Raw genomic sequence first — 47,116 nt, 5'->3', positions numbered from 1 at the left:
GAGCTGACCGGTACTAATAGGCCGAGGGCTTGTCCTCAGTTGCTCGCGTCCACTGTGTAGTTCCCAGACAACGAACGGTTGTGCTGGCTGAACAGTTCCACTAATCAATTGAATAGTGTGCTTGTTCGCTGCCCGTTCATAACTCTGCCTTTGGTGGAGTGTCTGAAAGGGTTTCGGTGGTCATAGCGTGAGGGAAACGCCCGGTTACATTTCGAACCCGGAAGCTAAGCCTTACAGCGCCGATGGTACTGCAGGGGGGACCCTGTGGGAGAGTAGGACGCCGCCGAACAATCTTTGGAGGACCTCTGGTCCCAGCGACTCGCTGGGACCAGAGGTCCTTTTTTGTTTTCCGAAGCGCGCCGAGTACCCGGCTGCGCGAGAATGACTTGCGGTACCGATGACAGGAGTCACCCATGTCCACCAACTCTCCCGACGAGCGACCGGAGCGCGACCAGCGACGCCGGGACAGTGGTGACCGCGGCGGCTACCGCGGGGGCCCGAGCCGCGACAACGACCGTGCCGGGGCCGGCCGACGGGACGACCGTCGTGATGACAACCGCGGCGGCGGCGACCGTGACCGCAGTGGTCCGCGTCGTGACGGTGACCGTCCGCCGTTCCGCCGCGACGACAACCGTGGCGCCGGCGCCGGCGACCGTGGTGGCTTCCGCAGGGATGACAACCGCGGCAGTGCCGGTGGTGACCGCGGTGGTTTCCGTGGGCGTGACGACCGTCGGGATGACAATCGCAGCGGTAGTGGTGGCAGTCGTCCGCCGTTCCGTCGTGACGAGCGGTCCGGTGGGCCCAGCCGTGATGATCGTGACCGGGGGAGTGCTCCTCGTCGCGACAACGACCGCGACCGTCCCGCCTTCCGCCGCGACGACAACCGTGGTGGCGGTGGTGACCGCGGTGGTTTCCGACGTGATGACAACCGTGGCAGTGGTGACCGTCCGCCCTTCCGCCGTGACGACGACCGCGGAGCCCCCCGCCGGGACAACGACCGCGACCGCCCCGCCTTCCGCCGCGACGACAACCGCGGCAGTGGCGGCGGTGACCGGGGCGGTTTCCGTGGGCGCGACGACCGTCGCGACGACAACCGAGGCGGTGGCGACCGTCCGGCGTTCCGCCGTGACGACGAGCGTGGTGCTCCCCGCCGGGACAACGACCGTCCGCCCTTCCGTCGCGACGACCGCGACCGTAGTGGTCCGCGTCGTGACGGTGACCGTCCGGCGTTCCGTCGTGACGACCGCCGTGATGACAATCGCAGCGGTAGTGGTGGCAGTCGTCCGCCGTTCCGTCGTGACGAGCGGTCGAGTGGGCCCAGCCGTGATGATCGTGACCGGGGGAGTGCTCCTCGTCGCGACAACGACCGTGACCGTCCCGCCTTCCGCCGTGACGACCGCCGTGATGACCGTCGTGACGACAGCCGCGGCAGTGCCGGTGGCGACCGTGGCGGTTTCCGCGGGCGGGACGACCGTCGTGATGACAACCGCGGCGGTGGCGAGCGTCCGCCCTTCCGCCGTGACGACGACCGCGGAGCCCCCCGCCGGGACAACGACCGTGACCGTCCCGCTTTCCGCCGTGACGACCGCCGTGATGACCGCCGTGACGACAGCCGCGGCAGCGCCGGCGGCGACCGTGGCGGTTTCCGCGGGCGGGACGACCGTCGTGGTGGCGGCGGTTTCCGTGGCGGGGACGACCGTGCCGGACGTGATGACCGTGGTGGCCGTGGGGGACCCCGCCGCGACGACAGCCGTGGCCGTCCCGGTGGCGACCGCGGTGGTTTCCGCGGGCGTGACGATCGCGGCGTCGGCGGCGGTGGCCGCTTCCGCGACGAGCGGGACCGCGACCGCGAGCCGATCAAGCGCCTGCCGATCCCTGACGACGTCACGGGCGAGGAGATCGACAAGGACGTGCGCCAGGAGCTCATGAGCCTGCCGAAGGGGCTGGCCGATGACGTCTCCAGGAACCTGGTGATGGTCGCCCGGCTCATCGACGAGGACCCCGAGGGCGCGTACGGCTACTCCAGGGTCGCGCTGCGGCTCGCATCACGGGTCGCCGCCGTACGGGAGGCAGCGGGCTTCGCCGCGTACGCGAACCAGAAGTACAGCGAGGCTCTCGCCGAGTTCCGGGCCGCGCGGCGCATGACGGGCAACGTGGACCTGTGGCCCGTGATGGCGGACTGCGAGCGTGGTCTGGGCCGCCCAGAGAGGGCCCTCGACATGGCCGGGGCCCCCGAGGTGCAGAAGCTCGACAAGGCCGGCCAGGTCGAGATGCGGCTCGTGGTCGCCGGTGCGCGGCGGGACATGGACCAGCTCGACGCTGCCATCGTCACCCTGCAGAGCCCCGAGCTGGCCTCCAACTCCGTACAGCCCTGGACCCCGCGTCTGCGGTACGCGTACGCCGACGCGCTGCTCGCCGCCGGGCGTGAGGGCGAGGCGCGCGAGTGGTTCGCCAAGGCCGTCGAGTCCGACAAGGACGGCAGCACGGACGCCTCCGACCGCCTCGCGGAGCTCGACGGAGTCGAGTTCGTGGACGCACTCGACGACGACGAGGACGAAACCGAGGACGAGAACGAGAACGAGCTCCAGGGCCACGACGAGCAGAAGCACGAAGACGACGACGATGAAGACCAGGATGACCAGGACGACGAGGACCGCGCTCCGGAGGCCGTGACGCCCGAGCCGACCGACAAGGTCGAGGACCCCGAGGCCTCGGCCGACAGCTCCAAGTAGAAGCATCGGCACCAGTACCACCAGTACCACCAGTACCACCAGCAGCACCACACGGGCGGGAATCCCTCACCAGGGGTCCCGCCCGTCTGCGTGGCCGGAGCGCGCCTCAGAGGCCGAGCGCTCGCAGTACCAGGCCCGACGCCGGCTTCGGGCCGAAGGACGTCGACTTGCGGGGCATCGTGACGCCCTGGCTCGCCAGGTCGCGTACGACCTCCTCGCGGACCGGGTGCATCAGGACGGCCGTGCCGCCGTCGCGCTCCGCCTTGGCGACCGTGGCGGCCGTGTCGTGGATGTACGTGATGTGTTCCGGGACGTCCGGAATCCGCCAGACATGGTCGAGGAGCGTGGCGTGCAGCACCGTGGCGTCGAGGGTGCGCCAGGCCTCCGGGCGGTCCGGCCGGATCGTACGCGTGAGGAGGCCGGGCGACGGGTCGTCCACGAGGTGGAAGCCGCCGTCGCCCGCAAGGAGGAAGGCGTTCCCGCCGGCGGACGCCGCGGAGAGCGCCGCCAGCGCCTTGGGCAGGGGCTCGTCGATACGGCGTACGCGGAAGGAGTCGCCCAGGGCCGCGACGGCGTCGGGCACCGGGAGGCGGTGCAGAAGGCGGTGGATGGCGCGGACGCGGAGCGGATGGCGCGCGGTGTCGACCAGGAGCACCAGGCCGAAGTCCCAGGGACTCGGCGACGGGTGCTCCGCGCGCACCTCCAGGTAGGTCGCCCAGCGGTGGTGGCCGTCCGCGATGAGCGCCTGGCGACCGGCCAGGTCCCCGTGGATCTCGGCGAGGTCGGCAGGATCGGTGACGGCCCACAGACGATGGCTGAAGCCGTCCTCCGTGGTGGTGGACAGCAGGGGAGGGCGGTCGGCGGTGCGGTCGATGACGGCCGTCGTGCCGGAGGGGGCGCCGTCGCGGTCGGTGTCGCCCCGGTAGGTCAGGAGCAGGGGTTCGAGGTTCGCGGAGGTGGCCCGCATCAGGTCCGCGCGGTCCGCGACGACGTGCGGCATGACGTCCTCGTGCGGCAGCACCACGCCCTGCGACGGCTCCGACAGACGCAGGGCCCCGATGACGCCCCGCTGGCACATGCCCTCGTCGTCCCGCTGCTCGTAGACGTACAGGCCCGGCTCGGCGTCGGTTCTCAGGACGCCCTCCGCCACCCAGCGGTGCAGGGTGTCCGCCGCCTGTTCGTTGCGGATGCCGGGGGTAGGGGCCTGCGGCAGGATCAGACGGACGATGTTGTGCGGGTCCGCCGATTCGAGGTGGTGCAGACCGTCGGGCCGTACGACCACGTCGTACGGCGGGGATGTGACGGCGGACAGGCTGCCGACCCGGTCGGGGTCGTAGCGCAGGCCCCGGAAAGGGGTGAGATCGAGGCCCGTGCGTGCCGGTACGTCCGCGGTACCTGCAGTGTTCATTGCTGCATCGTAAGTGTGTCGGTGGCATGAGAGATGATCGGGGAAAGGGATCGAACGAGGAGCGATGCGTAATGAGCCAGACCGCGAGGACGCGCCCCGAGGGCAGTGACCGGGCCCTGAGCGAGGCGTACGACACGGCGCTGCTCGACCTGGACGGGGTGGTGTACGCGGGAGGCAACGCGATCGCCCACGCGGTCGAGTCGCTCGGCGCGGCCCACACGGGCGGGATGCGCCTCGCGTACGTCACGAACAACGCCCTGCGGACGCCCGACACCGTCGCGGAGCACCTCACGGAGCTGGGCATACCGACCGAGGCGTCGGACGTCATCACCTCGGCACAGGCCGTGGCCCGGCTGATCAGCGAGCAGGTGCCCCAGGGTGCGCGCGTGCTGGTGATCGGCGGGGAGGGGCTGCGGGTCGCGCTGCGCGAGCGCGGTCTTGAGCCGGTCGAGTCCGCCGACGACGAACCGGTGGCGGTCGTGCAGGGGTTCGGCGGGCCCGACCTGCCGTGGAGCCGTCTCGCGGAGGCGTCCTACGCCGTCGCGCGCGGGGTGCCGTGGTTCGCGTCCAACACCGACCTGACGATCCCCAGCGCGCGCGGCATCGCTCCGGGCAACGGCGCGGCCGTGGAGGTCGTACGGATCGCCACGGGTGCCGAGCCGCAGGTGGCGGGCAAGCCGTTGCCGCCGATGCACCGCGAGACGATCCTGCGGACCGGGGCCGAGCGGCCGCTGGTCGTCGGCGACCGGCTCGACACGGACATCGAGGGCGCGTTCAACGGCGAGGTGGACTCGCTGCTCGTGCTGACCGGGGTGACCGACGGGGCGCAGCTCCTCGCCGCGCCGCCGCAGCACCGGCCGACCTATGTCGACGCCGATCTGCGGGGGATGCTGACCGGGCAGCCCGAGGTCGTCGAGGCGGGCGGCGGGTTCCGGTGCGGGGATTACACGGCCACGGCCGGCGCCGAGGAACTCGAACTGGACGGTGAGGGCGAGCCCATGGACGGGCTGCGGGCGCTGTGTGCCGCGGCCTGGACGGCGGCCGGGGACGCGGCGTGCGAGCTGGACGGGCGCAAGGCGCTGACCCGGCTGGGACTCTGAAGCTCGCCCGGAGAGGGCCGTGCGGGTCACGGCCTTCAGGGCTGCCACGGATCGAACCTGATTGCGAGGGTAGGCTAACCTAACCACGTGTTGGTCGACAGTCCCCCCGAACCGCGCGCGGAGACCGCCCCCGCGCCCCCGAACCGCCGGGCGATACGAGCCACAGGGCTCCTGGTGTCCCTCGCCGTGCTGGTGCTCGTCGCCCTGGCGAGCATCGCGATCGGCGCGAAAGAGCTGTCCCTGGCGCAGGTCTGGCACGGCCTGTTCGCGGACTCGGGCACGTACGGCGACGTCGTCGTGGGTGAGCGGCTGTCGCGTACGGTCCTCGGACTGCTCGTCGGCGCCGCGCTGGGCCTCGCCGGGGCCGTGCTCCAGGCGCTCACCCGCAACCCGCTCGCCGACCCCGGTCTGCTCGGCATCAACGCGGGCGCGTCCGCGGCGGTCGTCACGGCGATCACCTTCTTCGGTGTCACCTCGCTGAACGGCTATGTGTGGTTCGCCTTCGCGGGCGCGGCCGCCGTCGGGGCGCTGGTGTACTTCCTCGGCGGCAGCCGGGGCGCGACGCCGGTCCGGCTCGCCCTCGCAGGCACCGCCATCAGCGCCGCGCTCTACGGCTATCTCCAGGCCGTGATGATCATGGACGAGGCGGCGCTCGGCAAGATGCGCTTCTGGACGGTCGGCTCGCTGGCCTCGGCCACCAGCTCGATCATCTGGCAGGTGCTGCCGTTCCTCGCCGCCGGCACGGTCCTCGCGCTGGCCCTCGCCCGTCCGCTGAACGCCATGGCCATGGGCGACGACACCGCCCGCGCGCTGGGCGCGAATCTGAACCGGACCCGCGCGCTGTCCATGGCCGCCGCCACCGTGCTGTGCGGGGCCGCGACCGCCGCCTGCGGGCCGATCGTCTTCGTGGGGCTGATGGTCCCGCACGTCGTGCGCTCCTTCACCGGGCCCGACCTGCGCTGGATCCTGCCGTACGCCACCGTGCTGTCGCCGGTGCTGCTGCTCGGCGCCGACGTCGTCGGCCGGATGGTGGTACGGCCCGCGGAACTCCAGGTCGGCATCGTCACCGCGATCCTCGGTGGCCCGGTCTTCATCTTTCTCGTACGACGGCGGAGGACGGCACAGCTGTGAAGGTCCTACGCGAGCAGGCCGAGCCCGACAGGCACGAGACGGCAGGGAACGAGCGGGCAGGGAACGAGCAGGCCGGAGGAGAGCAGGCAGTCCCCGCGCGGGCCTTCCGCGGCCGCACGGTCCGTACCGGGGGCGGGCTGTCGGTCCGCGTCGACACCCGGGCGTTCACGGTCGTCGCCCTGCTCCTCGTGGCGGCGCTCACCGCGAGCGTCGTACTCATCGGCACCGGCGACTTCCCGATCCCCGCCGCAGACGTCCTCAGGACGCTGCTGGGCAACGGCGACGCGGGCCAGGAGTTCATCGTCGACGAACTGCGGCTGCCGCGGGTCCTGGTGGGGCTCCTGGTCGGCGCCTCGCTCGGGCTGGGCGGCGCGCTCTTCCAGACCATCTCCCGCAATCCGCTGGGCAGTCCGGACGTCCTCGGCCTCGGCCAGGGCTCGACGGCCGGCGCGCTCGTGATGATCGTGCTGTTCTCCGGGAGCGCCGCCCAGGTCACCGTCGGGGCGCTGGTCGGCGGCCTGGTGACCGGGTTCGCCATCTACGTGCTCGCCTGGAAGCGGGGCGTGCACGGATACCGTCTCGTCCTGGTCGGAATCGGTGTCTCCGCGATCGTCACGGCCGTCAACGGCTATCTGATCACCAAGGCCGACCTCGTCGACGCGGCCCGCGCCGTGGTCTGGATGACCGGCTCCCTCAACGGCCGGGACTGGGCCCAGGTCTGGCCGCTGCTCGGCCTGTGCGCCGTCCTCGTACCGCTGGTCCTCGGCAACGCGCGCGCCCTGCGGATGCTGGAGATGGGCGACGACGTGGCGTACGCGCTCGGCGTACGGGTGGAGCGGACGCGGCTGCTGCTGATGGCCGCCGCCGTGCTGCTCACCGCGTCCGCCACCGCCGCCGCGGGCCCGGTCGGCTTCGTCGCGCTCACCGCGCCGCAGCTCGCCCGGCGCCTCACCCGCTCGCCGGGGCCCAACCTGGTGGCGGCGATGTGCATGGGCGCCACCCTCCTGGTCGTCGCCGACTGGGCCTCACAGCGGGCCTTCGGAGCCGACCAACTGCCCGTCGGCGTGGTGACCGGGGTCCTCGGCGGTGTCTATCTGCTGTGGCTCCTGGTCACCGAGCGGAGAGCGGGCCGCATATGAACGCGGCGCATATGAACGCCGACGACCACGGCAGGACACGTACGGGCGCCGACGGCGGGCCGGACCAGAACAACCCGAGGAGCACCGTGAACCGCCTGTCCGCCGAGAACGTCACCCTCGCCTACGACCAGCGCGTCATCACCGAGCAACTGTCGGTCTCGATACCGGACAACTCCTTCACGGTGATCGTCGGCCCCAACGCCTGCGGCAAGTCCACCCTGCTGCGCGCGCTGTCCCGCATGCTGAAGCCGCAGCAGGGCCGGGTGCTCCTCGACGGCCAGGCCATCCAGTCGATGTCCGCGAAGAAGGTGGCGAGGACGCTCGGGCTGCTCCCGCAGTCGTCGATCGCGCCCGACGGGATCACGGTGGGCGACCTCGTGGGGCGTGGCCGCTATCCGCACCAGGGGCTGCTGCGCCAGTGGTCGACCGAGGACGAACGGGTCGTACGCGACTCCATGACCTCGACCGGGGTCGCCGAACTCGCCGACCGGTACGTCGACGAGCTGTCCGGCGGCCAGCGCCAGCGCGTGTGGATCGCCATGGCGCTCGCCCAGCAGACCCCGCTGCTGCTGCTCGACGAGCCCACCACCTTCCTGGACATCCAGCACCAGATCGACGTACTCGACCTGTGCGCCGAGCTGCACGAGGAGCAGGGCCGCACCCTGGTGGCCGTACTGCACGACCTCAACCACGCCGCCCGGTACGCCACGCATCTGATCGCCCTGCGCGAGGGGTCCGTGATCGCGGAGGGCGCCCCCGCGGACATCGTCACGGCCGAGCTGGTCGAGGAGGTCTTCGGGCTGCGCTGCCAGGTCATCGACGACCCGGAGACCGGTACGCCGCTGGTGGTGCCGGCGGCCAGGAAGGCTCGTACGGCCGCCGCGGCCGTGGGCGTCACCCAGGGCTGACCGGGGTCAGAGCAGTTTTCTGAGCCGGAGCAGGTCGCGCAGGCTCGCTTCGAGCTTGACCCGGCCCGCGCCCCACGCCTTGGCGAAGTTCAGCTCGCCGCCGACCATCGCGACCAGGTCGTCGCCGGTCATGGCGAGCCGGATCTGGGCCTTCTCGGGCGGCGGGCCCTCCACCGTGTCGAGCACCGTGATGCGGCTGTCCTGGAGACGGCCGACGAAGGTGACGTCGAGGTCGGTGACACGGCAGCTCAGTGAGCGGTCCAACGCGGCCGCGCTCCGTACGTCGCTGTTCGCGCCGGCCATGTTGTCCGAGAGCTTGTCGAGTGCGCTGCGGCACTCCTCAATCGTCGCCATCGTGATCGACGGTACCCCAGCGCTTCGCGGTAGCGTCGGGGCATGAGCGAGTCCATGACCGGCCAGGAGACCGAATTGCCCGGTCCGGGGCCCTACGGTGCGCGGGCGGGCGCTCCGGCCGGCCCCGGAGCCGCGCCGGATCCGTCGCCGTCCGCCGAACGCGTGACCGGACCCCCCGCCGATCCGCCCGCAGACCCCTCCGTAGATCCCTCCGCCGATCCGTCCCCGGGTCCGTCCGCCGGGTCCGAGTACGACCCGGCCGGCCCCGCCCCGCTGCACGTGCCGCGCACACCCACGGGCGACGCCGAGGTGGACGTCCTGCTCGACCGGCTGGCCGACGTGGACCACCTCGCCACGGACGGCCACATGGAGGTGTACGAGGATGTGCACCGGGGGCTGCGCGACGCCCTCACCGCCCTCGACACCCGACCGGGCCCCTCGGCGCCCCCCGCACAGCACAGCGACACCAGCCGCAAGCCGTACAGCGGCGACAACAGCAACAGCAGCTACAACAGCGGCTACAACAGCAACAGGAGCTGAACCGAACGTGGCAGGAGTGGCACGACGCCGCCTCGACGCCGAGCTGGTCCGGCGCAAACTCGCCCGCTCGCGCGAGCACGCGGGACAGCTGATCGCCGCCGGGCGGGTCACCGTCGGCAAGAACCTCGCGACCAAGCCCGCCACCCAGGTGGAGACCGCGGCCCCCATCCTGGTCGCCGACGACGACAACGACCCCGACTACGTCTCACGCGGCGGCCACAAGCTCGCCGGGGCACTGGAGGCCTTCGTACCGCTGGGCCTGGAGGTGCGGGGACGACGGGCCCTGGACGCCGGAGCCTCGACGGGCGGGTTCACCGATGTGCTGCTGCGCGCGGGCGCCGCGCGGGTCCTCGCGGTGGACGTCGGCTACGGGCAGTTGGCGTGGTCTCTGCGCAGCGATGAACGCGTCACCGTCAAGGACCGTACGAACGTACGCGAGTTGACGTTGGAAGCGATCGATGGGGAGCCGGTGGATCTTGTTGTCGGTGACTTGTCCTTCATCCCGCTCGGCCTGGTGCTGCCCGCCCTTGTGCGGTGCGCGAAACCCGGGGCCGACCTGGTGATGATGGTCAAGCCGCAGTTCGAGGTGGGCAGGGAACGGCTCGGGAGCGGCGGAGTCGTCCGCAGCCCCGAACTCCGGGCGGACGCCGTGCGCGGCGTGGCCCGGCAGGCGGGGGAACTGGGGCTCGGGGTGAAGGGCGTGACAGCCAGTCCGCTGCCCGGCCCCTCAGGGAATGTCGAGTACTTTCTGTGGCTGCGTGCCGGGGCACCCGCACTGGACCCGGCCGACGTCGATCGTGCAGTGGCGGAGGGGCCGCGTTGACTGAGACCCGATCTCGTACTGTTTTCCTGCTCGCCCACACCGGACGGCCCGCGGCCATCCGCAGTGCCGAGCTCGTCGTCGAGGGGCTCCTGCGCTCCGGACTCGGCGTACGTGTCCTGGAGGCGGAGGCGGCCGACCTGCCGCTGCCGCCGAGCGTGGAGCTCGTCAAGGAGGCGACACCGGAGTGCCTCGACGGATGTGAACTGCTGATCGTCCTCGGCGGTGACGGGACGCTGCTGCGCGGCGCCGAGTTCGCCCGCGCCTCCGGCGTACCGATGCTCGGCGTCAACCTCGGACGGGTCGGCTTCCTCGCGGAGGCCGAGCGCGACGACCTCGACAAGGTCGTCGACCGGGTGGTGACGAAGGCGTACGAGGTCGAGGAGCGCATGACCGTCGACGTCGTCGTGCACAGCAACGGCGATGTCGTGCACACGGACTGGGCGCTGAACGAGGCCGCCGTGCAGAAGGCGGGGGCCGAGAAACTCCTTGAGGTCGTGCTGGAGATCGACGGGCGGCCGGTGACCGGCTTCGGCTGTGACGGGATCGTCCTGTCGACCCCGACCGGATCCACGGCGTACGCCTTCTCCGCGGGCGGACCCGTGGTGTGGCCGGAGGTCGAGGCGCTGCTCATGGTGCCGATCAGCGCGCACGCCCTGTTCGCCAAGCCGCTGGTGACCTCACCGAACTCGGTCCTCGCGGTGGAGATCCTGCCGCACATCCCGCCCGGGGTGCTGTGGTGCGACGGCCGCCGCACGATCGAGCTGCCGCCCGGGGCCCGCGTGGAGGTCAGGCGCGGGGCCGTTCCGGTGCGGCTGGCCCGGCTGCACCACGCGTCGTTCACCGACCGGCTGGTCGCCAAGTTCGCGCTGCCGGTGGCCGGTTGGCGGGGCGCTCCGAACTGACGGGGCCCCGCCGGCGCCGCGGCCGTGCGGCACGGAGGGCCGCCCCGGGAGCGCGACTGCGGGCAGCGTGGATACCTGGACGTTTGTGCAGGGACTGGGGCGGCGTCGCGCCGGGTGGGGGAAACCTCGTATGGTCATGTCCGTGTTGGAGGAGATGCGGATACGGTCGCTCGGAGTCATCGACGACGCGGTTGTCGAGCTGTCGCCCGGCTTCACCGCGGTCACCGGTGAGACCGGCGCGGGCAAGACGATGGTGGTCACCAGCCTGGGCTTGTTGCTGGGCGGACGCGCCGACCCCGCCCTCGTGCGGATCGGGGCGAAGAACGCGGTCGTGGAGGGGCGGATCTCCGTCCCCGACGGCGCCCCGGCGATCCTGCGGGCCGAGGAGGCGGGCGCCGAACTCGACGACGGAACCCTGCTCATCAGCCGTACCGTCTCCGCCGAGGGCCGCTCGCGCGCGCACCTCGGCGGGCGGTCCGTGCCGGTGGGGCTGCTGGCCGAACTGGCCGACGACCTGGTGGCGGTGCACGGCCAGACCGACCAGCAGGGGCTGCTCAAGCTGTCCCGGCAGCGGCAGGCCCTCGACCGGTACGCGGGCGACGCGGTCGCCGTGCCGCTCGCCAAGTACGCGGGCGCGTACCGGCGGCTGCGCGCCATCTCCACCGAGCTGGAGGAGATCACCACCCGCGCCCGTGAGCGCGCCCAGGAAGCCGACATGCTGCGCTTCGGGCTCGACGAGATCGCCTCGGTGGAGCCCAGGGCGGGCGAGGACGTGGAGCTCGCGGCCGAGGCGGAGCGGCTCGGACACGCGGAGGCGCTCGCGTCGGCCGCCACCGTCGCGCACGCCGCCCTCGCGGGCAACCCGGAGGACCCGGAGGGCATCGACGCCACGACACTCGTTGCGGGCGCGCACCGGGCCCTGGAGGCCGTCCGGTCCCACGACGCGGACCTCGGCACGCTGGCGGGCCGCATCGGGGAGATCGGGATCCTGCTGGGCGACGTGGCGGGGGAGCTGGCGGGATACGCCGACGACCTCGACGCGGATCCGCTGCGGCTCGCCGCGGTCGAGGAGCGGCGCGCCGCGCTCACCGTGCTGATCCGCAAGTACGCGGAGCACGGCGAGGGCACGGCGGGTGTGCTGACCTACGCCGAGAAGGGCGCCGCGCGGCTCCTGGAGCTGGACGGCGACGACGACCGGATCGGTGAGCTCACCGCCGAGCGGGACGCGCTCCGGGCCGAACTGGGCGGACTGGCCCAGGCCCTGACGGACGCCCGTACGGAGGCCGCCTCGCGCTTCGCCGCCGCCGTGACCGCCGAGCTGGCCTCGCTGGCCATGCCGCACGCGCGCGTGTCGTTCGAGATCCGGCAGACCGAGGACCCCGAGGGCGTGGAGGTCGGCGGACGTCCGGTCTCGTACGGGCCCGCGGGTGTCGACGAGGTCGAACTGCTCCTCGCCCCGCACCCGGGGGCACCGCCGCGGCCCATCGCCAAGGGCGCGTCCGGCGGTGAGCTGTCGCGGGTCATGCTCGCGGTCGAGGTCGTCTTCGCCGGTACGGATCCCGTGCCCACGTATCTCTTCGACGAGGTCGACGCCGGTGTCGGCGGCAAGGCCGCCGTCGAGATCGGCCGGCGGCTCGCGCGGCTCGCCAAGGTCGCGCAGGTCGTCGTCGTCACCCACCTGCCCCAGGTGGCCGCCTTCGCCGACCGGCAGCTGCTGGTCGAGAAGACCAGCGACGGCTCGGTCACCCGCTCCGGCGTGAAGGTCCTGGAGGGCGAGGAGCGCATCCGCGAGCTCTCCCGGATGCTGGCCGGGCAGGAGGACTCGGAGGCGGCCCGCGCCCACGCCGAGGAACTCCTTGCGACGGCACGGGCGGACGGTTAGACCGGCTCCTGCGGCGTCCGCCCGCGGGAGGGGGCGGCCGCCCGTACGCGAAGGGCGTGAGAGGGCGCGAGAGGGCGTGAACAGGGGCTCGCCCGGGGCGACACCCGCCCCCGGCTGTCCTCGAACATCGTCCGGCCCTCGCTCGTACGAGTGATCGACCGCAGCCCGGCCGCAAGCCCGTCCGCGGTCCGGCGGCAACCCGTCCGCGGCTGCCCGCGGCGGCCCGTCTCCCGTCCGTACGCCCCGTCCCGCCGGCCCCTCGATGGTCGGCAACTCCGCCTCGTCCTGGCATCCTTAGGAGGAGGACGAGCGGTCCACCCCCATCGCCCGTTCCTTCGGTACTTTTCTTCGTGACCGACCGACGCCGAACCAGGAGCCCCGGCCACGTGACCCACGTGAGCAGCCACTCACCGCACGGACAGGCGCCGCTGCGCACTGTCCAGGTGCTCGGCGGCGGCAGCGCGGGCAGCAGCGCCCACGTCCGGTCGCTGAGCTCGGGACTCGTCGCGCGGGGCGTGCGGGTCACCGTGTGCGCCCCGACCGATATCGGTCACACATACGATTTCATCGGCGTCGGCGCCGATCACGTCCATGTGCCGCGGCGCAACGACCCGGTCTCGGTGGCCGCGCTGCGGGCGGCCTGCGCGGACGCCGACCTGGTCCACGCGCACGGGCTGCACGCCGCGTTGCGGGCCGCGCTCGCGCTCAGCGGACGGCGCGTCCCGCTCGTCGTGACCTGGCACACCCGCCCGTACGCCGAGGGCGCGCGGGCGCGTCTGCTGCGCGTGCTGGAGCGACGGGTGGCGAAGGCCGCGTCGGTGGTCCTCGGATCCACCTCCGACCTCGTGGACCGGGCCCGCAGCAGGGGCGCCCGGGACGCGCGGCTCGCCGCGGTCGCGCTGCCGGCCTGGCGCGGGACCGTCGCCGCGCGGGAGGACACCGACGGGCTGCGGCCCAAGGCGCGTGCCGAACTCGGCACCACCGACCGGCCGTTGCTGATGGCGGTCGGCTCCCTCGACCGGCACCGGGGGTACGACACGCTGCTGGACGCCACGCGCGCGTGGCGGCGCCTCGACCCCGTACCGCTGGTCGTGATCGCCGGGGAGGGGCCGCTGCGCGGCGAACTCCAGCGGCGCATCGAGGACGAGGGACTTCCGGTACGCCTCATCGGCCGGCGCGACGACATCGGGGAACTGCTATCGGCCGCCGACCTGGCCCTGCTGCCCGGCCGGCCCGCGTCGCGCTCCGTGCTCGCCCAGGAGGCCCTCCACGCGCGCGTGCCGCTCGTCGCGGCCGACGGCGGGGGTGTCCCCGAACTCGTCGGCGATGCGGCCGTGCTCGTCCCGCACGGTGACGCGGAGGCGCTCGCCGAGGCCGTCGCCGGCCTGCTCGCCGACCCCGGCCGGTGCGAGCGCCTCAAGGACAGGGGAACGCGCCAGGCGGCCACCTGGCCGACCGAGGACGAGACCGTGGCCCAGGTCCTCAGCGTGTACGACGAGCTGACCAGGCCGCTGCCGCTTCTCTAGACCCGCCCGTACCGGTCAGGCGGACGAGTCCGCCCCTGAAGCCCTGAAGCCCGCAAGCTCCGAAGGCAGGGGCGCCGGACCGCGCCCCTGCCTTCGGTACGGCTTCCGTCAGCCGCCGTATGCCCCCGACGCCGTCAGGCGCAGTGCCGTGTCGATCAGGGGGACGTGGCTGAACGCCTGCGGGAAGTTGCCCACCTGGCGCTGCAGACGCGAGTCCCACTCCTCCGCGAGGAGACCCAGGTCGTTGCGCAGGGCCAGCAGCTTCTCGAAGAGCTTGCGGGCCTCGTCCACCCGGCCGATCATCGCGAGGTCGTCCGCCATCCAGAACGAGCAGGCCAGGAACGCGCCCTCGTCGCCCGCCAGGCCGTCCACGCCCGCGTCGTCGCCCGAGGTGGGGTAGCGCAGGATGAAGCCGTCCGCGGTGGACAGCTCACGCTGGATCGCCTCGATCGTGCCGATCACGCGCTTGTCGTCCGGAGGCAGGAAGCCCATCTGCGGGATCAGCAGCAGCGAGGCGTCCAGCTCCTTGGAGCCGTACGACTGCGTGAACGTGTTGCGCTCCTTGTCGTAGCCCTTCTCGCACACGTCCCGGTGGATGTCGTCGCGCAGCTCGCGCCACTTCTCCAGCGGACCGTCCGCGTCCCCGGACTCGATGAGCTTGATCGTGCGGTCGACCGCGACCCAGGCCATCACCTTCGAGTGGACGAAGTGACGGCGCGGCCCGCGCACCTCCCAGATGCCCTCGTCGGGCTCGTCCCAGTGGTCCTCCAGGTAGCGGATCAGCTTGAGCTGGAGGAGCGAGGCGTAGTCGTTGCGGGCCAGGCCCGTCATGTGGGCCAGGTGCAGTGCCTCGGTCACCTCGCCGTACACGTCCAGCTGGAGCTGGTGCGCCGCGCCGTTGCCGACGCGTACGGGGCCGGAGTTCTCGTACCCCGGCAGCCAGTCGAGCTCCGCCTCGCCCAGTTCCCGCTCGCCCGCGATGCCGTACATGATCTGCAGGTTCTCGGGGTCGCCCGCGACGGCGCGCAGCAGCCATTCGCGCCAGGCGCGCGCCTCCTCGCGGTAGCCGGTACGCAGCAGCGACGACAGGGTGATCGCCGCGTCACGCAGCCACGTGTAGCGGTAGTCCCAGTTGCGGACCCCGCCGATCTCCTCCGGGAGGGAGGTCGTGGGGGCGGCGACGATGCCGCCCGTCGGCGCGTAGGTCAGCGCCTTCAGCGTGATCAGCGAACGGACCACGGCCTCGCGGTACGGACCGTGGTACGTACACTGCGCGACCCAGTCGTGCCAGAACTCCTCGGTGGCCTCCAGCGACTGCTCCGGCTCCGGGAGCGCGGGCGGCTGCTTGTGCGAGGGCTCCCAGGAGATGGTGAACGCGATCCGCTCACCCGGCGCGACCGTGAAGTCCGAGTACGTCGTCAGGGCCTTGCCGTAGGTCTCGCAGTCCGTGTCGAACCACACGGAGTCGGGCCCTGCGACGGCCACCGTGCGTCCCTCGTGCTTGTGGACCCACGGCACCACTCGCCCGTACGAGAACCGCATCCGCAGCGCGGAGCGCATCGGGACGCGTCCCGAGATGCCCTCGACGATCCGGATCAGCTGCGGAGCGCCGTCACGAGGGGGCATGAAATCGGTCACGCGGACCGTGCCGCGTGAGGTGTCCCACTCCGATTCGAGGATCAGCGAGTCGCCGCGGTAATGACGGCGGACCGCTCTCGGCGGTTCTGCGTCGGCGGCATGCGCGGGGCCCAGTCGCCAGAACCCGTGCTCCTCCGTGCCGAGCAGTCCGGCGAAGACGGCGTGGGAGTCGAAGCGGGGGAGGCACAGCCAGTCCACCGTGCCGTCCCTGCAGACCAGCGCGGCCGTCTGCATGTCTCCGATAAGTGCGTAGTCTTCGATGCGCCCGGCCACGTGCAACTCCAGTCGAACGGCCACGTCGCCCCCGAGGGGCGGTGCTCTTGCGGTCAAAGGATCATTGGTAAAGCGTCGTTGCGGAACGTCAGTTGTCGCGTGTCACGCAGGTCGATGGTGGTCGATAGTTGCAGTGATTGGCTTCGCGAGGCGAACTGACGAGCTCTTTGGTCCAGGAATACCGGCGGGGGTGGTGCCGTACGCCGGCCTGGCTCGGCAGCGAGTGTCCGAGCAGGATACGACGCACGATGATGTTCCGCGCGCCCCTCCCGACAACCCGACTGGGCCGAACGAGTGACCCCGACCATGGTGCGTGTCGGCCCGTGTGCGGAGCGTGGCCGGAAGCGACCTCGCCGCGTCGCTGATACCCTGGTAGCCCGTGGACCGGTGGACGCCCCAGCAGGAAAAGGGACCCCCGAACCGCAGCGACGGCACCTCCGGAAACCTCCGGGCCGGGCAGCCGTACCGCAACCGATACCGCGACCACGGGAGCCCCCTCTTGGCCATGCCGCCCGCTGCTTTCCGAAACAGCACAGCCACGACGACCAAGCACATCTTCGTCACCGGGGGTGTCGCCTCCTCCCTCGGCAAGGGTCTGACCGCCTCCAGCCTGGGCGCGCTGCTCAAGGCACGGGGTCTGCGGGTCACCATGCAGAAACTCGACCCGTACCTGAACGTCGACCCCGGCACGATGAACCCGTTCCAGCACGGTGAGGTGTTCGTCACCAACGACGGCGCCGAGACGGACCTGGACATCGGTCACTACGAGCGTTTCCTCGACGTCGACCTGGACGGCTCCGCCAACATCACCACCGGGCAGGTCTACTCCACGGTCATCGCCAAGGAGCGGCGCGGTGAGTACCTCGGTGACACCGTGCAGGTCATCCCGCACATCACGAACGAGATCAAGCACCGTATCCGCCGGATGGCCACCGACGACGTCGACGTCGTCATCACGGAGGTCGGCGGCACGGTCGGCGACATCGAGTCGCTGCCGTTCCTGGAGACCGTCCGCCAGGTCCGTCACGAGGTCGGCCGCGACAACGTGTTCGTCGTGCACATCTCGCTCCTCCCGTACATCGGCCCCTCCGGGGAGCTGAAGACGAAGCCCACCCAGCACTCGGTTGCGGCGCTGCGCAACATCGGCATCCAGCCGGACGCGATCGTGCTGCGCGCCGACCGCGAGGTGCCCACCGCGATCAAGCGGAAGATCTCGCTGATGTGCGACGTCGACGAGGCGGCCGTGGTCGCGGCGATCGACGCCAAGTCCATCTACGACATCCCCAAGGTCCTGCACACCGAGGGCCTCGACGCGTACGTGGTCCGCAAGCTGGACCTGCCGTTCCGTGATGTGGACTGGACGACCTGGGACGACCTGCTCGACCGCGTCCACAACCCGCTGCACGAGATCCACCTCGCGCTCGTCGGCAAGTACATCGACCTGCCCGACGCCTACCTCTCGGTCACCGAGGCGCTGCGCGCGGGCGGCTTCGCCAACAAGGCCCGGGTGAAGATCAAGTGGGTCACCTCGGACGACTGCAAGACCCCCGCGGGCGCCGCCCAGCAGCTCGGTGACGTGGACGCGATCTGCATCCCCGGCGGCTTCGGCGACCGCGGCGTGTCCGGCAAGGTCGGCGCCATCCAGTACGCCCGGGAGCACCGGATCCCGCTCCTCGGCCTCTGTCTGGGCCTGCAGTGCATCGTGATCGAGGCCGCGCGCAACCTCGCCGGCATCGAGGACGCCAACTCCACCGAGTTCGACTCCGCCACGGGGCACCCGGTCATCTCCACCATGGCCGAGCAGCTGGACATCGTCGCGGGCGACGGCGACATGGGCGGCACGATGCGCCTGGGCATGTACCCCGCCAAGCTCGCCGAGGACTCCATCGTGCGTGAGGTCTACGACGGCAAGGAGTACGTCGAGGAGCGGCACCGCCACCGCTACGAGGTGAACAACTCCTACCGCGCCGAGCTGGAGAAGAAGACCGGACTGCAGTTCTCCGGCACCTCCCCGGACGGCAAGCTCGTGGAGTACGTGGAGTACCCGCGCGACATCCACCCCTACCTGGTCGCGACCCAGGCGCACCCCGAGCTGCGTTCGCGTCCGACCCGGCCGCACCCGCTCTTCGCGGGCCTGGTCAAGGCGGCCGTCGCCCGGCAGCAGGAAGCGGGCGGCAGGACCGCCAAGTAGCAGGACCGCCAAGTAGTACGAGGGTTGTACGGTTGCCGGGGTACGTGCCTTTTGGGGTGCGTGCCCCGGTTTTCGCCCGGTGTGTTTCCGCCGGGCGGGTATCTCTGTGGTGTCTCTGTTTGTGGCACGGGTTCGTGCGTGTGGGAGGGCAAGTCGACATGACCATCAAGGACACCGCCGAGGAGTGGGAGGTCAGGGCGACCGTGACCCCGTTCGTCGGCAACAAGACCTCCGTGCGTACCGACGACGTGGTCATGCCCGACGGATCGGTCGCCCGCCGCGACTACCAGGTGCACCCCGGTTCGGTGGCCGTCCTCGCCCTCGACGACGACGGCCGCGTCCTGGTCATCCGTCAGTACCGGCACCCCGTGCGCCACAAGCTCTGGGAGATCCCGGCGGGGCTGCTCGACGTCCCGGGGGAGAACCCCCTGCACGCCGCGCAGCGTGAGCTGTACGAGGAGGCGCACGTCAAGGCCGAGGACTGGCGTGTGCTGACCGACGTGTTCACCACGCCCGGCGGCTGCGACGAGGCCGTCCGCGTCTTCCTCGCGCGCGGCCTCTCCGACGCCGAGGGGCAGCGCTTCGAGGTCGAGGACGAGGAGGCCGACATGGAGCTCTCCCGGGTCCCCGTCGACGAGCTCGTACGCGGTGTCCTGGCGGGCGAACTGCACAACAACTGCCTCGTCGTGGGCGTCCTCGCGCTGACCGCGGCCCGCGCGGGCGACGGTCTGGACGCCCTGCGCCCCGCCGACGCACCCTGGCCCGCACGTCCGTTCGAAGCATGAGTCGCTCCGGTGCGCACCGGGCGCGTCCCGGTGCGCGCGGGTGGCCCATCGATGTGACGATCGCCTGATCCGATCGGGGGATGTGCCCGCCGCGCTCCGCACGGATCGTCGCAGAGCGTGAACTAGGCTCTGAAAACGCCCCGTCCGGAGTCCCGGCGGGCTTGCACGCGCAGTGGGACGGGAGTGTGGCCCGTGACGGATCAGGCGGTGGACGCCGACGGCACGACAGCGTCGCGGGAGGGCAAGCGCCCGGCTGCCGAGACCGCTCCTACGAAGAGTCAGTTCCTCGGCCGTACCCGCGAGTTGAAGGAACTGCGCGCCGACATCGAGCGGGCCGGTCTCGATACCCTCGCCGGCCGGAAGGCGCCACGCGCACGCGTGCTGCTCATCGCCGGCCGACCCGGGTCCGGCCGCACCGCACTCGCCGAGGAACTCGTACGGCAGGTAGCGGACAGTTACCCCGACGGTGTGCTGCGAGCCCGGCTCACCGAACCCGACGGCACACGCGTACCGACCGAACGCACCGCCCGCGACCTGCTCACCGCGCTCGGTCTCGGGGCCCCGGCCGGAGCCGACGAGGACGAGCTCTCCGAGCGGCTGCGCGAGGCGCTCGCCACCCGCCGCGCACTGCTCCTGCTCGACGACGCGGCGGACGCAGGACAGGTCGACCCGCTCCTGCCCGAGACCCCCGACTGCCTCGTCGTCGCCGTCTCCGGCGGGCCCCTGACCGGGATCTCCGACGTCCGCCCCTGCACGCTCGGCGGCATGGACACCAAGTCCGCCCTCGAACTCCTCGACCGGTACACCGGTTCCGTACGCATCACGGTGGACCCGCGCGCCGCCGAAGGGCTTGTGGAACTCTGCGCGGCCCAGCCCGCGGCACTCGTCCTCGCCGGGTCCTGGCTGGCCCGCCACCCCAAGTCGGCCGTCGCCGACCTCGCCAAACAACTGCGCGCCGACGGCGAGGAGGGCCCCGTCCTGGAGCGGGTCTTCCGGCTCACGTACGCGGCCCTGCCGTCGGCCGCCGCGCGGATACTGCGCCTCCTCTCGCTCGCCCCCGCCGGTCTCGTGGACCCGCACACCGCGTCCGCGCTCGCCGGCTGCTCGGTCGACGCCGCCCGCACCACCCTGGACGACTTCATCGGACTCGGTCTCGTACGAGCGGTGGAATCGCCGCTTCCGCAGTACGAGGTCCCCGGTGTCCTGCTCCCGTCGCTGCGCGCGCTCACCGAGACCGAGGACCGCGCGGGCGAACTCCAGCTGGCCCGCGCCCGGATGCTGGAGCGGACCGTCCGGCTCCTGGTGTCCTGCCGCGCGATCACCGAGACCGACAGCTCGCCCGCCCGCGAGAAGCTCGCCGGGATGCCCCGCGCACTGCGGTTCCCCAACCCCCGCGCCGCCGCCGACTGGCTGCGCATCCGGCAGCCCGCGCTGCTGGCCGCCGCCCGGCTCGCGGTCGCCGACGGGGAACTGGACACCCTGGCCCGCCGCCTGATGGCCGCGCTGGTCAAGGCCATGGTCGCGCACGTCGGGACGCAGGCCGCCGCGCCCGAGCTGTACGGCATCCACCAGCTCGTCCTGGACGTCGCCGAGCGCCGGAACCTGCCCCGTGAGAAGGCCGCGGCCCTGCTGAACCTCGCCGACCTGGACGCCAGGACCGGCCGGACGAAGGACGCGCTGGCCCGCTACCGGGCCGCGCTGGACGCCGGACGCGAGGCGAACGACCCGTACGCGACCGGCCGCGCGATGGAATCCGTGGGCGGCGCCCACCAGGAGCTCGGCGACTGGGACAGGGCCGCCGACTGGTACGGCAGGGCGCTCGCCCAGCGGCTCGCCCGCGACGAGCGTGCCGACGCGGCCCGGCTGCACGGCCGGATCGGGACCGTGCACACCTACGCGGGCCGCTACGGAGAGGCGCTGCGCAACTGGCGCTCCGCCGTCACCGGCCACCGCAGAACCGGCGACGTGGCCGGTCAGGCAAGGGCGTTGAGCGAGATGGCGCGGGTGCAGGAGTACGCGGGCCGGCCCGAGGAGTCCCTCGTCACCTGCCAGGAGGCGGTCGAGTGGGCGCGCCGCGCCGACGACGTCCGGCTGCAGGCCGCGCTGCAGCTGCGGCTGGCCGACACGCTCGACCGGCTGGGCGACCTCACGGCCGCCGCCCTGCACCGGTCCACGGCCGCACGCATGCTCCCCGATGAGCTCCCGGAGACCTCAGCAACGAAGGAACAAGACCGCAACACCTACGAAATCCGTAGCGTATCTGATGAAAGTTGATGCTTTAGAAGGCTGGACAGAGAGAAACCCTTCATTAAACTGGCTCCGCCGCGTCTTTCGTGGTGTCTCCCGGTGTGCTCCCGTGCATCCGGGTATGTCAGGCATCGCCCTGCCTTGTGCTGCGGCTGTCTGTCCCAGAACCCTTCTGAGCCAAGGACCGTGATCGACGTGAAGGTCGGCATCCCCCGCGAGGTCAAGAACAACGAGTTCCGGGTGGCCATCACCCCCGCCGGTGTGCACGAGCTGGTGCGCCACGGCCATCAGGTCCTCGTCGAGCAGGACGCCGGTGTCGGCTCCTCGATCACCGACGGCGAGTTCGTCGCCGCCGGCGCGCGGATCGTCGCCACCGCCGACGAGGTCTGGGACACCGCCGACCTGCTGCTGAAGGTCAAGGAGCCGGTCGCCGAGGAGTACCACCGGCTCCGCAAGGACCAGACGCTCTTCACCTACCTGCACCTGGCCGCCTCCAAGGAGTGCACGGACGCGCTCCTGGAGTCCGGCACCACGGCGATCGCATACGAAACGGTCGAGCTGCCCGGCCGGGCACTGCCGCTGCTCGCCCCGATGTCCGAGGTCGCCGGCCGCCTCGCCCCGCAGGTGGGCGCCTACCACCTGATGCGCGCGGGCGGCGGCCGAGGGGTCCTGCCCGGCGGTGTGCCCGGCGTGCCGGCCGCCCGCGCGGTGGTCGTCGGCGGCGGGGTCTCCGGGTGGAACGCCGCGCAGATCGCCGTCGGCATGGGCTTCCAGGTGACCCTGCTCGACCGCGACATCAACAAGCTCAAGGAGGCCGACCGGATCTTCGGCACGAAGATCCAGACGGTCGTCTCGAACGCCTTCGAACTGGAGCGGGCGTGCCTGGAGGCGGACCTCGTCATCGGCGCCGTGCTCATCCCCGGCGCCAAGGCTCCGAAGCTGGTCACCAACGAGCTCGTGTCGCGCATGAAGCCCGGAAGTGTCCTTGTCGACATCGCGATCGACCAGGGCGGTTGCTTCGAGGACTCGCGTCCGACCACGCACGCGGAGCCGACCTTCCCCGTCCACAAGTCGGTTTTCTACTGCGTGGCCAACATGCCGGGCGCGGTGCCCAACACCTCGACGTACGCGCTCACCAACGCGACGCTGCCGTACATCGTGGAACTCGCGAACCGCGGCTGGGTCGAGGCGCTGCGCCGTGATCCCGCGCTCGCCAGGGGCCTCAACACCCATGACGGCAAGGTCGTTTACCGCGAGGTCGCGGAGGCGCACGGCCTGGAGCACACGGAACTGGAGACCCTGATCGGCTGATTTTTCAGCCGGTCCGTCCCGGTCCGTGGGGCTGTTTCCCCACTGACAAAAGGTGACAGGTCAACACAGGTCGTCAACATGGCGCCCACGGCCGGACCTTGTGACACGGGGGCCGGCCGAATGTGTGTCGGGTCACTTTGCGAGACTAGTTCAACTCGCCACGAACGTAACCGTTGAACCGTTTCGTACACCCCTGAAACCTGCCGTGCGACGCCCTTACGCCCTTGACAGAGGGATGTTCCGTTGCCGACACATCGGGCCGGGTCCGGCGGATTGTGTTGCTGCGAAGCGGTGACACGCCATAGAGTCGCCAACCGTCGGCATGGTGCCACGCTGACCTATCGAGAAGTTTCCTGGTCACCAAGGAGGTAAGACGACTTGTGAATGAGTCGACATTTACTCCCGGGGGTGGTCAACCAGGAATGCCTGCGCAGGGCTCAAGGCTCACGGAGCTCGAGGCTGTCGGCTCCGTCGCTGTGCGCACCTTCGCAGCCCACCAGAGTCCCAAGACGACTCAGACAGCACACCAGAGCATGGATGGCCATCACGTGAACGCCATGGCCGGCAGCGGAAGTGGCGAGAACCGCACCCACTTCGCCGACTACGACGACCTGCCCGAGGGGCACTTCTACGACCCCGACGCCGAGTACGAGCCCGATCCGGAGTACGCGGCCACGCTCGCGCCCGACGCGGCGCGCCAGCGCCGTGAGCGCATCGGCCCCACCGGGCGCCCGTTGCCGTACTTCCCGATCCCGGGCCCGTTGACCGACCACGGCCCCGCGAAGATCATCGCGATGTGCAACCAGAAGGGCGGCGTGGGCAAGACGACGTCGACCATCAACCTGGGCGCGGCACTCGCGGAGTACGGACGCCGGGTCCTGCTCGTCGACTTCGACCCCCAGGGCGCGCTGTCCGTGGGCCTCGGAGTCAACCCGATGGAGCTCGACCTCACGGTCTACAACCTGCTCATGGAGCGGGGCATGGCGGCCGACGAGGTGCTCCTGAAGACGGCGGTTCCGAACATGGACCTGCTGCCCAGCAACATCGACCTGTCCGCCGCCGAGGTCCAGTTGGTGAGCGAGGTCGCCCGTGAGTCCACGCTGCAGCGTGCCCTGAAGCCGCTGATGGCCGACTACGACTACATCGTGATCGACTGCCAGCCCTCGCTCGGCCTGCTGACCGTGAACGCGCTGACGGCCGCTCACAAGGTGATAGTGCCACTGGAGTGCGAGTTCTTCGCGCTGCGCGGGGTGGCGCTGCTCACCGAGACCATCGAGAAGGTCCAGGAGCGGCTCAACCCCGAGCTGGAGCTCGACGGCATCCTCGCCACGATGTACGACTCGCGGACCGTGCACAGCCGTGAGGTGCTCGCACGCGTGGTCGAGGCGTTCGACGAGCACGTCTACCACACGGTGATCGGCCGGACCGTGCGCTTCCCGGAGACCACGGTCGCCGGTGAGCCGATCACGACGTACGCCTCGAACTCCGTCGGCGCCGCCGCCTACCGTCAGCTCGCCAGGGAGGTGCTCGCCCGGTGTCACGCCGAGTGAGTCTGCCGGGGGCCGACGAACTGTTCCGTACGACCGGGGGGATGGCGCTTCAGTCGTCGAGCCCCAGGCGTCAGGCCAACGGTGAGGCGCGGGTGCCCGCCCCGGCGGGCGAGAGCGACGCCGCGGCCGGGCAGAACGCGCCGCAGTCGGTGCCCGTGCAGGGCGGTGACGGCGAGGGCGACGAACATGTCGCGGCCGGCGCCGACTCCGCGGACGGGGAGTCCCGCAGCCGTGGCACCGGCACGGCGGACCGTGCCGGCCGGCGTCCGGGTCCGCAGGACGGTTCCGTCGGGGCCCAGGCGCAGCCGCAGTCCCAGTCCCGCAAGCGCGGGCGGGGCTCCGGGCGGCGGCCCAGCGGTCGCGAGCGGCACGACGAGAAGATCACGGTGTACGTGTCCGCCGAGGAGCTCATGGACCTGGAGCACGCCCGGCTGGTGCTCCGCGGGGAGCACGGGCTCGCGGTCGACCGCGGACGGATCGTGCGGGAGGCCGTCGCGGTGGTGCTCGCGGATCTGGAGTCCCGTGGCGACGCGAGCATCCTCGTCCGACGGTTGCGCGGGCGGTAGGGGTAGCCTGCGACGGCTATGACCTCGAACGACGCCCCTGCATCGGCCTCCGGCGGTTCCGGGGGCCGGAGGCGTGCGCTGGGGCGGGGTCCTGGGGGCGGGCCCCCCGTTGAACCGACCGCGGTGGAGCCCGAGCGGCCCGAGGCGGAGCCCGCTGCGGTGGAGGCCGCGTCCGAGGTGGAGCCCGCGTCCGCGGTGGAGTCCGCCGCGGTGGACGGCGCGGACCCGGGTTCCGACGAACCCGGGGACGGGGTCTTCACGGTTCGGCTCGCCAACTTCGAGGGCCCCTTCGACCTGCTGCTCCAGCTGATCTCCAAGCACAAGATGGACGTCACCGAAGTGGCGCTGTCCAAGGTCACCGACGAGTTCATGGCGCACATCCGGGCCATGGGGCCCGACTGGGACCTGGACCAGACGACCGAGTTCCTGGTCGTCGCGGCGACCCTGCTCGACCTGAAGGCCGCCCGGCTGCTGCCCTCCGCAGAGGTCGAGGACGAGGCCGACCTGGCGCTCCTCGAAGCCCGCGACCTGCTCTTCGCCCGCCTGCTGCAGTACCGCGCGTACAAACACATCGCCGACATCCTCGACCGCCGCCTCGACGAGGAGGCGCGGCGCTACCCCCGTACCGTCGGCCTTGAGGCGCACCACGCCGAACTGCTGCCCGAGGTCGTCATCAGCATCGGGGCGGAAGGTTTCGCCAGGCTCGCCGTGAAGGCGATGCAGCCCAAGCCGAAGCCCCAGGTGTACGTCGACCACATCCACGCGCCGCTCGTGAGCGTGCAGGAGCAGGCCGCGCTCGTGATGGCGCGGCTGCGGGAGTCCGGCGAGGCCAGTTTCCGCGATCTCGTCGAGGACGCCGGCGACACCCTCACCGTCGTGGCGCGTTTCCTGGCCCTTCTGGAGCTCTACCGGGAGAAGGCCGTCTCCCTGGACCAGGAGGAGGCTCTGGGGGACCTGGTGGTGCGCTGGACGGGCGGGGAGGGGGACACGCAGCCGACGGTGACGGACGAGTTCGACAGGCCGCCGGAGCCGATCAGGGAGGAGAAGGTGTGAGCGAGGACACCACGGAGGCCCCGGCGGGGCCGGGCGGGGTCGCCGGTCTGGACCTCGGGCCCGCGCTGGAAGCCGTCCTCATGGTCGTGGACGAGCCCGCGACCGAGGAGCACCTCGCCAAGATCCTGGAGCGGCCCAGGCGGCAGGTCGCGGACGCGCTGCGCGCGCTGGCCGACGAGTACACCGTCCAGGGGCGGGGCTTCGAGCTGCGGCTCATCGCCGGTGGCTGGCGGTTCTACAGCCGGCCCCGGTACGCGGCGGCCGTCGAGCGCTTCGTCCTGGACGGGCAGCACGCCCGGCTCACCCAGGCGGCGCTGGAGACGCTGGCGGTGGTCGCGTACCGGCAGCCGGTGAGCCGTTCCAGGGTCTCCGCGGTCCGCGGAGTGAACTGTGACGGCGTGATGCGCACCCTCCTTCAGCGCGGTCTGGTCGAGGAGGCGGGCGCGGAACCCGAAACAGGTGCGATCCTGTACAGGACGACGAACTACTTCCTGGAGCGAATGGGCCTGCGTGGCCTGGACGAGCTCCCGGAGCTCGCGCCCTTCCTTCCGGAGGCGGACGCGATCGAAGCAGAGACGCTGGAAGGGGTCCCGTCGTTCGATCCGGATGCACCGGACGCAGATGCAGACGACACGACGACGACGGAACTTTGATGCGAAGCAGTAGCAGTAGCAGTGGCAGCGGCAGCAGGAACAGCGGCGGGCGCGGCAACCCCCGCGGGACCGGCGGGAGCGGTGGTTCCCGTGGGTCCGGCGGTGGCGGCGGCAACCCCCGCGGCTCCGGAGGCGGCGGCGGTAACCCCCGTGGCGCCGGCGGCGGTGGCGGTGGCTCCCGTGGCTCGGGCGGCGGCGGACCCCGTGGGTCCGGCAGCGCCGGCCCCCGTACCTCCGGCAGCGGATTCAACTCCCGGGGGACCGCGGGGAGCGGCTCCCAGCAGAACGGCGCGCAGGGGCCCGACGACAGGCCGAAGCGTCCGAGCAAGCCCCGCCCCGAGGAGCGGCGCTACGACGTGGGCCCCGGCGCCACCCACGAGGGTGCGAAGTCCGGGCGCGGCCCCTCCGCCCGCGGCGGTGCCAAGGGCGGCCCCAAGCAGAGCCAGCAGCGCGGCGGCCGCACGGAGAACGCGCGCTCCCGTGAGTACGAGACGCGCACCGAGGAGCGCAACAGGGACCGGTACGCAGGCCGCCCCGAGGTCAAGACGCCCAAGACCTTCCCGGGCGCCGAGCAGGAGGGCGAGCGCCTGCAGAAGGTGCTCGCACGCGCGGGCTACGGTTCGCGCCGTGCCTGCGAGGAACTGGTCGAGCAGTCCCGTGTCGAGGTCAACGGCGAGATCGTCGTCGAGCAGGGCATGCGTGTCGACCCTGAGCACGACGAGATCAGGGTCGACGGGCTGACGGTGGCCACGCAGTCGTACCAGTTCTTCGTGCTCAACAAGCCCGCAGGCGTCGTGTCCACCATGGAGGACAACGAGGGCCGTCAGTGCCTCGGCGACTACGTGACGAACCGCGAGACGCGGCTCTTCCACGTGGGACGGCTCGACACCGAGACCGAGGGCATCATCCTGCTCACCAACCACGGTGAGCTGGCGCACCGCCTGACCCACCCCAAGTACGGCGTGAAGAAGGTCTACCTCGCGCACATCGTGGGCCCGATCCCGCGCGACCTGGGCAAGCAGCTCAAGGACGGCATCCAGCTGGAGGACGGGTACGCGAAGGCGGACCACTTCAGGGTCGTCGAGCAGACCGGCAAGAACTACATGGTCGAGGTGACGCTGCACGAGGGCCGCAAGCACATCGTGCGGCGCATGCTCGCCGAGGCCGGTTACCCGGTCGACAAGCTGGTGCGCGTGTCCTTCGGCCCGATCGCCCTGGGCGACCAGAAGTCGGGCTGGCTGCGCCGGCTGTCGAACACCGAGGTCGGGATGCTGATGCAGGAAGTCGGCCTCTAGACACCTCACGTACAGACACCCCACGTACGTCATCGGTCATCGGCCGGTCCCGGGATCTCCCGGGGCCGGCCGATGCGCGTCCGGGGCTTGTGGGCGCGCCGTCCGGGATTTATAGTCGTCCTGACCATTAAGGAAGCGCCCTTGCCGGGCGCGGCCGGCGGAGCAGGGCCCACGGGGGTGGTCCCGGTCCCCGGCCGTCGCCCGGCAAGGGGCACCGGCCGGCCGTCGAGGCCGTCCGAGGAACTGAGGAGGGGCATGGAGGACTACGACAAGCACGCCTTCGAGCCCTTCGCCGTCACCGTCGATCTCGCGGTGTTCACGGTCCGGTCGGGCGTGCTCCAGGCGCTGCTCGTCGAGCGCGGACAGGAGCCGTACGCGGGCCGCTGGGCGCTGCCCGGCGGGTTCGTGCTGCCGGCGGAGTCGGCCGAGACGGCGGCCCGGCGCGAACTCGCCGAGGAGACCGGTCTCGCGGACGTCTCCGGGCTGCACCTGGAGCAGCTGCGCACGTACAGCGAGCCGGACCGCGATCCCCGGATGCGGGTGGTCTCCGTGGCGTACGCCGCGCTGCTGCCGGACCCGCCCGAGCCGCACGGCGGTGGCGACGCGGCGAGTGCGCACTGGCTGCCGTACGACGGACTCGGCCCGCTCGCCTTCGACCACGACCGGATCCTCGCCGACGCCCATGACCGGGTCGGCGCCAAGTTCGAGTACACCTGCCTCGCCACGGCGTTCTGCCCGCCCCAGTTCACGCTCGGGGAGCTCCAGCAGGTCTACGAGACGGTGTGGGGGACCGTGCTCGACCGGCCGAACTTTCGGCGCAAGGTCCTGGCCACGCCCGGATTCGTCGAGCCGGTGCCGGGTGCGGCACGGCTGACCGGGGGCCGGGGGAAGCCTGCCGCGCTGTACCGGGCGGGGGCGGCCACGGCGCTGCACCCGCCGCTGCTTCGGCCTGCGCCTGCGCCTGCGTCCGGGCTCGTGTCCGGGCCCGCGACCTCGTCCGCGCCGTCCGCCGCGTCCTCGGCGCCCTCCTCGTCTTCACCTTCTTCGTCTTCGGAAGGACGATCCTCATGACCACCACCGTCAGGAAGCAGGCCGCCACCGGCGCGCTGGTCGGCCTCGCCCTCGGGGACGCGCTCGGCTACCCGACCGAGTTCAAGGACGTGCCGTCGATCCTCGCCACCTTCGGGCCCTGGCGTGAACTGGCCCTGCCGGACCCCGCGTACATCACCGACGACACACAGATGACGCTGGCGCTGGCACGGGGGCTGCGCACCGCCATGGACCGGGGGCCGCTCGGGCCGCGCGAGCTGGAAGAGCCGGTCCGCGAGGAGTTCATCGCCTGGAACCGGTCGCCGGAGAACGACCGCGCGCCGGGCAACACCTGCGTCACGGCCTGCGAGCGGCTGGAGAGCGAGGGCCTGCCCTGGCAGGAGGCCAGCCAGATCCACTCCAAGGGCTGCGGCGCCAACATGCGCGTGGCGCCCCTCGGTCTCGCCCCGGGACTCAGCGACGAACAGCGGGCGGGCGCGGCCCAGTTGCAGGCCGCTCTCACCCATGGCCACCCGACGGCGCTGGCCGCCTCCGACCTCACCGCCCACGCGGTCCGGCTGCTCGCGCAGGGCGCCGAGCCGACCGGACTGGTCGGACTGCTGCGGTCGTACGCGTACGAGAACCGGACGCGGTACCACGACCGCTGGCTCGGCGATCTGTGGACCCGTGCCCAGGACCCCACGCCGGAGCACTTCATGGCGCGGGGCTGGGACGAGTGCCTGGCGGCCCTGGAGCGGCTGCAGTCGGCCCTGCGGTCGCCGTCGCCCGAGACGGACCCGTGCCTCGCCACCGGCGCCGGGTGGATCGCCGAGGAGGCGCTGGCCACCGGGCTGTCGTGCTTCCTGCTCTTCGTGGACGAGCCGGTGACGGCCCTGCGCCGGGCCGCCTGCACCTCCGGTGACTCGGACTCGATAGCGTGTCTGGCGGGCGCCTTCGCGGGGGCGTACCTGGGCGCCGACGCCTGGCCCGTGGAGTGGGCCGACCGGATCGAGCACCAGGGCGACCTGGTGGCGCTGGGCGCGCTCTGGGACGCCTGACCGGACGGGGCGGGCCGGGGGTGAACTGGTCAGGCGAGGCTGATCGAGTCCCCCGTGACCGTGATCCGCCGTGCCGGGAGCGGTTTCGGTGCCGGGCCGCCGGCCACCGAGCCGTCGGTGACACGGAACTTGCTGCCGTGGCACGTGCAGTTGATCGTGCCGTCCGAGACATCGGCGACGACACAGCCCTGGTGGGTGCAGACCGCCGAGAAGGCCTTGAAGCCGCCCCGTTCGGGCTGGGTGACGACCACCTTCTCGGCCTTGAGGATCTTGCCGCCGCCGACCGGGACGTCACCCGTCCGGGTGAGTTCCTTCCTGCCCGGCGGTGCCGCGCCCCCGCTCGCGCTGCCCGACGGGGTCACGGGCGGGGCCGCGGAGGGTGCCTCCTCGGCCCCGCCGCTCCCGCCGCCCCCGCCGTTCTCGTCCCCGTACTTGCTGCAGCCCAGGAGCAGCGCGCCCGCCGCGCCCGTCGCGAGCACCGTGCGGCGCGTCGAGAGGCGCCTCATGTCGTCACTCCGAAGGTGCGGAAGAACCAGAGGGCGGACGTCAGCCAGATCACCGTGAGCGCGGAGAAGACGAGCCCGCCGACGACGGGCAGCACCCAGCCGGGCAGCCGCTCCGAGCGGAGCAGCAGCATCTTGGCGCTGAACGCGCCGAAGAAGAAGCACCCCAGGAGCGAGTGCCACAGGACGCGCGGCTCGTAGGTCTGGTAGCCCAGCGCGTACAGACAGTGCACCGCGACGGGGACGGCCACGAGGAACGCGATCCGGCCCGACCAGCGGTGCAGCACCCCGGACCAGCTCGGGCCCGGCAGCCGCCCGTACAGCATGAGCGCCGAGACGAACTGGACGACGGCGAAGCCGGTCGCGACGGTGGCCAGCCACGACTTCACCGCGCTGGTGCTGCTGAAGCCGGCGAGGTTGAAGGCGGTGCCCTCCGGGTCGTGCACGTTCCCGTAGACGCCGAGGCCGACCGCGACCGCGCTCGCGATCAGGGCGGGCACGAGGTAGCGGGCGGCTCCCGGGCGGCGGGGGACGGGGTCGGGCGAGGGGAATCCCTGGGTGGCGGCGTTCGGGTCGACGGTCATGGTTCGGCTCCCTGCGGTACGCGATCACATGACGGAGCTATGGAGTCACCGGGCCATGGGGTCACCGGGCTTACGGGGTCACGGGGCGGGCCGTGAGCCGCTGTCCGTCGACCGTCACGGCGCCGGTCTCCGGGTCGATACGGGGCGCGGCCATGGGCTTGCCGTCGCGCTTGAGGACGCCGACCTGGTCGCCGTCCTGCAGCACGATCCAGCCGCCGTCGATCCTGGCGCCGCGCACGGCGGCGGTGGCGCGGTACAGCCCGGAGGGCTTGACGGCCCTGTCGGCCGTGAAGCCGTACGTGCGCTGTCCCATGTCGACGGTGCCGCGGATCCGCCGGCCGGTCAGCTCGCCGGTGAGGACCTGGTCCTTGCGGCCCGTGAGGCGCATGCTGCCGTCGGCCTCGACGTCACCCTTGAGCCATGACTCCTGGTCCCGGCCGTCGCAGAAGTACGCGACCGCTCTGCCGTCGCGCAGTGTCACGGCGACCGCGGAGGAGTCGTCGTCGGTGCGGCCCGCGTAGTCGCCGTTCGGCACGGGAGCGGTGGACTTCGACGGGCCGGGCGACGGCGCGGGCTCGCCCGGCGAGGCCGTGGCCGTCCCCGTGGGCGCCGGGCTCGCCGACACGGCGTCCGCGGGCGCACCGCTCCCGGCCGACGTGGCGCGGGTCCCTGTCGTCACGTTGAGCGACAGCATGAACAGGGCGAGCAGCAGTCCCGCGAGGAGCGTGAAAAGTGGTCCGGAACGCTTCATCGGGCCTCCCCCGAGGCGTGGCGCGGACGGCCTCCCCATGCAAGCGGACCGGCGACCCCGGCGTCCAGAGGCGTACCGGGTCCAGTTGCCGTCTCGGCAGGCGGGCGCCGCGCGTCGGGCGGCCGGGGGCTGACTAGGCTGGAAGGACCACAGCCGATCCGTACATCGACAAGGAGCATCACCGTGGCGGTACGAGCGGTCCGGGGCGCCGTCCAACTGGAGCGGGACGAAGCCGGGCACATGGATGAGCAGGTCAGCGAGCTGCTCACCGCCATCATGGAGCGGAACGGACTGACCGGCGACGCGCTGATCAGCATCTGGTTCACGGCGACTCCCGACCTGCACAGCGACTTCCCGGCGGCGGCCGCGCGCAAGCTCGGCATCGTGGACGTACCGCTGATCTGCGCGCAGGAGCTGGACATCGAAGGGGCGATGCCCCGGGTCGTACGGGTCCTCGCGCACATCGAGACCGATCTGCCGCGCGCCGACATCGCGCACGTGTACCTGGGTGCCGCGGGCGCGCTGCGCAAGGACATCGCCCAGTGAGAACCGCACTCGTGATCGGCACCGGCCTGATCGGGACGTCGGCCGCGCTGGCCCTGACCGCGCGGGGCGTCGTCGTGCACCTCGCCGACCACGACCCGGACCAGGCGCGTACGGCGGCCGCGCTCGGCGCGGGCACCGACGAGAAGCCCTCCGGTCCCGTCGACCTCGCGATCATCGCGGCGCCGCCCGCGCACGTGGCCTCGGCGCTCGCCGACGCGATGCGCGCCTCGGTGGCGCGCGGCTACCTCGACGTGGCCAGCGTCAAGGGCGGACCGCGCCGCGAGCTGGAGGCGCTGGGCCTGGACCTGTCCGCGTACATCGGATCGCATCCCATGTCGGGGCGGGAGAAGTCGGGCCCCCTGGCCGCCACCGCCGACCTCTTCGAGGGGCGGCCCTGGGTGCTGACGCCGACCCGGGACACGGACACCGAGGTCCTCAACCTCGCGCTGGAGCTCGTCTCGCACTGCAAGGCCGTCCCCGTGGTGATGGACGCCGACGCCCACGACCGCGCGGTGGCGCTCGTCTCGCACATGCCGCACCTGGTGTCCAACATGGTCGCCGCGCGCCTGGAGAACGCGGAGGAGGCGGCCGTACGCCTCTGCGGGCAGGGCATCCGTGACGTGACGCGGATCGCCGCGTCCGAGGCGCGGATGTGGATCGACATCCTCTCCGCGAACCCGGGTCCGGTCGCCGAGCTGCTCGCGGACGTCGCCGCCGACCTGGACCAGACCGTGCAGGCGCTGCGCGCCCTCCAGTCCACCGACGAGGGCGAGCGCCGCGAGGGCACCACCGGGATCGAGGACGTCCTGCGCCGCGGCAACGCCGGCCAGGTACGGGTTCCCGGCAAGCACGGCACCGCTCCCACCACGTACGAGAGCGTCGTTGTCCTCATCGACGACCAGCCGGGCCAGCTGGCCCGCATCTTCGCCGACGCGGGCCGCGCGGGCGTCAACATCGAGGACGTCCGCATCGAGCACGCGACCGGCCAGCAGGTGGGCCGGATGGAACTGATGGTGAAGCCCTCGGCGGCCCCGATCCTGACGACCGCCCTGCGCGACCGCGGCTGGGCGATCCGCCAGTAACCAGGGCGCGCTCCCCGGCAGGGCCGCGGGGGGAACGGGCGAGCTCCGCCGGTTCCTGAGGGGCGCGGGGAACGGCGCGTTCAGCCGTTATGGGGCGGCGCTGGTCACGTGCCTTGGTTGTCGGCTCAGCCCTCAGGGGGCCGCGCTGGTCATGTGCCTTGGGGCCGGTTCTTGGGAGGCGCGGGGAACTGCGCGTTCAGCCGTTACGGGGCGGTACTGGTCACGTGCCTTGGTTGTCGGCTCAGCCCTCAGGGGGCCGCGCTGGTCTCGTGCCTTGGGGCCGGTTCCTGAGGGGCGCGGGGAACTGCGCGCTCAGCCCCTGCCGGGCCGCACACGACACACCGCCCAGGCCCCCCGCGCGGCCTCCCCCGGCGACGGCCCCAGGGGCCGTAAGCCGGGGCCCGGGAAGCCAGTAACCTTGTTCGGGGCGCGATCGTGCCCCGAACAAGCCCAGCACCCCGCACCAGGAAGGTGTCCGCACCCGTGGAATCCACCGCCGCCAGGACCGCCCCGGCCGTGATTGTCGCCATCGACGGTCCCTCCGGCACGGGCAAGTCGAGCACCTCGAAGGCCGTCGCCGCCCAGCTCGGCCTGAGCTACCTGGACACCGGCGCCCAGTACCGCGCGATCACCTGGTGGATGGTGACCAACGGCATCGACGTCGCCGACCCCTCCTCGATCGCGGCCGCGGCCGGCAAGCCCGACATCGTGTCCGGTACGGACCCCGCCGCGCCGGCCATCACGGTCGACGGCACGGACGTCGCGGGCCCCATCCGCACCCAGGAGGTCACCTCGAAGGTCAGCGCGGTCAGCGCCGTCCCCGAGGTCCGCGCCCGCATCACCGAACTGCAGCGCTCCATCGCCGCGGCGGCCGGACAGGGCATCGTCGTCGAGGGCCGCGACATCGGGACGACCGTGCTGCCCGCCGCCGACCTCAAGATCTTCCTCACCGCCTCGCCGGAGGCCCGCGCCGCCCGCCGCAGCGGTGAGCTCAAGGGCGCCGACGTCAAGGCCACCCGCGAGGCCCTGATCAAGCGGGACGTGGCCGACTCCACCCGCAAGACCTCGCCCCTCGCGAAGGCGGACGACGCGGTCGAGGTGGACACCTCCGACCTCACACTCCAGCAGGTCATCGAGTGCGTCGTCACCCTCGTCGAGGAGAAGCGGGCCGTGAAGTGAGCGACGCCCTGACCGCCCGGCGGGCCGACATCGGCCGCCGTATCGGCGTCGGCCTGATGTACGGGCTGTGGAAGCCGCGCGTCCTGGGCGCCTGGCGGGTCCCCGCGACCGGCCCGGTGATCCTCGCCATCAACCACTCCCACATCATCGACGGCCCGATGGTCATGGGCGTGGGACCCCGGCCGACACACTTCCTGATCAAGAAGGAGGCGTTCGTCGGCCCCCTCGACCCCTTCCTGCTCGCGCTCGGACAGGTGAAGGTGGACCGCTCGGTCGCCGACCGCACCGCGATCACCCAGGCGCTGAGAGTCCTGGACGACGGCGGCGTCCTCGGGATCTTCCCCGAGGGCACCCGTGGTGAGGGAGACTTCGCCTCGCTGCGCGGCGGGCTCACCTACTTCGCGGTCCGCGGCGGAGCCCCGATCGTGCCGGTCGCCGTCCTGGGAAGCACGGAGCGGCGCGGACGGTTGATAAAAGGGCTGCCCCCGCTGCGGAGCCGGGTCGACGTCGTCTTCGGCGACCCCTTCGAGGCGGGTGACGGCAGCGGACGGCGTACGCGCAAGGCGCTCGACGAGGCGACCGTACGCATCCAGAAGCAGCTCACCCTGCACCTGGAGAACGCCAAGCGCCTGACCGGGCGCTGAGCGACACTTGAGTACTTGAGTAGTGGATGTCCCGAAACGGGGGCGTTCCACCGATCACCACGATGAACGAGGTACGGACTTCATGAACGACCAGATCCACTCCGAAAGCTCGGGCGAGGAGCACGAGCACGGGGCACTTGGCGAAGCCGAGTACGCGGAGTTCATGGAGCTCGCCGCGGAAGAGGGCTTCGACACCGACGACATCGAGGGTGCGCTGGAGGCGGCAGGCCACGGCCCGCTGCCCGTCCTCGCCGTGGTCGGCCGGCCCAATGTCGGCAAGTCGACCCTGGTGAACCGCATCATCGGCCGCCGTGAGGCGGTCGTCGAGGACAAGCCGGGCGTCACCCGTGACCGCGTCACCTACGAGGCCGAGTGGGCGGGCCGCCGCTTCAAGCTCGTCGACACCGGCGGCTGGGAGCAGGACGTCCTCGGCATCGACGCGTCCGTGGCCGCGCAGGCCGAGTTCGCGATCGAGGCCGCCGACGCGGTGGTCTTCGTCGTCGACGCCAAGGTCGGGGCCACCGACACCGACGAGGCGGTCGTCCGGCTGCTGCGCAAGGCAGGCAAGCCCGTCGTGCTGTGCGCCAACAAGGTCGACGGACTGAGCGGTGAGGCCGACGCCTCGTACCTCTGGTCCCTGGGCCTCGGCGAGCCGCACCCCGTCTCCGCGCTGCACGGCCGCGGCACCGGCGACATGCTGGACGCCGTCCTGGAGGCGCTGCCCGAGGCCCCCGCGCAGACCTTCGGCGTCGCGGTCGGCGGCCCCCGCCGTATCGCGCTCATCGGCCGCCCGAACGTCGGCAAGTCGTCCCTGCTGAACAAGGTCGCCAACGAGGACCGCGTGGTCGTCAACGAGATCGCGGGCACCACCCGCGACCCGGTCGACGAGCTGATCGAGCTCGGCGGTGTCACCTGGAAGTTCGTCGACACGGCCGGTATCCGCAAGCGCGTCCACCTCCAGCAGGGCGCCGACTACTACGCCTCGCTGCGCACCGCCGCCGCCGTCGAGAAGGCGGAGGTCGCGGTCATCCTGCTGGACGCCAGCGAGAACATCAGCGTCCAGGACCAGCGCATCGTGACGATGGCCGTCGAGGCGGGCCGCGCGATCGTCCTGGCCTTCAACAAGTGGGACACCCTCGACGAGGAGCGCCGCTACTACCTGGAGCGGGAGATCGAGACCGAGCTCCTCCAGGTGGCGTGGGCGCCCCGGGTCAACGTCTCGGCGCGTACGGGCCGCCACATGGAGAAGCTGGTCCCGGCGATCGAGGCCGCCCTCGCGGGCTGGGAGGCACGTGTCCCCACGGGCCGCCTGAACGCCTTCCTGGGCGAGCTGGTCGCCGCCCACCCGCACCCGATCCGGGGCGGCAAGCAGCCGCGCATCCTCTTCGGCACGCAGGCGGGCACCAAGCCGCCGCGCTTCGTGCTCTTCTCCTCGGGCTTCATCGAGCACGGCTACCGCCGCTTCGTGGAGCGCCGGCTGCGTGAGGAGTTCGGCTTCGAGGGGACGCCGATCCATATCTCGGTGCGGGTGCGCGAGAAGCGCGGCCGGAAGAAGTAGAGAAGCGGCAGAGGTACAGCAGCGACGTGGCAGTGACGTAGCAGTAGGAGCCGCTGTGCGTATGTGCGCCGTACGTACGTGAGAGGGCCCCGCGACCACTTTCCTTCCAGTGGTGCGGGGCCCTCTCACGTACGTCTGTGCCGCTCTGCCGTCCCGCCGTGTCAGCGGTCCCCGCGCGACCCCGGGGGCAGCGCGGCCGGCATCAGGCCCGTGGCGTGCTGCCGGGCCACCGGCTGCCAGACCGGGGCGGCCGGCTGGCCCTGGCCCTGGTGCGTGGACACCTGACCCGTCTGGTGCTGCGTCTGGTGCTGCTGCGCGGCCACGTGCCGCATGCCGTACACGGCCGGTGTGTAGGTGCCCGAGCTGTACGAGCTGCCGCTGAGCAGCCCCGCACCGCGCAGCCCCGATCCGTGCGGGCCGGCCCCGAACGCCGTGAAGCCGAGATCCTCCTCGCCGCTGCGGTCGCCCGGCAGGGTCCGGAAGCTCCTGAGGTACTCCGCGTAGAGCGCGTCGTAGATCGGGGTGGCCGAGGGGCGGCCCGTGGTGTCCTGGGCCGGCCGCATGGCCGGGATCGGGGACGAGTGGGGCAGGCGGCGGGGGGTGTCGTAAGTGTGCACGTATGTGCCAACGACCCCGCCGCCCTTCGGATGCGGCCGGCGGTCCGATTTCGCAGGTCACAGGGAGTGCGACCGAGTGCGACCGGCGTTCGCGGGTGCGCCCGGTGTCTCCGGGCGCCGGGGTCGCGCGGCTCAGGTGCCGGCCAGGGGCATCGCGCTCGCCACCAGCCGGCCGCTCGCCGCGGCCTTGTCGAGGGCGTCGCGCAGCAGGTCCTCGCGGGGCTGCCGGCCGATCGAGCCGACCGGGGCCGCGAACAGCAGCACCTGCTGGTGCTTGTTGGCGGCGGCCCGCCAGCTGTCGGTGACCTGGAGCGGCTGATGGGCCTGCCACCAGGCGACGGGCGACCCGCCGGCGGTGCTGGGCTGCAGGACCGCGTGCAGCTGGCCCACGGCGAGCAGCACCGACCAGCCGTGCAGCACGGGCGGGACCTCGGTGAGGCGGCTGACCGGCGTGAAGCCTTGCTCGATCAGCAGGGTCAGGAAGTCGTCGCCGCCGTTGCCCGTCGTGCCCGGCCGGGCGATGCGGCCGGTCGGCTCGACGACGAGTGCGGGGTGCAGCTCACCGCCGAGCATGACGAGTCCGCTGGTGACGCCGAGAACGGCCTGCTCGGGCTGGGCTCCGGAGGGGCGCTCGTCGCCGGTGATGGACCGGACGGCGCCCCGCAGTTGCTCCTCCGTCACCTGGACGACCTGCGAGGGCAGGCAGGTGGCGTGGGCGAACGCGAGTACGGCGGTCTCGTCGCCGATGAACAGGACGGTGCTGGTGCGCTCCTGTTCGGAGTCGCCCTGGGTGCGGCAGGACGTGCAGTCGTAACTGCCGGGGGCGTTCTCGCCGGCGAGCAGACGGTCGGCTTCTTCGTCGCCGATCTCGGCGCGTACGTCGTCGCTGACGTCGAGCATGCGCGGCACGGGGGGCTCCTCGGGATGCGGTGCGTGTTGTGGCCGGGGGCTCCCGGCCCGTGAACCGGATGGGTTCCCGGCTCATGAAGAAGACAACGGAGGATCTGTGGCGGGGGTCACGCCCCAGAGCGAACGGAATCGAACCATCCTGCGCGCAGGGTGAATCCGGTGGCGGAATGTGTCACTCCATGGCAACTTCTCTGGTTTCCAAGGAAGTTGATTCAGTGAGGTGGGTCACAGATCGTCGGGGTCGATGGTCGACAAATCGCGAAATCAACTAATGAAGTGGGTGACTCGAATTCGCCGCTACTTAAGGTAACTGTCAACTGGCCTGGAGTGACACGGGATCGGTTGATACCTGGCCGCCCCGCTCTCTACATTTCTCCGCCGTGTGCAGCGAGCACCGCTCGGGTACGTCCGCCGACCCCGGCACCATTCCCGTCATCATCACCACCACCGTCGGCGGACGGGGCTGAACGGGGCGACCGCGTCGGAACGCGGGAGGTCCGTACCGCCTTGGGGGACCCCGGGTCCTTCGAGAGGGAAATACATGTCCGCATGTGCCGACAACACCCGTAAGGCTCGTACGACCGCGGTTCTCGCCGGGGCGGCCCTGATCGCCCCGCTCGGACTGCTCGCCGCGAACGGCAACGCCGCAGCGGCGGACAGCGGGGTGTGGGACCGCATCGCCCAGTGCGAGAGCGGCGGCAACTGGCACATCAACACCGGGAACGGCTACTACGGAGGGCTCCAGTTCTCCGCCGGCACCTGGCGCGCGTACGGCGGCTCGGCCTACGCCTCCACTGCCGACAGGGCCTCCAAGGCGCAGCAGATCGCTGTCGCCACCAAGGTGCAGCGCGCGCAGGGATGGGGTGCCTGGCCCACCTGCTCGGCACGCGCGGGCGCGTACGGCAGCGCACCCGCCGCCACCGAACCGGCCACGAAGCGCGCCACCACCAAGGCCGCTCCGGCGAAGGCGCCGGAACGCGCGACGGGCCACACCGGCCGCAGCGCGTCGCGGGGCGACTACACCGTCCGCGGCGGCGACACGCTCAGCGCCATCGCGGCGCGGCACGGGACCACCTGGCAGCGCCTCTACGCCGCCAACAAGGCGGTCATCGGCGGGGACCCGGACGTGATCCTCCCCGGACAGCGGCTGGAGCTCTGAACCGTCGGCGACGGCCCCGTACACCGGTCGGCGGCGTGTGGGGGACCTCGGTCGGACCTGGCGGGGCCGGACGCCTCGTCAGGTCCGCCGACCGGGTGGGCCGTCGCCCGCCGCCCGCGCGGCTGTTCGGGACACCGCCGGACCCCTGCCTAGCGTGGCCCGATGTCGATCAAGCGCATGCGGTACGCGGCTGTCGTCGTCGCCGTCCTGGCCCTGCTCGCCCCCGTGGAGGCGGCCGCGGCGGCACCGCCCGCGGCCACCGGCGCCGCGTCGGCCCCGGTGCCGTACGGCTGTGCGAAGGACCAGTGGCCGTGGGGATGCCTCGCCCAGTGCGAGAGCGGTGGCCGCTGGAAGGCGAACACCGGGAACGGCTTCTACGGCGGGCTGCAGTTCTGGCAGCCCACCTGGCGGGCGTTCGGCGGCCTGGCCTACGCGCCGCGGGCGGATCTGGCCACCCGGGACGAGCAGATCAGGGTGGCGCAGGAAGTGGCGCGCGTCCAGGGCTGGAGGGCATGGCCCGTCTGCGCCAGGAGATACGGGCTCAAGGGCCGCGCGCATGTGGTGAGACCGGGGGAGACGCTCTCGTCGATCGCCCGCCGGAACGGCGTCAGGGGCGGGTGGCAGGCGCTGTACAAGCTCAACCGGGTGCCGGTCGGCAAGAACCCGGACCGTCTGATCCCGGGCACGATGCTGAGCCTTCCGTAGGCCGCGGGGCGGTCGCGGTCACGGCCTGGGACGTCGGCGGGACTCCCGCCCCCGTCGCCGCCCTCGTCGTCTCCGCTGCCTCGCCGCTGAACACGACCGCGCCGCGCCGCAGCTCGTACACGATCGTCGTGCCGGGGCGCAGCCCCGGCGGCAGCCGCTGTTCGGCCACGACGACCCCGGCGCCGAGGCCGCTCAGCACCTCGTACGTGCGGGCCGCGACCGCCGGGGACATGCCCTGGGTGGGCTCGTCGGCCAGGACCACGCGCGCGCGTGCCAGCAGGGCCCGGGAGACGGCGAGCATGCGCTGCTCACCGCCGGAGAGCGTGCCGGCCCGCCGGGACAGCAGGGTGCCCAGCCGGGGGTACGCGTCGAGGGCGTATCCGAAGGACCGGCCGGGGGCCGCGAGTTCGAGGTTCTCGCGGACGGTGAGCGAGCCGAAGACCGCCCGGCGGTCCGGGACGAGGCACAGACCCCGGCGGGCCCGTTCGTACGCGGGCAGCCGGGTGACGTCGGCGCCGTCCCACACCACGGCGCCGTGTGTCAGGGCGACGGTGCCGGCCAGGGCGCGCAGCGCGGTCGTACGGCCCGAGCCGTTGCGGCCGAGCAGGACGGTGACGCCGGGGGCGGGCGCGTACAGGCTGACGCCGTGCAGGGCCTCCGACGGGCCGTGGCGCACGCGCGCGTGGCGCAGCGAGATGCCCGGGGCGCTCATCGGTCGACCACCGTGCCGGGTCCGCCGGGTCGTCCGGGCCCCCAGGGCTCCCCGAGTCGTTCGAGTACGTGGTCGGCGGGGCCGGTGGCGACGACGCGGCCCGCGGTCATGACGTGCACCGTGTCGGCCAGGCCGGCCACCAGGTCGAGATCGTGCTCGACGACGAGCAGGGCCGTGCCGTCGGCGGCGAGCGCCCGCAGCACCCGGGCCAGTGCCGCCACCTCGCCGGTGTCGAGCCCGGCCGCGGGTTCGTCGAGCAGCAGTACCCGGGGACCTCCCGCGAGGGCCCGCGCGAGTTCGACCCGCCGCAGGGTCCCGGTGGGCAGGCCCGCCGCGGGCAGCCCCCGTACGGCCCCGTCGAGCCCGAGCAGCCGCAGGGCCCGCTCGGCCGCGCCCGTGTCCACGACCCGTCCGTGCTCGGCGCCCACGCGGACGTTCTCGGCCACGGTCAGGGTGGGGAAGACGGCCAGTTGCTGGAACGTCCGGGCGATGCCGAGCCGGGTCCGCGCGTGGGCGGGCAGCCGGGTGATGTCCCGTTCCCCGAGCGCGACCCTCCCGGACACCGGCCGCACGGTCCCGGCGAGGCAGTGGAACAGCGTGCTCTTCCCGGCGCCGTTGGGCCCGACGACCGCGGTGATCCGTCCCGGCGGGAGGTCGATGTCGACCCCGTCCAGCGCGGTGAACCCCGCGTGGACGACCCGCAGGGCACGGGCCCGCAGAACGGGACGCCCACCGGACGCCACGGGGCCGGCCCGAGGCCCCCACACCACCGACGGCCTCGGGGCAGGCACGGCAGGCGGGGCGTCAGGCGCCGTGGCCTCGGCGAGAGGAACGGTGCGACCGGGGGCAGTGCCCCGCCTGCCGCCGGTCTGCCTCGCCGCGTCGGCTGTCCGCCGAACACCGGCCCCGTCGCCCTGCCGGACATCCGGGCCCGGGGCCGTGTCTCGTCCGCCGTCAGTCCGTTCTGCCGTGCCGGGTGTCCATGTGTCGTCGGTGCCGTCGGTGCCGTCGGTGCCGTCGGTGCCGTCGGAGCTGTCGGAGCTGTCGGGGCCGCTGCGTCGGGCATCCGGGCCGAGGGCCCGGTTCCGTTCGCCGGCGGTCGGACCTGTCGGGGCGGGCCGCCAGGGGGCCCCGACTCCGCGGTCGTCCGCGTCGGGCGTGGGCTGTGGTGCCGTTCGGCCCACCAGTGGACGACCGCCCGTGCGGAGCCGTGCCGGGGCCGGGCCGGTGGGCACCCTCGGCCGAGGCGGGGCGGAGCCAGGCGCCGTGGTCCGCAGCCTCCGCCGTACCTCGGCACCCAGCGGCGTCAACGTCGCCTCCCCGCGCGGCCGCAGGCGGGCGGCCGTCCGCCGCAGGGCCTCGTACGGGCCGCCGGGGAAGCGGCCCACGAGGATCGCCAGGAGGCCGATCGCCGCCGCCGCGACCCCGCCCCGGGTGCCCGCGTCCAGGCCGACCAGGAGGGCCGCCGCGACCAGGGCGCCCAGGACGCTGTCGGCGCCGAGGACCACGACCGCGGCGAACCACAGCAGACCGCGGACCGGGTCGTACGCCGCCGGGTCGAAGGCGCGCAGGCCCATGCCGAGCATGCCGCCGCCCAGCGCGGCCAGGGCGGCGCCCGCCACGAAGGCCGTCAGCTTCAGCGCCGGGACGCGGACGCCCGCCGCCGCCGCGCCCGCCTCGTGGTCCCGCATCGCGGCCAGCGCCCGGCTCGTACGGCCCCGGCGCAGCGCGTGGGCGGCCAGCAGGGCGCCCGCGAGCAGCACCAGTTCGAGTGCGTAGTACGCGCGGTCGTCGTCGAAGCCCGCCGGGCGGCCCAGGGCCAGGCCCGATGTCGCGTACGGCTGGGCGAGGACGAAGCGGCTGACGCCGACGCCCACCGCGAAGGTCGCGAGCGCCAGGGCCAGGCCGTGGCGGCGGATGGCGGGCCAGCCGGTCAGCAGTCCCAGCGGGGCCACCAGCAGCACGGCGGCCAGGAGCGCGGCCGGCTCCGGCAGTTCGGGCAGGCCCGGGAAGCGGCCCGCGGCCAGCAGCGCCGTGAAGAGGGCGCCGAGCCCGGCGTACGCGCCCTGGCCCAGCGAGATCTGCCCGCCGCGCCCGGTGACGACGACCAGGGAGAGGAGGACCACGCCCAGCGCCGGGACCTGGACCGACGTGTGCAGGTCCGGGCCGGCGAAGCCCAGGGGCAGCAGGAACAGGATCACCGCGACGATCCACGCCCCCGGCGGTGTCGCCACCCGGGCCGTCGCCGTGCGCGGCAGGACGTCCCGGGTACCGATTCCCGGCAGCACCAGGGCCGCGACCAGCAGGGCGACGACGAACAGGTTCGCGCCCACCGCCTGGAGGAGTGGTTCGAGACGGCCCGTCGGGTGCAGCCGGGTCAGCTGGCTCTGCGCGATCCCGACGCCCAGGGCCACCACCACGGCCACCGGCAGACTGCGCATCCGGGCGGCCACCGCGACCGCCACCACCTCCATCACCAACAACGGCATGCCGTACGGGTCGAGGCGTACGTACGGGGCCAGCAGCACCCCCGTCAGACCCGCGGTGAACGAGCCGAACGCCCAGCCCGCCGCGGCCACCCGGTCCGCGTCCACGCCGCCCAGCACGGCGAGCGAGCGGTCGTCGACCACGGCCCGCAGCTCCCGCCCGAAGCGGGACCAGCGGATCACCGCGCCCACCCCCGCGGCCAGGACGAGCGTCACCGCCAACTGGCCCCAGGGGTCCGCGGAGACGAGCGTCGGCGCGTCGGAGCGGGCGCCGGGACCCCACAGGAGCGCCGCCCCGCCGACGAGCAGGACGAACACACCGATGGACGCGACGAGGGTCTGCGCGGGATCGCCGCCCAGCACGGACAGCGGCCGGAAGACGAATCGTTCCAGCGCCACCCCGATCGCCGGGGCCACCACGAGCAGCGTGAGCGGCGCGGCGAGCGCGAGCGGCCAGTCCCACTCGACGGTGAGCTGGCGCAGCAGACAGGCGCAGACCATCGCGACGGCGCCGTGCGCGAAGTTGAGCACTCCGGTGGCCCGGTGGGTGACGACGAGGCCGATCCCGGTGAGCGCCGCCGCGCTGCCGACGGAGAGGCCGGCGAGCGTGAGGTCGTACGTCAGCGACGCCATCAGCCGGCCGTCTCGGACGGCCCGTCGTCCGGTGCCTCGTCCGACGCGTCGGGTTCACAGATCGGGCAGGGGCCGAGGTCCCCGCCCGCCAGGACCCGTGAGTCGACCGGCAGGGCTTCGGACTTCCCGGCGACGAGCGGGCAGTCGGCGCGGTGCCACAGGGTGCCGCCCGGCACCATCAGCAGATCCCCGCTGACGGCCACGGGCGCGGTGACCGCCGCTTGCCCCGCCTCTTCGGCGGTGGTCGGCTCGGCCGCCACCAGGAGCCCGTACAACTCCTCGACGCGCGCGCCCGCGAGGGCGTTCCTGCCGTGGGCGAGGAGCACCGCGCCGGCGATGATCAGGGCCGCGCCCGGCACCGTGCAGGACGCGAGGTACGGCAACTGCCGTTCCGCGTACCGCTCCCCGGAGATCCCGTACCAGCCGAGGACGCACAGCACCGCGCCCGCGGCGAGCGCGGCCCAGCCGGCCCAGAGCACGGGATGCACATTCCGTAGTCGAGCAGTCCGCATGGGGGCTCCACGTGATGTGTGCGGCTGTCTTCCAAGTCCGTCGATGGACTTGCACTATGCCTTCTGGAAGCTGACCCTGAAAGCGCCGGGCGCGCACGGCCCGGACCGACACCCGGTGGTGAGCCAGATGGTTCTCGGGAGCGACCTCAGGCGGGGCACGGGCCGGGGGCTGGCGGTGGCGGTGTTCGTCCTCGCCTCGGCCCTCACGGCGTGCGGCGACGACAGCGGCGGTGACGACACCGATCCGCCGACCCCGACCTCGACCGCGGAGCGGCCCACGGAGCAGCCCACGGCGACCGGGGCGAGCGGGAGCGCGAGCGCTCCGGCCGACCCGGCGGCGGCCGAGCAGGAGATCAAGGAGAACTGGAAGAAGTTCTTCGACCCCGCGGTCCCCACGAAGGACAAACAGGCCGTCCTGGAGAACGGCGACGCGATGGGCCAGGTCCTGAGGAGCTTCAGCGGCGACGAGCGCGGCGGGCAGGTGCAGGCGGCGGTCGGCCGGGTCGAGTTCACCTCGCCGGCCGAGGCGGACGTCACCTACACGCTCACCCTGAAGGGCGCCACGGTCATGCCGGACGCCGCCGGGACCTCCGTCGAACAGGACGGCACCTGGAAGGTGTCCGTGAAGACGCTGTGCGGTCTGGTCGGTCTGAGCGGCAATGCGTCGCCGGGCCCTGGCTGCTGAATCCGCTGTCGTGGGCCTGCTCCTGCTGCTCCTGGTGGGCACGGCCTGCGGCAGCCGCCTCCCGGAGAGCGACTTCGGCGACCGGTCCGACCGGTCCGAGCGGACGTCCGGCCGGACCGAGGAGCCGATCCGGGTGGGGATCCTCACGAGCGCCACCAGTCCGGTCGGCGGCGACGCCTTCACCGGTCCGCGCGACGGCGCGAAGGCGTACTTCGACGCCCTGAACGAGCGCGGCGGCATCGACGGACGGCGGGTCGAGGTCCGTACCTGCGACGACGGCGGAAGCGGCGTCGGCAACAACGAGTGTGTGCACCGGCTCGTCGACGAGGACGAGGTGGTGGCCCTCGTCGCCACGGCCGCCCTCGACTACGCGGGCGCCTCCCGGGTGTCCCGCGCGCGCGTGCCCGACATCGGCGGACAGCCCATCGGCGCGGCCTACGACACCTACCCGCACCTCTACGGGATCTACGGCAGCCTCGCGCCGCGCGACGGAGAACCGGGCTGGAACGGCGAGTTGTACGGCGGCACCGAGATCTACCGGTACTTCAGACGGAAGCAGGGCGCCCGTACGGCGGCCGTCGTCTCGTACAACCAGTCCGCGTCGGCGGCGTACGCCCGGCTCGTCACCCGGGGCCTGCGCGCCGAGGGCTACCAGGTCGTGACCGAGCAGGTCGACTTCGCGCTGCCCAACTTCCGCGCCGTGGCGGCCGACCTGAAGGAGCAGGGGGCCGACCTGGTCCTCGACGCCATCGACAGCTACGGCAACGCCCAGCTGTGCGAGGCGATGGACGACGTCGGCGCCGAGGTCCTCGCCAAGGTCACCAACCCGCAGAACTGGACGTCCACCGTCCGCCAGGACTACAAGGACGCGCCACGCTGCCGCAACGCCCTGTGGGCGACGGGGGCGAGCCGCAACTACGACGACACGGTCACACGGCGCGACGCCACGGACCAGGACGACGCCCTCCGCGAGTTCCAGGACGGCACGAAGGAGCTGAGGACCCACTCCCAGTGGCAGCTGGAGGGCTGGGCCGCCGCGATGTGGTTCACGGACGCGGCCAGATCCTGTGCCGGGACGGGCGTCACGCGCGCGTGCGTCGACCGGTTCATGGACACCGGCGAGCCCTACACCGCCGACGGGCTGCTGCTGCCGGTCCGCTTCGAGCGACTGGCCGCACCGCCCCGCACCCGCAGGACGTGCCTGTCGGTGGCCCGCTGGCAGGACGCCAGGGGCTGGGTGAGCCAGGGGGACATGAACAGCGAGTGCTACGACGTCCCGCAGCTCGCCTACAAGCCCTGATGCGCACAGGCCCCGAAAGGTTCCCTCAGTTGGCTACCGATGGCGCAACTGTTCGGGAACAGAGTGATAAGCAAGCCCAACCATCCTGCCAAGTCCCCGGTCTAACCATCAGGTAGCTGGATGAGCCGGAGATACGGGGACGCATGCAGATTTCTTTCCTGATACACAACGCCTACGGAATCGGTGGGACGATCCGGACGACGTACAACCTTGCGAACACCCTCGCCGAGCAGCACGACGTGGAGATCGTCTCCGTCCTCCGGCACCGTGAGGAGCCCGTCTTCGCCCGCAGCCCGCGGGTGCGCCTGCGCCATCTCGTCGACCTGCGCAAGAGCGGACCCGGGTACGAGGGCGACGACCCCGAACATCTGACACCGGCCCGCGTCTTCCCGAAAGGGGAGATCCGCTACGACCAGTACAGCGCCCTGACCGACCGCCGCATAGCGGAGCACCTCTC

General features: G+C 72.2%; 43 protein-coding genes and 1 rRNA gene (1 of these 44 cut by a window edge). 33 read left to right on the top strand and 11 right to left on the bottom strand.

Going from position 1 to position 47,116, the window contains the following annotated elements:
• Positions 1–172: 172 nt before the first annotated feature.
• From rrf to ACLVWQ_RS35295, 3 genes are all read left to right on the top strand, one after another.
• Positions 173–289 (top strand): 5S ribosomal RNA (gene rrf / locus ACLVWQ_RS35305).
• 260 nt (positions 290–549) lie between these two features.
• A complete protein-coding gene (locus tag ACLVWQ_RS35300; protein ID WP_414113321.1) occupies positions 550–1,929 on the top strand; it encodes a hypothetical protein in 1,380 nt (459 codons plus the stop codon).
• On the top strand, positions 1,911–2,732 hold the full coding sequence (locus tag ACLVWQ_RS35295) for a hypothetical protein (protein ID WP_414113320.1): 822 nt from the start codon (positions 1,911–1,913) through the stop codon (positions 2,730–2,732). Before ACLVWQ_RS35300 ends, ACLVWQ_RS35295 begins: the two co-directional genes overlap by 19 nt.
• 106 nt (positions 2,733–2,838) lie before the next feature.
• Here ACLVWQ_RS35295 and ACLVWQ_RS35290 read toward each other — a convergent pair whose 3' ends face one another.
• A complete protein-coding gene (locus ACLVWQ_RS35290; protein ID WP_414113319.1) occupies positions 2,839–4,140 on the bottom strand; it encodes a DUF1015 domain-containing protein in 1,302 nt (433 codons plus the stop codon).
• A gap of 71 nt (positions 4,141–4,211) precedes the next feature.
• Here ACLVWQ_RS35290 and ACLVWQ_RS35285 point away from each other — a divergent pair, with 71 nt between their 5' ends.
• From ACLVWQ_RS35285 to ACLVWQ_RS35270, 4 genes are all read left to right on the top strand, one after another.
• Complete coding sequence (locus tag ACLVWQ_RS35285; RefSeq protein ID WP_414113318.1) at positions 4,212–5,240, top strand: HAD-IIA family hydrolase; 1,029 nt, start codon at positions 4,212–4,214, stop codon at positions 5,238–5,240.
• Between the two features lie 87 nt (positions 5,241–5,327).
• Positions 5,328–6,371, top strand: coding sequence for a FecCD family ABC transporter permease (locus ACLVWQ_RS35280; protein ID WP_414113317.1), 1,044 nt, complete (start codon positions 5,328–5,330; stop codon positions 6,369–6,371).
• Between the two features lie 137 nt (positions 6,372–6,508).
• Positions 6,509–7,510 (top strand): FecCD family ABC transporter permease, encoded by a 1,002-nt coding sequence (locus ACLVWQ_RS35275; RefSeq protein ID WP_414113354.1) that lies wholly within the window; start codon positions 6,509–6,511, stop codon positions 7,508–7,510.
• Between the two features lie 11 nt (positions 7,511–7,521).
• On the top strand, positions 7,522–8,418 hold the full coding sequence (locus ACLVWQ_RS35270; RefSeq protein WP_414113353.1) for an ABC transporter ATP-binding protein: 897 nt from the start codon (positions 7,522–7,524) through the stop codon (positions 8,416–8,418).
• Positions 8,419–8,424: 6 nt separating this feature from the next.
• Here the strand turns inward: ACLVWQ_RS35270 and ACLVWQ_RS35265 are convergent, their stop codons facing one another.
• Positions 8,425–8,772, bottom strand: a complete 348-nt coding sequence (locus ACLVWQ_RS35265) for an SCP2 sterol-binding domain-containing protein (RefSeq protein WP_414113316.1) — start codon at positions 8,770–8,772, stop codon at positions 8,425–8,427.
• Positions 8,773–8,826: 54 nt separating this feature from the next.
• Between ACLVWQ_RS35265 and ACLVWQ_RS35260 the strand changes: the two genes are divergently transcribed.
• The 5 genes from ACLVWQ_RS35260 (at position 8,827) to ACLVWQ_RS35240 (ending at position 14,445) form a co-directional block, all read left to right on the top strand.
• A complete protein-coding gene (locus ACLVWQ_RS35260; protein WP_414113352.1) occupies positions 8,827–9,312 on the top strand; it encodes a hypothetical protein in 486 nt (161 codons plus the stop codon).
• A gap of 7 nt (positions 9,313–9,319) precedes the next feature.
• Positions 9,320–10,135, top strand: coding sequence for a TlyA family RNA methyltransferase (locus ACLVWQ_RS35255; RefSeq protein WP_414113315.1), 816 nt, complete (start codon positions 9,320–9,322; stop codon positions 10,133–10,135).
• Complete coding sequence (locus ACLVWQ_RS35250; RefSeq protein ID WP_414113314.1) at positions 10,132–11,037, top strand: NAD kinase; 906 nt, start codon at positions 10,132–10,134, stop codon at positions 11,035–11,037. The genes ACLVWQ_RS35255 and ACLVWQ_RS35250 overlap by 4 nt, the downstream gene beginning before the upstream one ends.
• 130 nt (positions 11,038–11,167) lie before the next feature.
• Positions 11,168–12,919, top strand: coding sequence for a DNA repair protein RecN (gene recN, locus ACLVWQ_RS35245; RefSeq protein WP_414113313.1), 1,752 nt, complete (start codon positions 11,168–11,170; stop codon positions 12,917–12,919).
• A 386-nt stretch (positions 12,920–13,305) separates the two neighbouring features.
• Positions 13,306–14,445, top strand: coding sequence for a glycosyltransferase family 4 protein (locus ACLVWQ_RS35240; RefSeq protein ID WP_414113312.1), 1,140 nt, complete (start codon positions 13,306–13,308; stop codon positions 14,443–14,445).
• Positions 14,446–14,553: 108 nt separating this feature from the next.
• On the opposite strand, the gene ACLVWQ_RS35235 is transcribed toward ACLVWQ_RS35240, so the two are convergent.
• Positions 14,554–16,356, bottom strand: a complete 1,803-nt coding sequence (locus ACLVWQ_RS35235) for a glycoside hydrolase family 15 protein (RefSeq protein WP_414113351.1) — start codon at positions 16,354–16,356, stop codon at positions 14,554–14,556.
• 505 nt (positions 16,357–16,861) lie between these two features.
• On the opposite strand from ACLVWQ_RS35235, the gene ACLVWQ_RS35230 reads away from it, so the two are divergent.
• The 11 genes from ACLVWQ_RS35230 (at position 16,862) to ACLVWQ_RS35180 (ending at position 30,094) form a co-directional block, all read left to right on the top strand.
• The gene (locus tag ACLVWQ_RS35230; protein ID WP_414113311.1) at positions 16,862–18,547 is read left to right on the top strand and encodes a CTP synthase; all 1,686 of its coding nucleotides are present in this window, start codon (positions 16,862–16,864) and stop codon (positions 18,545–18,547) included.
• Positions 18,548–18,705: 158 nt separating this feature from the next.
• Positions 18,706–19,332 carry an NUDIX domain-containing protein gene (locus ACLVWQ_RS35225; RefSeq protein ID WP_414113310.1) on the top strand — a complete coding sequence of 209 codons (627 nt, stop codon included), beginning with the start codon at positions 18,706–18,708 and terminating at the stop codon, positions 19,330–19,332.
• 192 nt (positions 19,333–19,524) lie between these two features.
• Positions 19,525–21,606, top strand: coding sequence for a tetratricopeptide repeat protein (locus ACLVWQ_RS35220; RefSeq protein ID WP_414113309.1), 2,082 nt, complete (start codon positions 19,525–19,527; stop codon positions 21,604–21,606).
• Between the two features lie 168 nt (positions 21,607–21,774).
• On the top strand, positions 21,775–22,890 hold the full coding sequence (ald, locus tag ACLVWQ_RS35215) for an alanine dehydrogenase (protein WP_414113350.1): 1,116 nt from the start codon (positions 21,775–21,777) through the stop codon (positions 22,888–22,890).
• A 422-nt stretch (positions 22,891–23,312) separates the two neighbouring features.
• Complete coding sequence (locus ACLVWQ_RS35210; RefSeq protein WP_414113308.1) at positions 23,313–24,440, top strand: ParA family protein; 1,128 nt, start codon at positions 23,313–23,315, stop codon at positions 24,438–24,440.
• Positions 24,425–25,006, top strand: coding sequence for a hypothetical protein (locus tag ACLVWQ_RS35205; RefSeq protein WP_414113307.1), 582 nt, complete (start codon positions 24,425–24,427; stop codon positions 25,004–25,006). The genes ACLVWQ_RS35210 and ACLVWQ_RS35205 overlap by 16 nt, the downstream gene beginning before the upstream one ends.
• Positions 25,007–25,024: 18 nt before the next feature.
• Positions 25,025–26,059: a segregation and condensation protein A gene (locus ACLVWQ_RS35200; protein WP_414113306.1), complete on the top strand. Its 1,035-nt coding sequence runs from the start codon at positions 25,025–25,027 to the stop codon at positions 26,057–26,059.
• Positions 26,056–26,712, top strand: a complete 657-nt coding sequence (gene scpB / locus ACLVWQ_RS35195; protein WP_414113305.1) for an SMC-Scp complex subunit ScpB — start codon at positions 26,056–26,058, stop codon at positions 26,710–26,712. The genes ACLVWQ_RS35200 and scpB overlap by 4 nt, the downstream gene beginning before the upstream one ends.
• Positions 26,712–28,007, top strand: coding sequence for a pseudouridine synthase (locus ACLVWQ_RS35190; RefSeq protein WP_414113304.1), 1,296 nt, complete (start codon positions 26,712–26,714; stop codon positions 28,005–28,007). Before scpB ends, ACLVWQ_RS35190 begins: the two co-directional genes overlap by 1 nt.
• Positions 28,008–28,262: 255 nt before the next feature.
• Positions 28,263–29,078, top strand: a complete 816-nt coding sequence (locus tag ACLVWQ_RS35185) for an NUDIX hydrolase (protein ID WP_414113303.1) — start codon at positions 28,263–28,265, stop codon at positions 29,076–29,078.
• Positions 29,075–30,094 (top strand): ADP-ribosylglycohydrolase family protein, encoded by a 1,020-nt coding sequence (locus ACLVWQ_RS35180; RefSeq protein ID WP_414113302.1) that lies wholly within the window; start codon positions 29,075–29,077, stop codon positions 30,092–30,094. Before ACLVWQ_RS35185 ends, ACLVWQ_RS35180 begins: the two co-directional genes overlap by 4 nt.
• A gap of 29 nt (positions 30,095–30,123) precedes the next feature.
• On the opposite strand, the gene ACLVWQ_RS35175 is transcribed toward ACLVWQ_RS35180, so the two are convergent.
• The 3 genes from ACLVWQ_RS35175 to ACLVWQ_RS35165 form a co-directional block, all read right to left on the bottom strand.
• The gene (locus ACLVWQ_RS35175) at positions 30,124–30,600 is read right to left on the bottom strand and encodes a Rieske (2Fe-2S) protein (protein ID WP_414113301.1); all 477 of its coding nucleotides are present in this window, start codon (positions 30,598–30,600) and stop codon (positions 30,124–30,126) included.
• Positions 30,597–31,181: a DUF6529 family protein gene (locus ACLVWQ_RS35170; RefSeq protein WP_414113300.1), complete on the bottom strand. Its 585-nt coding sequence runs from the start codon at positions 31,179–31,181 to the stop codon at positions 30,597–30,599. Before ACLVWQ_RS35170 ends, ACLVWQ_RS35175 begins: the two co-directional genes overlap by 4 nt.
• Positions 31,182–31,251: 70 nt before the next feature.
• Positions 31,252–31,932, bottom strand: coding sequence for a hypothetical protein (locus ACLVWQ_RS35165; protein ID WP_414113299.1), 681 nt, complete (start codon positions 31,930–31,932; stop codon positions 31,252–31,254).
• A gap of 183 nt (positions 31,933–32,115) precedes the next feature.
• Here ACLVWQ_RS35165 and aroH point away from each other — a divergent pair, with 183 nt between their 5' ends.
• The 5 genes from aroH (at position 32,116) to der (ending at position 36,941) form a co-directional block, all read left to right on the top strand.
• On the top strand, positions 32,116–32,478 hold the full coding sequence (aroH, locus tag ACLVWQ_RS35160) for a chorismate mutase (RefSeq protein WP_414113298.1): 363 nt from the start codon (positions 32,116–32,118) through the stop codon (positions 32,476–32,478).
• On the top strand, positions 32,475–33,560 hold the full coding sequence (locus tag ACLVWQ_RS35155; RefSeq protein ID WP_414113297.1) for a prephenate dehydrogenase: 1,086 nt from the start codon (positions 32,475–32,477) through the stop codon (positions 33,558–33,560). Before aroH ends, ACLVWQ_RS35155 begins: the two co-directional genes overlap by 4 nt.
• Positions 33,561–34,043: 483 nt before the next feature.
• Complete coding sequence (gene cmk, locus ACLVWQ_RS35150; protein WP_414113296.1) at positions 34,044–34,739, top strand: (d)CMP kinase; 696 nt, start codon at positions 34,044–34,046, stop codon at positions 34,737–34,739.
• Positions 34,697–35,383 carry a lysophospholipid acyltransferase family protein gene (locus ACLVWQ_RS35145; protein ID WP_414113295.1) on the top strand — a complete coding sequence of 229 codons (687 nt, stop codon included), beginning with the start codon at positions 34,697–34,699 and terminating at the stop codon, positions 35,381–35,383. Before cmk ends, ACLVWQ_RS35145 begins: the two co-directional genes overlap by 43 nt.
• An 82-nt stretch (positions 35,384–35,465) precedes the next feature.
• Positions 35,466–36,941: a ribosome biogenesis GTPase Der gene (gene der, locus ACLVWQ_RS35140; RefSeq protein WP_414113294.1), complete on the top strand. Its 1,476-nt coding sequence runs from the start codon at positions 35,466–35,468 to the stop codon at positions 36,939–36,941.
• Positions 36,942–37,102: 161 nt separating this feature from the next.
• Here der and ACLVWQ_RS35135 read toward each other — a convergent pair whose 3' ends face one another.
• Positions 37,103–37,504, bottom strand: coding sequence for a hypothetical protein (locus tag ACLVWQ_RS35135; protein ID WP_414113293.1), 402 nt, complete (start codon positions 37,502–37,504; stop codon positions 37,103–37,105).
• A 186-nt stretch (positions 37,505–37,690) separates the two neighbouring features.
• Positions 37,691–38,467 carry a hypothetical protein gene (locus ACLVWQ_RS35130; protein WP_414113292.1) on the bottom strand — a complete coding sequence of 259 codons (777 nt, stop codon included), beginning with the start codon at positions 38,465–38,467 and terminating at the stop codon, positions 37,691–37,693.
• Between the two features lie 541 nt (positions 38,468–39,008).
• On the opposite strand from ACLVWQ_RS35130, the gene ACLVWQ_RS35125 reads away from it, so the two are divergent.
• Positions 39,009–39,626, top strand: coding sequence for a transglycosylase family protein (locus ACLVWQ_RS35125; RefSeq protein ID WP_414113291.1), 618 nt, complete (start codon positions 39,009–39,011; stop codon positions 39,624–39,626).
• A gap of 162 nt (positions 39,627–39,788) precedes the next feature.
• The gene (locus ACLVWQ_RS35120) at positions 39,789–40,331 is read left to right on the top strand and encodes a transglycosylase family protein (protein ID WP_414113290.1); all 543 of its coding nucleotides are present in this window, start codon (positions 39,789–39,791) and stop codon (positions 40,329–40,331) included.
• On the opposite strand, the gene ACLVWQ_RS35115 is transcribed toward ACLVWQ_RS35120, so the two are convergent.
• From ACLVWQ_RS35115 to ACLVWQ_RS35105, 3 genes are read right to left on the bottom strand one after another with little or no spacing between them, the layout of a single operon-like run.
• Complete coding sequence (locus ACLVWQ_RS35115; protein ID WP_414113289.1) at positions 40,264–41,043, bottom strand: ATP-binding cassette domain-containing protein; 780 nt, start codon at positions 41,041–41,043, stop codon at positions 40,264–40,266. The genes ACLVWQ_RS35120 and ACLVWQ_RS35115 overlap by 68 nt on opposite strands.
• The gene (locus tag ACLVWQ_RS35110) at positions 41,040–44,162 is read right to left on the bottom strand and encodes an ABC transporter permease subunit (protein WP_414113288.1); all 3,123 of its coding nucleotides are present in this window, start codon (positions 44,160–44,162) and stop codon (positions 41,040–41,042) included. Before ACLVWQ_RS35110 ends, ACLVWQ_RS35115 begins: the two co-directional genes overlap by 4 nt.
• A complete protein-coding gene (locus ACLVWQ_RS35105) occupies positions 44,162–44,674 on the bottom strand; it encodes a hypothetical protein (RefSeq protein ID WP_414113287.1) in 513 nt (170 codons plus the stop codon). Before ACLVWQ_RS35105 ends, ACLVWQ_RS35110 begins: the two co-directional genes overlap by 1 nt.
• A 127-nt stretch (positions 44,675–44,801) precedes the next feature.
• On the opposite strand from ACLVWQ_RS35105, the gene ACLVWQ_RS35100 reads away from it, so the two are divergent.
• The 3 genes from ACLVWQ_RS35100 to ACLVWQ_RS35090 all read left to right on the top strand — a co-directional run.
• Positions 44,802–45,359 (top strand): hypothetical protein, encoded by a 558-nt coding sequence (locus tag ACLVWQ_RS35100; protein WP_414113349.1) that lies wholly within the window; start codon positions 44,802–44,804, stop codon positions 45,357–45,359.
• Positions 45,334–46,659: an ABC transporter substrate-binding protein gene (locus ACLVWQ_RS35095; protein WP_414113286.1), complete on the top strand. Its 1,326-nt coding sequence runs from the start codon at positions 45,334–45,336 to the stop codon at positions 46,657–46,659. The genes ACLVWQ_RS35100 and ACLVWQ_RS35095 overlap by 26 nt, the downstream gene beginning before the upstream one ends.
• A gap of 143 nt (positions 46,660–46,802) precedes the next feature.
• A protein-coding gene (locus tag ACLVWQ_RS35090) for a glycosyltransferase family 4 protein (RefSeq protein WP_414113285.1) crosses the window boundary here: on the top strand, positions 46,803–47,116 show its 5' portion. Its footprint extends 955 nt past the window's final position; only the first 314 of its 1,269 coding nucleotides appear in the window; it begins with the start codon at positions 46,803–46,805; its stop codon lies off the right edge, out of view.

Source organism: Streptomyces sp. CWNU-52B, from assembly GCF_047444975.1.
Classification (GTDB): Bacteria; Actinomycetota; Actinomycetes; order Streptomycetales; family Streptomycetaceae; genus Streptomyces.
The sequence above is the reverse complement of the archived record's forward strand: the minus strand, read 5'-3'. Positions and strand labels throughout refer to the sequence as shown.

Excerpts from the sequence above, each read along its gene's own strand:
- ACLVWQ_RS35125 (WP_414113291.1), top strand. The coding sequence starts at position 39,009 with ATGTCCGCATGTGCCGACAACACCCGTAAGGCTCGTACGACCGCGGTT.
- ACLVWQ_RS35265 (WP_414113316.1), bottom strand. The coding sequence starts at position 8,772 with ATGGCGACGATTGAGGAGTGCCGCAGCGCACTCGACAAGCTCTCGGAC.
- ACLVWQ_RS35115 (WP_414113289.1), bottom strand. The coding sequence starts at position 41,043 with ATGAGCGCCCCGGGCATCTCGCTGCGCCACGCGCGCGTGCGCCACGGC.
- ACLVWQ_RS35120 (WP_414113290.1), top strand. The coding sequence starts at position 39,789 with ATGTCGATCAAGCGCATGCGGTACGCGGCTGTCGTCGTCGCCGTCCTG.
- ACLVWQ_RS35180 (WP_414113302.1), top strand. The coding sequence starts at position 29,075 with ATGACCACCACCGTCAGGAAGCAGGCCGCCACCGGCGCGCTGGTCGGC.
- der (WP_414113294.1), top strand. The coding sequence starts at position 35,466 with ATGAACGACCAGATCCACTCCGAAAGCTCGGGCGAGGAGCACGAGCAC.
- ACLVWQ_RS35135 (WP_414113293.1), bottom strand. The coding sequence starts at position 37,504 with ATGCGGCCGGCCCAGGACACCACGGGCCGCCCCTCGGCCACCCCGATC.
- ACLVWQ_RS35105 (WP_414113287.1), bottom strand. The coding sequence starts at position 44,674 with ATGCGGACTGCTCGACTACGGAATGTGCATCCCGTGCTCTGGGCCGGC.
- ACLVWQ_RS35210 (WP_414113308.1), top strand. The coding sequence starts at position 23,313 with ATGCCTGCGCAGGGCTCAAGGCTCACGGAGCTCGAGGCTGTCGGCTCC.
- ACLVWQ_RS35270 (WP_414113353.1), top strand. The coding sequence starts at position 7,522 with ATGAACGCCGACGACCACGGCAGGACACGTACGGGCGCCGACGGCGGG.
- ACLVWQ_RS35200 (WP_414113306.1), top strand. The coding sequence starts at position 25,025 with ATGACCTCGAACGACGCCCCTGCATCGGCCTCCGGCGGTTCCGGGGGC.
- ACLVWQ_RS35300 (WP_414113321.1), top strand. The coding sequence starts at position 550 with ATGACAACCGCGGCGGCGGCGACCGTGACCGCAGTGGTCCGCGTCGTG.
- ACLVWQ_RS35165 (WP_414113299.1), bottom strand. The coding sequence starts at position 31,932 with ATGAAGCGTTCCGGACCACTTTTCACGCTCCTCGCGGGACTGCTGCTC.
- ACLVWQ_RS35100 (WP_414113349.1), top strand. The coding sequence starts at position 44,802 with ATGGTTCTCGGGAGCGACCTCAGGCGGGGCACGGGCCGGGGGCTGGCG.
- ACLVWQ_RS35285 (WP_414113318.1), top strand. The coding sequence starts at position 4,212 with ATGAGCCAGACCGCGAGGACGCGCCCCGAGGGCAGTGACCGGGCCCTG.
- ACLVWQ_RS35225 (WP_414113310.1), top strand. The coding sequence starts at position 18,706 with ATGACCATCAAGGACACCGCCGAGGAGTGGGAGGTCAGGGCGACCGTG.
- ACLVWQ_RS35230 (WP_414113311.1), top strand. The coding sequence starts at position 16,862 with ATGCCGCCCGCTGCTTTCCGAAACAGCACAGCCACGACGACCAAGCAC.
- ACLVWQ_RS35290 (WP_414113319.1), bottom strand. The coding sequence starts at position 4,140 with ATGAACACTGCAGGTACCGCGGACGTACCGGCACGCACGGGCCTCGAT.
- ACLVWQ_RS35190 (WP_414113304.1), top strand. The coding sequence starts at position 26,712 with ATGCGAAGCAGTAGCAGTAGCAGTGGCAGCGGCAGCAGGAACAGCGGC.
- ACLVWQ_RS35095 (WP_414113286.1), top strand. The coding sequence starts at position 45,334 with ATGCGTCGCCGGGCCCTGGCTGCTGAATCCGCTGTCGTGGGCCTGCTC.
- ACLVWQ_RS35110 (WP_414113288.1), bottom strand. The coding sequence starts at position 44,162 with ATGGCGTCGCTGACGTACGACCTCACGCTCGCCGGCCTCTCCGTCGGC.
- ACLVWQ_RS35185 (WP_414113303.1), top strand. The coding sequence starts at position 28,263 with ATGGAGGACTACGACAAGCACGCCTTCGAGCCCTTCGCCGTCACCGTC.
- recN (WP_414113313.1), top strand. The coding sequence starts at position 11,168 with ATGGTCATGTCCGTGTTGGAGGAGATGCGGATACGGTCGCTCGGAGTC.
- ACLVWQ_RS35175 (WP_414113301.1), bottom strand. The coding sequence starts at position 30,600 with ATGAGGCGCCTCTCGACGCGCCGCACGGTGCTCGCGACGGGCGCGGCG.
- ACLVWQ_RS35170 (WP_414113300.1), bottom strand. The coding sequence starts at position 31,181 with ATGACCGTCGACCCGAACGCCGCCACCCAGGGATTCCCCTCGCCCGAC.
- ACLVWQ_RS35260 (WP_414113352.1), top strand. The coding sequence starts at position 8,827 with ATGACCGGCCAGGAGACCGAATTGCCCGGTCCGGGGCCCTACGGTGCG.